The sequence below is a fragment of the Pedobacter sp. WC2423 genome (genome assembly GCF_040822065.1).
GTDB lineage: Bacteria > Bacteroidota > Bacteroidia > Sphingobacteriales > Sphingobacteriaceae > Pedobacter.
In genome coordinates this window covers 4,843,124-4,900,794 of the sequence record NZ_CP162005.1, presented here as the reverse complement: position 1 = coordinate 4,900,794, position 57,671 = coordinate 4,843,124, and the positions used below count along the sequence as shown (strand labels likewise).

The following is a 57,671-nucleotide window of genomic DNA, read 5'->3' as shown; positions in this document are numbered from 1 at the left end:
TGACTGTACCTCCTATAAATTTATTATAAGCCATGTAATCGTCATTGATCTTTGAACCGGTAGCCTGACCACGTATCAAAGAATCCTGAGCAGTAATAGTAATTTCAGAATTATCTAAAAACAAACCAAGTTCATCTGTATTATTTTCCAGATCAATACTATCTTTTCCGACACCGTATCTATCTAAACTTAAGTAAGCGAGTCCTGGCTTTTTCGCAATACCGTTAAATTGAAAGATGCCATTATTGACCACTGCCGAATCCAGCATTTTAGCTTGATAAGAATCCAGGTACACTTTTGCAGGGCTGTGGAGGCCTTTGATTTCCCCTTTGATTGTAAAACCTTTGTGTTGAGCAGCAGCTCCACTTATTCCAACACTAAAAATTAATAAACTTAAAAATATACTCTTCATAAAATGGGTAACTACAACTAAGATGAAATGAATAAATCATCATTTCGGGCCAATATAGCAGAATCTTATAAGTTATACCCAATTATATATTATTTACCTTCCGTCAACTCAGCAGGATAAAATTCACGACTGAATAAGATCTTAACTTCCAAATTATTTGACTCAGTAGTGGAGATATTTCCTTCATAATTCCAACCCAGTCCTGTAAGGTAATTCATTACCTGAATAAAATTCGTCATGTATTCTACCTGTTCCAATTTATGTACAAAAGTAGAATCTTTTAAAGGATTATATTTTCTGCTCTGCCCATAATCAATATCCGGACTTTTCAAACTTTGATAACGATAGGATACAGTACAGAACTTTCTTATTTTTACCTGCGCACTGGATGGTAAAATAAATAAGAACGAAACAAGAGCAATAACAACTAGAGTTTTAGAGTTCATAATTTTCTAATGTAAAATCAAAATAACTGAAGATATGTTTACCAATAAAAATACAGATTAAATATTAACTAAACATTAATTCATATACTAAACAAAAAACCCTTATCTAAATTAATAGATAAGGGTTTTCAATTATGTTTCTCTTAAAATAGAAACTAACAATTCATTAGAAGCTGTATCTCAAGCCAAATTGCATTTGGAATCTTGATGCAAAGAAGTCTTTTGAATAATTACTTGCATTATCTTTGTTAAATGTATAAGTCGGATAAGTAGTAGCTGTTCCAGCTGTTCCTGGTTTCAAACCTATACTTGCCATTGAGTTATACGTATTAGGAGAGAAATACTGAACTCCCCAGTCTTTGTTTAATAAGTTCGTTAAGTTAACGATGTCATAAGTAAATGTTAAAGTATGCTTATGCTTTCCGCTTTCTACGATTTTGATATCTTGAGTAAAACGGAAGTCAAGTTGCGTATTCCATGGTGTACGAGCTGCATTTCTTTCTGTGAAATTACCTCTCCTTGTTTTAAGATATTTATCACCATCGATATAAGAATCAAACGCTGCTGCTTGTGCCACTGCTGAAACTGCTGGACTTCCTGGAGTTGTAGACGTTGCAGGTACGGCAGCTATATCTTTAAAGAAATTAACAGTTTCACCAGCTTTAGGAATATAAGCCAGACTTACGTTCTGACCAGTTCCATTAATTGTAGTATTCAGGAATCCATAAGAGTAAGGGGAACCTGATTGTGCACTATAGAACAGAGAGAAACTTGAAACATATTTATTCGCTTTATCCCATGCAAATCTATAATTAACTGTAGATATAATACGGTTACGGATATCAAAGTTAGAAGTCGCTAACTGAGGATTGTTAGGGCTTAAAGCCTGGTTCAACTGCCAGTTAGATTCCATTGAATTTCTGATACCGTTGGTCAAATCTTTAGACTGTCCGTAAGTATAAGCCGCCATTACATCTAAACCGAAAGGGAAAGATTTTGAAACCTGACCAGTCACACTGTAACGGTATCCTTTACTTGTATTAGAAAGCAAGTAAGCATTAGTATATAGTGGATTAATTGGAGTTTTTCCATAAATTGGTTGTTGATGTTGCGTATCGTAAACCATATAAGTAGGATTATCAGTAATATTGATCTGTTGGAATTTCAAATCATTGATAACTTTAGTATAAATACCTTCTACAGTAAATTTCCACTGATTCTCAGTTTTATAATCGAAAGCCAAACTTGTTCTCCATGTTTTAGGCATTTTGAAGTTGTTATCGATCAGATCGACTTGTGTAGCACCGTTTGCATTGTTAACATTGATTATATTTCCTTTTGAATCTTTTTGCTGAGAAACAAATCCAGCTTCACCATTTCCGCTTAAGGCATCTCTGATAGGATCACTTCCTGGAGTAAATGCAACTTGTGATGATTTATTATCATATGCACCATAAGTTACCCCATTGTTATAATAAGCATAACCTAACCATGCAAAAGGAACTCTACCTGTGAATAAACCACTACCACCACGCATAATCAAACTTTGATCACCCAATACGTCGAAGTTAAATCCAACACGAGGAGAGATTTGAATCTGGCCAAAGAAGCTATTTTTAATCTCATTCGGCTTGGTGTAAGTATAAGTAGTTCCATAATTAGCATCTACAGGAGAACCAGTAGTTTTTGAACTTAAAGGTTGTTTGTTTGGCATATCAGCTAAATCAAATCTCAAGCCATAAGTTAATTTGAAACGATCAGACACTTGCCATTGATCTTCACCGTAAACACTGTACATATTTAACTTGAATTCTGCCGGCGGATTAGCCATGATATTATCCCTTGTATTATCAGCATAATTATAGTTAGTACGAACACGACTAGGAATGCCCGCTAAAAAATCTTTAACATTAGCATAAGCTACACGTCCATTCCACGCATTTACAAACCCATAAGTGATATTATATAACTCATTGTGCGTACCAAAAGTAAAAGTATGTTTTCCTTTTGTCCAGGTAAAGTTATCAGTAAATTCAAATGTCTTTTGTTTCATATTGAAAATACTTGCTTCACGATCTGTTCCTAAGAAAATCGTTCCACCATTTCCACCACCAATCTCAATCTGAGGCAATGCAGGGTTAGATGTTGGATCTCTAAAGTCATGGATACTTGAATAACCAACTACTAAACTGTTTGACATCTCATTATTGATTCTGCTTTTCAATTCAGCTACTGTAGAACTTTGATTATTTGTTTGTTTATAATCAATACCACCAAATCTAAAGTTTGATTGGTCACGCTCTAAGTTAGTCGCTTCAGAAGTAATCGTATTGTTACGGATAGTCAACTGATTTTTATCATTGATATTCCAGTCTACACGATTGAAGAATTTATTTGATCTGGAATAGATATTATAGTTTCCAAAAGAACCGGCATCAATACCGTATTTGTTTTTCATCAAATCAGAAATCTGCTGTGCCTCAGTCAATGTAAGCACTTTCATATCAGGAGAACCAGCCCCTAAAATTACAGGATCCTGACGACGGGTAATCTCCTCATTGGTAAAGAAGAATAATTTGTTTTTAATAATCGGAAACCCTAATCTGAAACCAGTCTGGTAGTCATGAAAAGCAGAAGGTATTTTTGAACCATCACCAGCCTTATTTTTACCAATCAAATCAGCATTACGACCATAACCATAAATAGATCCCGATACATCATTAGTACCAGAACGCGTTACCGCATTCACACTACCACCAGTAAAGTTACCAATCTTAACATCGTAAGGAGCTAACAACACCTGAACATCCTGAATCGCATCAATCGATACCGGGTTTGTTCTCGTACTGCTACCTGGCATACCAGAACTTCCGCTCTGACCACCTAACGAAGGACTGAAACCAATGGCATCATTATTAATCGCACCATCAATAGTTACGTTATTGTATCTGAAGTTGGTTCCCATGAAAGAGTTGTCTTTACTACCCTGTGGAGTTGTACGGGTTAAATCCGTTAAGCTTCTGCTCACCGTTGGCATATTTTTGATTTGCTGCTCACCAATCTGAGTACCCGAACCAATTTTAGTACCGCCTTTTGTACCTTTAACAGTTACTTCACTCAGCTGTTGCCCTTCATCTGTTAAGGTAAAGTCTAAACGCTGATCAGTACCCAGCCCAAGGCTGTTAATGTCTTTTTCCTGTTTATTATAACCTACATAAGTTACAGTGATTTTGTAAGGTCCACCAGGATTTAAGTTGTTGATACGGAAGTATCCATCAGATCCTGTAACCGCACCATATTTAGTTCCGGTTGGAACATGTAAAACTAAAACACTGGCGCCGGGAATAGTCTGTCCCTTTGCATCTTTAATTTTACCGTTAACGCTTGATGTCGTTACCTGAGCGTTTACTCCTAACCCCATAAAAAGGAGGAAAGTAAGCATCACGCAGGAGAGATTAATTGTTAGAAATTTTTTCATTTTTCTTGCTTCTGTTTGTTTTTGTAAAACTAGGGGAGCAATGTGACGTTAATATTAATTTCATATGAATGAGCCCATAAGTTAATATCAAATTACAGATGAATTAAAATCCTACTAAAAACAAGTAAAAATGAGTCATTAAGGCCACGAAAAGGAGTTTAGAAGGCCTTAATAATATTTCCCCGGATGCTTAAGAAGCCTTAAAATAGTGTTTCCCTAATATTAAGCTTACGTTAACTCGACACAAATCAGTATATATCGCATAACAAAGCCGCTGAGTATTACCCAGCGGCTTCATTTTTTTTAACGCGTTTAAGCTATTGAGCTGAAGCGATAAGCATAGCCCGTCAGCTAAATCGCAGGCAACTAATATTTCAAGCCAACCTTCAGACAAATAAAGTGTAATAACCAGATCGGACCGATTAACAGAAACTTAACATCCTGTAAAAATGAAGGTTTCTTTCCTTCGATTTTATGACCGATGAACTGTCCAATCCAGGAGAGCACAAAAATTACTGCACAAACCAGCCACAGCGCAGGTCCACCAGCCAATTCCCATTTCTCCAGCTGTACAATTACAGCAGCAGCAGCAAAGACTAATAAGATCATCATATAAGAAAGTACCGGCGAAAGACGATAATAGTAATAGCCTGAAAAAGCAATTACAAAAGAAGCCCAGTTCACAAATCCATTATACTTTCCAAGGAAAGCCAGATGTGGGAAAGGAATAGCCCAGATCATTCCTAGTAAGCTAAATACGATCAACGGCACACAAACCCAGTGAATCAGTTCATTACTGGGATTCTGATGACTTTCTGAGTAGGTATCAAATAGAATATCCACTTCCTTTTTACGTTCCAATTTTTCCACCGGGGATTTCTGCTTCTTCATTGTATAAAAATAAAAAAAAGCGATAGAATAATCTATCGCTCCGGTAATAATATTATTTAGCTGCTTATTTAGCAAAGGCAACTGAACGGGTTTCTCTGATTACAGTAACCTTGATCTGACCAGGATAAGTCATCTCTGTTTGAATACGATTAGAGATATCTGCTGCCAGTAATTCTGCCTGCTGATCAGTTACTCTTTCACTTTCAACTACTACTCTTAACTCTCTTCCCGCCTGAATAGCAAAAGTTTTCTCTACACCAGGATAAGAAAGAGCCAGCTCTTCTAATTCTTTTAAACGTTTGATATAACTTTCCACAACCTCACGTCTTGCACCAGGACGCGCACCAGAAATTGCATCACAAGCCTGTATGATCGGTGAGATCATAGAAGTCATTTCGATTTCATCATGGTGAGCTCCGATTGCATTACAAATTTCAGGATGTTCCTTATATTTTTCTGCAAGCTGCATTCCTAAAATAGCATGTGGCAATTCAGGGTTATCATCAGGTACTTTACCTATATCATGTAATAATCCTGCACGTTTGGCCATTTTAGCATTTAAGCCCAATTCTGCGGCCATTGTTGCGCAGAAGTTAGCCACCTCACGCGAGTGATGTAATAAATTCTGTCCATAAGAAGAACGGTAACGCATACGTCCCACCATTCTGATTAACTCAGGGTGCAAACCATGAATCCCTAAATCAATAACCGTACGTTCACCGATTTCTACAATCTCATCTTCAATTTGTTTCTTCGTTTTCGCTACCACCTCTTCAATACGTGCAGGGTGAATACGTCCGTCAGTTACCAGGCGGTGTAAAGCCAAACGGGCAATCTCTCTTCTTACCGGGTCAAAACCTGATAAAATAATAGCCTCAGGTGTATCATCTACAATAATCTCAATACCAGTCGCTGCTTCCAGTGCACGGATGTTTCTACCCTCACGCCCAATTACACGACCTTTAATCTCATCACTCTCAATATGAAAAATAGAAACCGTATTTTCGATCGCCGCTTCTACAGCTGTACGCTGTATAGTCTGGATAACGACTTTTTTAGCTTCTTTAGTTGCAGTTAACCTGGCCTCATCTACAATATCCTTAACCTGGATCATCGCCTGAGTTCTGGCTTCCTGCTTCATGTTCTCTACCAACTGATTTTTTGCTTCTTCAGCACTTAATCCTGCAATAGTTTCCAGTTGTTTCACATGCTGATTTTTCAGCACATCAACTTCTTCTTGTTTTTTAATCGCAATATCAGTTTGTTTATCCAGGTTCTTCTTACTGTTATCCAGCTCCTGTTCCTTGCGGTTCATGTTTTCCAAACGTTGATTCACAGATTGTTCTTTCTGTTTAATAGCGTTCTCTCTTTGATTTACCTGGTTATTTTTTGCATTTACTTCCTGCTCGTGCTCAGTCTTCAATTGTAAAAACTTCTCTTTAGCTTCCAGTAATTTGTCTTTCTTTAAGATCTCTGCATTACTTTCAGCTTCTTTTAAGATCTTCTTCACTTTTGACTGTGCAGCAATCTCCTGTTTTTTCAACAGGTTGCGCAGTAAATATCTGCCAACCAGTATCCCAACAACTAAGCTGGCCAGTACATATCCAATTATTCCTATTATTTCCATTTTTAATTTATATATATAAACGTGCATAAACATAAACTATGCTCATGCAAGCCTCTCCTTACCTTTCTAAAATTCCGACTTAAAAAAAACCGCTGTTCAATTTTAAGTTTCCTGCGCTACTGCCCTAAATACATGCAATGATTAACAGCAACTGATCCCAGCCACCTGCCTGTATTTAAAGATTACGAAACATGAAACAAAAAATTCAACAACGGTTAAATCTCTTTATACGCTTTGAAATTACGGACCGACCTTATTTGGTGAAAAAGTCGTTCAGTAAACTATCTAATTCTTCAACTTTTTCAGCTACTGCAGTATCTTGATCCTGCACTTTATTTTCTACCCTTAACACAGCTGTTGCATAATGCAATACTGCCATAGATAGCAAATCCTGTTTATCTCTGACCGCATAATTTTCCTGATAGTCCTTTATACGCTCATTAATAATTTTGGCTGCCCGCCTTACAATTTCTTCCTCTTCCATATTTACCTTTAAAGGGTAAATGCGGTCCGAGATAGTTATTTTTATCGAGATTTCTCCCATTTCTTAGCTTTGTTTCAATTTCGTGTAATCCCTATTTTTTAAGCAACACTACACATTTATCGATTTCACGCACAAAATCGTTAATTTTTTGCTTTATATCAAGTGTCTTTTCGCTTGTTCCTTCAATACTCTTCGCCAATTTAAGCACCCTCATCTTCTCCTCCAAATCTGAGTTCTTAATTTTTGCCGCATTCAAGGCTAACTTAACAGATGAATTCTCCTGCTTCAACAACTCGTTTTCCTCTTGTAATGCATTACAAAGCTCGATAAGCCGGGCCGCTTTATGTAATACTGAATCTAATTGTTCTGCAACCGAAGACATCTTTTATTTAAAAATTGATAGTATTTATATTATTCCTAAAAGTAACAAATAAAATTACTTTCTTATCTCTGCTTTCGCACTTTGGGCTAAGTTAGCGATAATCTTTTGCATAACTGCATCAATTTGCTTGTCAGTCAAAGTCTGCTGATCATCCTGCAAAGTAAAGTTCAGTGCATAAGATTTTTTATTTTCAGGCAGTTTATCACCAACATACACATCAAATATCTGCACATTCTTCAGTAATTTCTTCTCTGTTTTGAAAGCTATTGTTTTCAAAGCCTCGAAGGTTACATCCGTATCTACCAGCATAGAAAGATCTCTTCTTACCGCAGGGTATTTAGGGATCTCTTTACTGATTACTTTATTCTTTCTGACAATATCCAACAATAAAGCCCAGTCAAAGTCTGCATAATAAACATCCTTATCCACATCCGTCTGCTTTTTATCTGCTGCTGTTACCGCACCAAAAGTAACAATCGGCTGTGGCCCTCTGAAATACTTTAATCCGAAAGCAAAGTTCTCATCACTAATTTCTTCCGTCTGGTAATTCGTGATTCCCAATCTGCCGATCACGGCATCAACTGCGGCCTTCAAATTATAAAAACTTACCGGAGCAGGTTTTTGGTTCCATTGTTCTGTAGCATCCGAACCAGAAAGCACCAATAACAATCTTGGACGCTCTACATATTTTTCATTTATTAAATGATAAGTTTTACCAAACTCATAAAACTTAACATCTCCATTTTTCCTGTTCTGATTATAAGCAACGCTTTCCAGTGCCGGCATCAGCAAACTCTGACGCATCACATTCAAATCCGAACTTAAAGGATTCAGGATCTGAACTACCTCTTCCGTATTTTTAGAATAGGTACCTTTAGTTAAAGAGTTACACCAGATCTCCAGGTAGCCATTAGCCGTTAACATATCTGCAACCACGTGTTGTGTCTGCTCTCTGTCTGGCTTGGCAGAAAAAGTAAGTGAAGCATTCACTTTATTTGGAATCTCAATATTATTATAACCGTAAATTCTTAAAACCTCTTCCGTGATATCACACTCACGTGTAACATCTACTTTAAAGCTTGGAACTTTTAAAGATAAACCTTCAGCTGTTTCTTCGGCAACAACAATTCCTAATGAGGTAATAATTGCTTTGATTTCCTCATCCGGGATAGCTGCACCAATCAGCCTGGTAATATTTTTATAACTAACCTCTACATCAAAAGGAGCAACCGGCGCTGGATATATATCTGAAACCACAGAAGAAATCTCTCCGCCTGCCAGTTCCTGAATTAGTAAGGCAGCATATTTTAATGCGGTAACTGTCATTTCAGGATCCGTACCACGCTCATAACGGAAAGAAGCATCCGTTTTTAAAGTATGTCTTTTCGCCGTTTTACGTACCGATACTGAATTGAAATAAGCACTCTCTAAAAATATATTTTTAGTTTCAACACTCACTCCAGAATTCTTGCCACCGTAAACACCTGCAATCGTCACTGGTTTCTCTGCATCACAGATCATCAGATCTTCAGCAGATAACTTACGTTCCACGCCATCCAAAGTAACGAACGGAGTTCCTTCAGCAACCTTCTGCACAATGATCTTTTTTCCTGCCAGCTGATCTGCATCAAAAGCATGAAGCGGCTGACCTAAACCATGAAGCACATAATTGGTAATGTCTACTATATTATTAATCGGGCGGATGCCGATTACCTTTAATTTATCCTGTAACCAGTCCGGAGAAGTTTTAACCGTTACCCCGCTGATTGAAACACTGCTGTATCTCGGGCAGGCAACTGTATCAGCAACTTCAACTGCAATCTTTAAATTTTCATTTGCTGTCTTAAAAGAATCAATAGCCGGCATTTTCAAATCAATTCTCAGGTAAGCCGCTAAGTCTCTGGCTACCCCTAAATGTGAAGCTGCATCAGCTCTGTTTGGCGTTAATCCGATTTCAAAAAGGTAATCATCTTCCATTTTGAAATAATCTTTCGCTGGCTGGCCGATGAGTGCATCTTCCCCAAGAACCATAATACCAGCATGAGAACCTCCCAAACCAATTTCATCTTCTGCACAAATCATTCCTTCAGAAACTTCGCCCCTGATTTTTGATTTATTGATTTTAAAAGGTTCTCCTTCATTCGGATAAACAGTAGTTCCTACTGTAGCCACCACAACTTTTTGTCCTTCGGCAACATTAGGCGCACCACATACAACCTGTATCGCTTCTGCACCACCAACATTTACCGTAGTAACCCTTAGCTTGTCTGCATTGGAATGTTGAACGCATGTAAGCACATGGCCAATCACTAATCCTTCCAGACCGCCTGCCACTGGTTGCACTTTGTCAAGGCTTTCCACTTCCAGACCGATATTGGTCAGAATCAATGAAAGCTCTTGTGGGTTAAGGTCAGTTTGTATGAATTGTTTAAGCCAGTTGTATGATATCTTCATGTTATATTTTCTTCTAAAATGCAAAGATATAAAATAATGCTTTGCTGTATATTGATTAGCCCATAAACATGGAAGAATTGACATTAAATAATTTCTTCATCCGCCATGCTGTAGAACTTTTTATTGGTAATAATGAGGTGATCCAGTACTGGGGTATCTAATAATATACCCGCTTCAACCAGCTTTCTAGTGACTTCAATATCTTCTTTACTAGGCTTGCAGTTACCCGAAGGATGATTATGTGCGAGGATGAGATAAGCAGCCTTCATGGCAATTGCTTTTTCAAAGATGATTTTAGGGTCAACGGTTGTACTTGCCTGCCCCCCTTTACTAATCATATGTTTGCAGATCACAAAATTGGCTTTATTTAAAATCAGCATCCAGAATTCTTCATGATCCAGATCTGCCAGCACAGGGCGTAACAAATCAAATGCGTCATTGGAAGAGTGAATCTGAGGGAATTCCTCATGAGGTTTTTCTTTTCTCCGGCGGCCAAGTTCCAGTGCAGCAATAATAGACAATGCTTTAGCCTCTCCTATTCCTTTAAACAGGATGAGTTCCTGAAAGGACGCCTTTGCTAATAAATCGAGATCGTTTCCATAGTTAAGCAGGATGCGCTGGCTCACCTCTACTGAGGTTTCACTTTTATTTCCCGAACTGATCAGGATTGCCATCAGTTCGGCGTCTGACAAATGTCTGCGGCCGTTCAGGATTAGTTTTTCGCGGGGGCGATCAGCAGTAGCTAAAGATTTAATTCCTATTTTCTGTTCATATTTTACCATAAACAAAAAAAACGGGATAAGCCAAAGCCTATCCCGTTTACAATATTGTAAAGCTATTACTATTTTAAGCCGTTAACAAATTTAGTTAACTTAGATTTGTTGTTTGCAGCTTTGTTTTTGTGAATAACATTTTTCTTAGCTAAACGATCTAACATAGAAATCACTTTAGGCAATAACTCCTGACCTGATTTTTTATCTACAGATGCACGTAATCTTTTAACAAAAGTACGAGTAGTTTTTGCTTGGTATCTGTTACGTAAACGTTTAGTAGCGTTTGCTCTGATTCTTTTTAAAGATGATTTATGATTTGCCATTTTTTAGTATAATAATATTTTTATATGTAAAGGTCTGATAATTAAAACAAACCTTGTTTATCCTTTTTCGGACTGCAAATATAGAACTTATGTTTTTAATATGCAAAACGATATTACAAATATTTTAAATAATATTTGATTAGCATGTGATATGATGCAGGGTGGGTTAAAAGAGCTAAGCTTCGGTTGTTAGGTGATCATCAAAAGAGCCTCCAAAAATATAATTTAGTCTTTGAGCATAAATTTCATCAGCAACCTGTCATTGCTAATACACTACGATCTTAAAATTCATAGAATTATTCTTTTAAACAATTCTAAAAAAAAATTGGTTTATCACCAATTTAAGAAATAGCAGTATACTTTCCCTTAAGTGCATTACTTGCGACTTTAACAAAAAAAAGAATCTTCTTCCTTAATGCATTCATTTAGAAATACTGATACCTCAGGTATCCCTTTCCATCCCGCACAGGCGCACACAAGACCCACTCTAAAATCAGTATAGCCCTTTTCATTCACAATTGTTGATTTAGAAACATAATCTAAAAAGAATAGAATTTCCTTCAATGAAGGCATCATTTTATCTTCTCCTAATACTTCAAATGCACTACTAACTACTTCAAACTTACCAAAGCTTAATAGATCCAAAATTGGATTAACATCTTGGATATTAGCTCTTGCAATCCTAACGTAAGCTTTAACCGCACTAGAAGTAACCATATCATGCTCTTTATTTTCTTTACAGATCTTATAAAAAGCCTCTTTACTCTCTTTAAACCTAATAAGCCCAAGACTTTTTATCATCTCAACCTGTGTTTCCCAAGCCTTTGGGTTTTTAATTTCATTCTGATAAGCATTCCACAATGGTCCACCTAACTCAATTATCTCATTTTTCCCAATTAATTTAGCTGCAGCTCTTCTTAATGTTGATTTACTGGCAATTAAATTTGAATGTATTTCTTCTATTTTATCCATATATCATTTAAGATCTAAAAACCTAATAAGATAGTGACACTCCTTAATCTGGACTACATTTACTAATAAATCTTATGGCATATGATTGATCAATATGGAGAAGCAAAAAGATAAAACTAAAGACTTTTGATAGTCAAAACTTTTTTCACCCTTGCTGCTGTATCCAATGCTTTTAAAAAGGTTTCAAATAAATCTTCCCCATCACTAGTATAAAAATAATTAGCCAAATTTGTTATATGAGCAGCTATGTTTTCACCCAACAGAGGACGTTTCTCAAGATTTTCTATATCCCATATAACACAACCCGGAGCATATTCCCTGAACATTTCTCTTATTAAATTAATCTCGTTTACTGCTTCAGGAATATTTTCTACTAATAATTCTTTAGAATATAACTCTTTCATTATAAAAGGAAATTTCGCTCCCCATTTGTTATCCTCCAGATTATAAGCAATTGAAAAAAAAAACCATGTAAAAAATCACCCGTACCTATCTTATAAAATATGGGACCAACTTTCAAACCTACCATATTATATTTCGAGACTTTATTAATAATCTTAGTAATCCTACTATTAGTAATTACCATTCAAAAAAGTAGATTTTTTCCAACCATCTATAAAAACCGCCACATTGGGCGGTTTCAAGTATTACCAATTGAATACTATTCTATTTTGCCTAGCATCTGAGCAATCATTGATATATGCTCCCTTAATTTTACTTTTTGTAAATTTTCTGCTTTTTCATAACCGCCGATTCCAAGTAAAGGGACATAACCATAATACTCATTGAATTCTAAAGCCCCTAATCTAACTTTTGCAGGTGAATAGTTTTTATTTTTAAAATGATCTAGCACATAACCATCTTCAGTTAAATCCATATCGAAAAACCAAGACATATCATCTCCACTTTCTATTATGCTATAATTCCCATGCCTAAAATCAACTAATCGTATTGCATCTCCTACCCATACAATAAAGTCACCAAGACCAGTAACTGCAAAAACTATTTCTTTATTATTTTCGGTATTATATCCTTCATTTAGAATTGGCTGATATATTTCAGGATTTACGATTTTCAGATATCCATTCATGTATATACCAAAACCATATTCCTGCCAGAATTCTATCAATTCAGCCGGAAGTTTATCTTTATAATTATCAATTACCTGCTTGGATGGTTTTTCAACAATATTATAATCAGGATATTTCGCAAAAAAATCGTCAAACATTTTACCAGAATCTCTATTAATCCATCTTAGCTATTACTTTATCAAAAAGCTCATCCTGAGGTAATGGAGAAGTTCCTTTAGCTAGCTTATTTAGTTTCAGGTTCATCAATGGGTGGGTGAATTTTTCAGGATTAGGTAAGCCATTTTTCTCTCTAATACTCAACCAAGCTAAAACTTCAAAAGCATAAACAAACCATTTTGTGCTGGAAAACTGCAAAAACATAGGATCCCTCTTTCCAGCGTTGTCACTTATATCACCGTGCGAAGCTTCATTTAAATGAAAATCACAAAGACTTGAAACTATATCATCTAACAAACTTAAATCTGTTGTATCCCAGTTATCCAAAGCTTTCTGATAGACACCCATATCATCGGGATAGTTAAAATCAGACAAATCAATTGAATTTTGATATCCATAGTTTGCTATTTCTAATATAAACCATGAAGCTATTTTTATATCCCACCCACCATCTAAAAATTTTGTTTGCAGCCCTTTATTGACAATTTCAATTATAACTTCACTTTCTTTATACCATTTTTGAGATAAACAATTTGCAATCCAATATGCAGTTTTATCAAATGATAATTTAGGAGGATTGTTAGGATATAAATCTGCTAACTTATCTGAAATGATCAAGATGTGATAACCATTAGCACAAGCATCAATTTTATATGTAGTATAACCAGTTGTGAGTGATTCGTAAACAAAATTATCACTATACCAGTTATCTAGATATTCAAATTGTAAACGAATTGATTTCTTAAGTTTTTCTGATTTCAATTCTTCATTTATTTCATCAATTCTCCTTTGATAGTCTTCTTCTTTTCGTGTTGGCTTATCAAGCCATACCTTTAATTCGGCAACGGTTTCTTTAACTTTTTGTTCTGTTGAATTCATACTAGTTTTATCTTTTCACTGATCTATTATTCCACCAATTTATAAATAATATACATTATTTTGGGGGCTTAGGTACTTTTGGTGGTTTGGGTGTTTTAGGCGGTTTTGGGTCCCATTGTGTAACATTAGGATCTCCTGTTGCCCCAGTAGCATTATCTACAGGCACCTGATGAACTTCATAATCGACCTTATCCGCATTTTCTATCCATCGTTGTGCTGTTTCAGCATCTACTTTCATTTGTTCAGAATTTGGAGGTATCTGATAGTGTCCCTTGCCTTCGACTGCACGATTTAGCCTATCTTCAACATATTTTTCGCCTCCCATTCTCTGAGCCTCACTCAATTGGGACGAATTCGCCTTAACTTCAATACATTTCACATCACCGGTAAGAGGATTTCTAGCTATTACATCCACACCGTGTCCAGAATTATTTTGTACTTGAACAACATCTGTGTATCCTATTTTCTTAAGTTCCTCTATTACTTTTGCTTCACCCAGATCACCTTTAACTTTATTTGAAATAGTTTCGGGATCTTCAAATGTCTCATATTCTCCCTCCTGTTTTGCAGGCTCTTCATTCTTAATATTAGGATCTCTAACTACTTCCTCTCCATCTTGAACCGGCTCTCCATCTTGTGCAGGAGCCTCTTCCCCTTTACCCTTCCCTTTCGCTTCTTCCGCTGCTTTATGAACAGGAGAAAGCAACAAAGCCAATCCCGTAACATCCTGCCATGTCCCCTGCCATTCAAATGCGCCAGTTTCTGGATTATGAAAAGTAGTCAGGTTATTTACAGAATGATACATGCCCGTTTCCATTCCAAAAACACCTTCGCCTGCCGCGCCCCAGCCCGATTCTCCTGTACTACCATAATGTGTTAACCCAGATTGAGCAGCCGTAAGCCCCCTTAATCCTACCGCTGCCGCAGCTGTAGTATAAGCCGTAGATGCACTAGCACCTGCCCCCGCATACCCAAATGAAGCTCCAATATTTCTAAGAACATTCATTGGAGCACTCTTCGCAAACTGCAAAGCTGCCTGACCAAGCCCTCTGACCCCACCTGAAGCAAAAGCACCAGCTCCACCACTTAGCGCAGCTCCGCCCATACCAATGGCAGCACCAGCCATCATACCTTCCATTAATCCACCAATATAATTACCTGCGCCCAAAGATATAGCCTGGCTCCAGTTTTTAATTTGTGGGGCAAAAGAGATTACACCTCCTACCATACAAGTCATTGTACAATCCCCGGTGATCTGACGTACCCCCTGTACCGCAGTCATTCTGCTTTTTGGTACTTCTACCCATTTTCTTCCTTTGGCCGCCGTCTGACCACACAACAGCGCGCCTATGACAGCACCCCATGCAGCTCCGGCCAAACCAGCCAGTGCACCAAGTGCTATAAGTGCCGCACCGCCAGTTGCAACAGTCATAGCCGCTATAACAACAACGGCAGCAGCTATAATTGCATAAATCAGCATGGCTTTTTTACAGCTAAAATCTATCCAGCTGCTAGTGGATGTATCCTTAACCGTAATATACTTTTCTCCCGAGCCCTTCTTTGCCGTTTTTTGGGTAGATTGAAGCTGGGCCGGCATATTACCTTCAGTACATATCCAAAAGTCCTTTTCCGTAATTCTTTTATGCCCCATTATTTATACTTTTTGAATGGTCTGTTTACGTTTTATAAACCCCATGCCTAACCTTTCACCATGTCTGACTATTTTAAGCCCAAGGCTCAGAACCTCTACAGTTTCCCCAATATTTTTAGGTTCTTTACCCGAGAATTTCATCAGAACATTAGTACTCTTCCCATGATCAGCTAACTTTTCGGTAAAAACGCCAAATTGAAGTGTACAGATGCCGAGACGTAAAGTAGCCTGACTTAGAATTTTTATTGGTGCTCCTAATTTGTTCTCCATAACCAGATGATCTAAATTTAAACAGCTTCTAAAAAAACTTAAATTTCGAACCTGCTTCTTTATTTTCTTCTTCTAAAACAGAAGACTGCTTACTACTTTCCACGGGTTTAATTACTATTCCAGAATCGCTTTTAAGGATATACTTTAATTTGTTGTACAATTTCTTCTCATCGGCTATTTCAATCTTGCTCGTTTCCGCTTCCTGTATTCTTCCACTTTCATAATCCAGAATCCTTGTTTCTTCCTGCACTAATACAGTCATCAGATTTTTGATATCAATTTTAGTCGCGAACTGATTATAAGCCTCTTTGTAAAATTTGGAATTCAAGGCCATAGTTGGGACAGCTTTAGTTGTTACAGTAAGTGAATTGACACCATTTGCCGGAGGTAATGGAACAGAGCTATTAATCGAAAGTGTCCAATCCATCTCTACAGTATTAAAAATATTAGTCCCTTTAAAACTTGTTTTCACAGGTAAATCCACGCCATATATCTGCCCAAAATACACCCGTAAAAATTCATTCGCCTGAGCGGCAACTTTTACCTTTTCAGGACTGTTAAAAATCGAATCATTCAAAGAAATTGCATTTTTCAAGTCGTCATTTCCCGCAATATGTTTTTCCATCTCCGCTTTAGTCTGCTCCCACTTGGATAAAATCAGCTCATTATTCAGGACCTGTAATATGGTTCCCTTCTCATCTAATAATAAATGGAGTTCACTATACATTCTCCCAAATACCTGGCTAATTTGTGCAACCTCTCTTACCATGGGATTGTTAGCTTCCAATAACACATTATCTAATTGAATTAACCTAATCTCTATGCGGTTATTTTCAACTTTTAACACATTGAAATCATACCTCAGCTCTACAGTAGAGGTTACAAATACATCTACACCATTAACTTCAGACTCTATTCTGATGGTGTATTGTTCATGAAATGGTTGTTTGATGAGAATTTTAGAATCTTTGATCATATATTAATTAATAAAAACATCACCCATATCAATTTTTGTATCACCCCCAGTGATATGATTCTTACCCGTCATTGTATTATTTGTACCTGAAATCGTATTATTTGTTGAAGTAATAGTCATATCCTTTGTATTGATATTGGTCGTATCACCATTAATATCAATTTTCGAAGATTTCCCGTCTTTTTTCGCAATCTCAATTTCAGAAGCATGTATGGTAATCTTATCTTTCTCCAGGGTAATTGCCGCAGTACCATTAGTTAAAACCACAGTCTGGCTTGAAGTAACCGTAACCTTATTCTCGCCATCTACAACAATATGATTACCACCGGTTTTATCTTTTATCGTTATTCCTCCACCATCATTCAGCTGAACAGTATGCCCGCTTTTTGAAGTCAGACTTTTACTATTGTTACTCGCACTGCCCCCAGTCCCGCTTTTGCCGTGAAAAACACTTCCCATCACTATAGGCCGGGCAATATTCCCCTCTTCAAAAGCAACTACTACCTGATCACCAACCTCAGGAATAAAAACAAACCCCCTGTTTTTACTTACTTTATCACTGCTTCCTGCATCCGGGGTCATTACGCGCAACCATTCCGTAGCATCATTTACCTGACAAGCCCATTTAAATTTGACTTTTATACGGCCATGTCCCTGAGGATCATTATTATCTACCACATCTGCCAATTGCATATCAGCAAATGGCTTCTGCACATGCCTCACCTGGAGCTTCTCACTATCTGCTGCTACCCCTTCAAAAGTATGGTGATAATGACCGATACCATCAATTTCATGGCGTATAGCTGTTACTACGAATCTTCCAAAGTCCTCCACCTGAAAATCCAGTCCATTAGGCATACTCGTACTGATATCCACAATTTTCCCTATCCCTACTTTTGAATTATCTCCCTTTCCCGAGATACTCACTAAACCCGAAACCAAAGCTTTATGCTCATCATTTACAAAAGCATCGATCTCACTCTGAGAATTGACCCTGACACTTAAAGGTTGATTAAACCGCTTACTAAAAACATCATTAGAAGCAGAAATTGCGTGCGAAACATCCGAGAAACCGGAACTTGCTGCTACAGGCTCGGCACTCAGCAACTCATCCTGCTGAGAATGATAAGCGAATTTCTTATAATTTAAAGGGGCAATTTGCATCCCGTATTGCAAACTTTGAAGATCGCGCCCATAGATCAGTGCAATTTCTTCCTGTTTATCAGGTTTACCAAAATGCAGTACATGGCCATCATAATAAAACCATTCGTGGTATTCTGCAGAAAGCCTGTTGATAAAATCAAAATCACTTTCTTTATATTGTATGATATAATCGATGGTAGCGTTATTACCCGGATTGATTTGAAAATCAAGATCGTTCTGCGGCGTATCATTCGTAGCCTGCTGAAGGATGGTCTTCAGGTTTTTACCTAAATAAGATCCCAGATCCGGACCTCTGTCCAGTAGAATATCAGGGCTATAACCAGTTATAACAACATCTCCTCTGAAACCATGAGTTTGAGCAATCTCTACTTTAGTAACTATTCCTGTAAAAAGATTACCAGGCTCTCCCAGACGTCCAAATTGAATTGTTAAATTCTTTCCGATAAAGCTTTTAGACTTTGCGAGCGTAATACCACCAGTTTCTTCAACCTGGTCATGGTTAATACGAAGTTCGAAAGTATGATGTTCATTGAAACGCTGATCGAGCTTAAAAAGGCTGAAATGCGTTATAGGCACCTGTTCGATACTGATGTCTACTACTAATTTATTTACCATAACGTAGATTTGAGTCGTTAAAGCAAGCCGGAAACAAAATGCTTCCGGCTTGCTCAGTTTAGCCTGTTTAAATTAAGCTTTTGGCCAGTCATTGGTATGCTCAGCATTACCAATTTTCAGTTTACGGGCAGATACCACAAAACTTAAAGTCATTGGGGTATTGTCATTAACGGCAATCCCCTCATTGTACTGAATGATGTAACCATCTTCAAAATGCAACTCTTTCATCTTTGCATCTTCCTCACCTTTTTTGAAAACAATTGTACCTGCCTGTGGCTTGTACTGATTGTTAACCATTGATTCAATTACTGAAGTATCTTCAGTTGATTCAATTTCCAGGTGAATAGTTCCACCATAAACTCCTGATGAAGGACGTCCCTTTGCGTCTACATCTCTGTTTAATGAATAGCTGCACTGCAGCACATCGAATTCTTTAGACCCTAGAGTCAATCTGGTTTTAAATGCCATGATAATTTTTTTTAAATGTTAAACAATTTTTACAGTTAAGCCTTAGGCCAGTCATTAGTGTGCTCTGCATTACCCAATTTTAGTTTGCGTGCAGAAATCTGGAATTTCAATGTCATTGGATTATCTCCAATGATGTTAATTCCTTCTGAATACTTAACGATGTATCCATCTTCAAAATGAACTTCCTTCATCTTCGCATCTTCTTCAGATTTTTTGATGAGCAAAGTACCGGTTAAAGGTTTGTACTGATTGTTTACCATTGCTTCAACAACTGAGGTATCTTCGGTAGACTCGAGTTCGATATCGATCGTTCCACCATACACTCCGGAAGAGGGTCTTCCTTTTGCATCCACATCACGGTTTAAAGAATAGGCACAATGAAGTACATCGTACTCCTTGCCCGAAAAGTTTAATCTTGCTTTGAAAGCCATAACTTTAATTTTAGGGTTATTATTTGATTACTTTTTTAAGCAACGACAAAAATTCTGCCATTATCAGCTAATAATCAGACTAATACGATATAAATCCCAAAAACAGCCACTAGAAGACTACTGAAAACATATTATCATGAAATTAAAATTTTAACACACCGGGAAACAGCAGGACTGTATTCATTTTCAGTCAGATTAAATATTGAAGTGTATAAAATAAATAACACAGGTAAATATATCAGGCTTTTTAAGCTACGAATCAGAATAACGAACAGACAACAAATACCTAAAACAGGGTAGAAATAATATCTTTTCTACCCATTCCTGAAAGGTGTTTTGCAGGGGTACTGTAGGGATTGTGGTATACCAGAATATCAAGTTAACAGGTCTGGAATAGTTATCCGTCACAGGAGAAAAAAGAATTGAAATTTGAGATGAGAATAAAGCTTTTAAGTTAAAAAATGAATATATTATCATTAAACCCTTTCATTCAATACTCAAAATACTATTTTTGACAAAAAACCACTTTATATGGATTCAATGCTATTCCCAGATTGAATACCTAAATATAAACTGCTCATGAAGACCGGCGTAGCCAGCCTGAATACCATTAAAGAACAATAAACAACTCATGAAGACCGGCGAAGCCAGCCTGAATACCATTAAAGAACAATAAATGCTCATGAAGAAACGTATAGCAATCTTTGCCTCCGGTTCGGGTTCTAATGCCCAGAAAATTATGGAACTGTTCAAACATAGTCCAGAAGTAGAAATTGCGCTGGTATTGACCAACAACCCTGATGCATACGTTTTACAACGTGCAGATAATTTTGAAATTCCTTCTCACATTTTTGACAGAAAAGAATTCTATCAGACTGAATCTATCATCGATTTATTAAAAAATCTGGATATAGACCTGATTGTTCTGGCTGGTTTTCTCTGGCTGATTCCTCAAAACCTGATTGCAGAATATCCCGGCCGTATTATCAATATCCATCCTGCCATACTCCCTAAATTTGGCGGTAAAGGAATGTATGGAGATCATGTACACAAAGCAGTACTCGCAGCAGGTGAAACTGAAGGCGGCATCACCATTCATTATGTAAATGAAAATTATGATGAGGGAGAATATATCTATCAGGCAAAATATAAAATTGATAAAGATGACAATTTGGAAATGGTAAAATTCAAGGGACAACAGCTTGAACACCAACATTATCCCCGTATTGTGGAGAGTATTTTGAAAAAGATAAAAAAATAAGGCACTTTTTATCATTTCTCTCTGAAATTTATCGCTTAAAAATCATAATTTTGCGGCTCAAAAATCACACCCAATGAGTCAACAAATAAAGATCAAAAACGCTTTAATCTCAGTATATTACAAAGACGGTCTAGAACCACTTGTTCGCTTGCTAGCACAGCAAGGTGTTCAATTGTTTTCTACAGGTGGAACAGAACAGTTCATTAAAGACTTGAATTTACCTGTTACAGCTGTTGAAGATCTGACCGGTTATCCTTCTATTTTAGGCGGAAGGGTTAAAACTTTGCATCCAAAAGTTTTCGGTGGAATATTAAACCGCAGAAACCTGGCAGCAGACAAAGTACAGATTGCAGAATATGAAATTCCTGAAATCGACCTGGTTATCGTTGATTTATATCCTTTTGAAGAAACACTGAAAGCAGGTGGTTCTGAAGAAGAAATCATTGAAAAAATTGATATTGGTGGTATTTCTCTGATCAGAGCTGCTGCAAAAAACTTTAATGATGTAGTGATCCTTGCTTCAAAAGATGACTATGCAACCCTTCAACAACAATTAGAAGAGCAAAACGGCGAAACTTCTTTAGCACAACGTAAATCTTATGCTAAAAAGGCATTCCACACTTCTTCTCACTACGATACAGCAATCTTCAATTATTTCAATACCGAAGAGCCGCTTACTTTATTCAAACAAAGTATCCATACTGCAAAAACTCTTCGTTACGGAGAAAATCCACATCAGCAAGGCGTTTTTTACGGAAATCTGGATGAAATGTTCACCAAATTAAACGGAAAGGAACTTTCTTATAATAACCTGGTTGACGTTGATGCAGCAGTGAGTTTGATCGATGAATTTATCGAGCCTACTTTCGCGATCTTAAAACACACCAATGCCTGTGGAATTGCTTCGAGAGAAACAATCGGACAAGCATGGGATGATGCCTTAGCTTGTGACCCTGTATCTGCATTTGGTGGTGTACTGATTGCAAACCGTGAAATTGACTTAGCTACAGCGACCGAAATCAACAAATTATTTTTTGAAGTATTGATTGCTCCTTCTTATGCTCCTGAAGCAGTTGAACTTTTCAAAGCAAAGAAAAACAGAGTAATCCTTCAGCGTAACCCTGTTGAATTAGGTAAAAAACAATTCAAGACTTTATTGAACGGTGTGATTGAGCAGGATAAAGATTTAATTATCGAAGGCACTGATCAAATGGTTACCGTAACAGAGAAATCACCCTCAGCTGCGGAGCTAAAAGATCTTTTTTTCGCAAATAAAATTGTAAAACATACTAAATCGAACACAATTGTGTTTGTAAAGGACAATACTTTACTGGCAAGTGGAGTTGGACAGACCTCAAGAGTTGATGCTTTGAAACAGGCAATTGTAAAAGCAGATGCTTTCAACTTCAGTTTAATCGGATCAGTAATGGCTTCAGACGCCTTTTTTCCATTCCCTGACTGCGTTGAAATCGCTGCCGGAGCAGGTATTACTGCTGTTCTTCAACCAGGTGGTTCAATTAAGGATGCTGATTCCATTAACATGGCGAACGAAAAAGGTATCGCAATGGTAACCACTGGCATCAGACATTTTAAGCACTAATTTTTTAACTGCGAATACAATAAAAAGACGTAGTTTTACATTAAATAGTATATAGAATTTTTAATAATAACTTATCACCTATAAATGGGTTTATTTAACTGGTTCACACAAGAGGTTGCCATCGATTTAGGCACCGCCAACACCTTGATAATACACAATGATAAAGTGGTTGTTGATGAGCCTTCAATAGTTGCTTTTGACAGACAAACCAATAAAATTATCGCAATAGGCCGTCAGGCAATGCAGATGGAGGGTAAAACCCATGATAACATCCGTACGGTCAGGCCACTGAAAGATGGTGTTATCGCCGACTTTAACGCTGCTGAGGCTATGATCAAAGGGATGATCCGTATGCTGAACGGTGGAAAAGGCTGGATGTTTCCATCTTTGAGAATGGTAATCTGTATCCCATCAGGAATTACTGAAGTTGAAAAACGCGCAGTAAGAGATTCGGCAGAAATTGCTGGTGCAAAAGAAGTTTACTTAATTCATGAACCAATGGCCGCAGCTGTAGGTATTGGAATTGATGTAGAAGAGCCGATGGGTAATATGATCATCGATATTGGTGGTGGTACAACTGAAATTGCTGTAATTGCACTTTCTGGTATCGTATGTGACCAGTCTATCCGCGTTGCAGGAGATAACTTTGACTCAGATATCGTAAATTATATCCGTCGTCAGCACAATATTATGATTGGTGACCGTACTGCGGAAAAAATCAAAATTGAAGTTGGGGCTGCTTTACCTGAATTATCAGATCCACCAGCAGATTTCGCAGTACAGGGAAGAGATTTAATGACAGGCGTACCGAAACAGATCACTGTTTCGTACACTGAAATTGCACACTGTCTGGACAAATCTATCTCTAAAATTGAAGAAGCAATTCTGAAAGCACTCGAGATCACTCCACCAGAACTTTCTGCAGATATTTACCAGACTGGTATTTACCTGACAGGTGGCGGAGCATTATTACGCGGACTGGACAAACGTGTTGCAGCCAAAACTAAACTTCCGGTACACGTAGCAGAAGATCCATTACGTGCAGTTGTTCGTGGTACTGGTATCGCACTGAAAAATATAGGTGGCTATAAGTTTTTAATGCAATAAATTAATCATTACATACAGTATTAGAAATGTGAGCCGCTTGTATAAAGCACTCACATTTTATCATTAAATAAAAATGAGTACTGTAGCTCAATACAGAATGAAGAAATATGCGTAACCTTTGGATTTTCATAAATAGATACAACGCATTTTTCCTGTTTGTCATCTTTTTCACCATTGGCATTATCCTTACTGTCCAAAACAACGCTTACCAAAGAAGTGTAACACTTAATTCTACCAATGAGGTTGTTGGACATGCTTATGACAGACTTAATGTATTCAAAAAATACATGAACCTGGGCACTGTGAATGATAGTCTTGCCTTTGAAAATGCAAGACTTCATACTGCACTCCTCGCCCTTAAAAATATTGACAGTGCCAAAAACACACTGGTTAAAGATACCGCTACTCATGTGCAGTATACTTATCTGGCAGCCAGAGTCATTAAAAACTCTGTTACCCTGAGAAATAACGTCATTACAATTAACAAAGGAGCCTTAGACGGAATAGAAAGCGGGATGGCTGTGATCTCTGCCGGCAGAGGTGTAGTCGGGATTATCCGCGATGTATCACCGCACCTGGCTACGATAGAATCTTTGCTGAATAAAGACGCGAAAATCAGTGTCAGCATCAAATCAACAAAAGCATTAGGTTCACTGGTATGGGGTGACCGGAATTCTGATTACAGAACAGCGTTTATTAAAGACGTTCCCAACCACTTCAAAGTAAAACTAAAGGATACAGTGATTACTTCTGGTTTTGGCTCATTCCCTCCTGGCATACAGGTAGGAACGATCAGTAACAGAGGGATTTCCACCGGAGATAATTTCCTGACTATCCAGATTAACCTTTTTAATGATTTCAGCACTTTACAATATGTGTATGTGATCAAAGATAAATTGGCAGAGGAAGAAAAAGCATTAGAATCAAAATTGCCGAATGAACAGTAGAATCATATTAATCAATATCTTAAGGTGGTTCATTCTGCTTTCCATACAGATTCTTTTGTTAAGGAACCTGAGTTTTTATGATCTGGCTACTCCTTTCACCTATATTTTATTTTTACTGCTGCTACCTTTCGGTATTCCTAACCCTATTCTGTATCTCATCGCTTTTGGTACAGGCTTAACACTCGATGCTTTTTACGATACCTTAGGTGTACATACCGCCGCCTGCGTAACACTGGTTTTTGTACGGATTCTGTTTATTTCCGTAACGGTAAGCCGTGACAATTTTGATGAACCCGAACCTACTTTAGGTAACATGGGGTTCAAATGGTTTAGCTTATATGCTTTACTTTGTACCTTTTCGCACCACCTTGTGCTTTTCTTATTAGAAGCTTTTAAATTAACAGAACTCTCGTATACTTTGTTAAGATGCCTGCTTAGCGGTATCTTTACTCTATTCACTGTTATATTGATAGAATTTATCTTCTATAATAGAAAAATGCGCTAATGGAGAATCTTTTCAACCGAAAATATATTATACAAGGCCTGTTTATAGTAGTTGCTCTTATTTTATTAGGACAGCTTTTTTATATACAAGTAGCCAGTGACCGCTATTTTTTATCTGCAAACAGCAATGTATTACGAAAAAAATATACTTTCCCGGCCCGTGGAGTTATTACAGACCGGAACAATAAAGTGCTCGTTCAAAATGAACCAGTATATGACCTGATGGTTACCCCCAGCCTGGTCAAACCATTTGATACGCTTGCCTTATGCAGGATTATTGGTATTGATATGGCTGGTTTTCATAAACGATTCAATAAGGCCAGAAATCAGTCTAAATACCAGCGTTCTGTATTTGAGAAGCAATTATCGGTACAGACCTATGCCGCTTTACAGGAAAGACTTTCCCGCTTTATTGGTTTTGAAACACAAAACAGAACAGTAAGACACTATCCGGACAGTGTAGCCGGACAGTTTTTTGGCTATGTAAAAGAGGTTTCAGATAAGGATATTGAGGAAAGCGATGGCTATTACCGTCCGGGAGATTACATCGGAAAATCGGGTGTGGAACGTCAGTATAATGATGTACTTCGCGGGGAACGTGGTGTAGAAAATACGATTTATAATGCAAGAAATGTCCCTCAGGGGAGTTACCTGAATGGTAAATTTGATACCCTGGCCATTTCCGGAGAAACATTGGTTTCCTCACTGGATATTGATATCCAGAAACTAGGAGAACAATTGCTGAAAAATAAGGTAGGAAGTATTGTCGCTATTGAACCGGGTACAGGTGAAGTGCTTGCTTTTGTCAGCAGCCCTAGTTATGATCCTAACCTGATGGTTGGAAGACAGCAGGGTAATAACTATATGGATATTTTCCGCTCGCCAAACAGACCATTCTTAGTCAGGCCACTTTCGGGTTATTACTCTCCTGGTTCTTCTTTTAAACCACTTGATGATTTAATTGCACTTCAGGAAGGTGTAATTGATCCCAATACGACTTTTAATTGTCCTGGCGGCTATTGGGCAGGAAACCACTTTGTAAGTTGCGAACACGTGGATGGAAACATCTCTCTTCGTAAAGGATTGGCAAGATCTTGTAATACTTATGCTTGTTATGTATTTCAGAAGCTGATGACGCAGAAGAAATACAAAAACAAAATTGAGGCTTATGATTCATGGTCTGCTAAAGTCCGTAAGTTCGGTCTGGGGTCTAAACTCGATCTGGATATGCCATTTGAGCGTAAAGGAAGAATATTCACTTCCGAAGAATATACAAAAAGATTTGGTAAACACTGGGGATATACCACTGTAATTTCATTGGCAATTGGCCAGGGTGAGATGAGTGCCACACCTTTACAGATGGCTAATATCATGGCGATCATTGCAAACCGCGGTTATTATATCAAGCCTCACCTGGTTAAAGGTATTGGCGAAAAGAAAGATGTAAAAAAAGAATACCTGGTCAAGAACTCTGTAGACATCGATGCTGCACATTTTGAACCTGTGATTGATGGAATGCAGGATGCTGTTAATGCATCTTATGGTACAGCCCGCGCTTCAGCAATTCCGAATATTCTTTTCTGTGGAAAAACGGGTACAGTACAGAATCCACATGGAAAAAATCACTCTGTGTTTGTTGGTTTTGCGCCACGTGATAATCCAAAAATAGCTATTGCTGTAATTGTAGAAAATGCAGGTTTTGGTGGGGTTTATGCCGCACCGATTGCCAGTTATATTACAGAAAAATATTTAACAGGTAAAATTTCTGGTGGAAGGTTAGCACAGTCAGAGGCGATGAAAAAATTAGTTGTTTTACCCGATACACCCAAACCAAAAATCAAATGGGCGCCTAAAGGCACAGACAGTACTGCTAAACCAGTTGTACCGCCGGCTTCACCAGAAAATAAAATTGTAAGTACTCAAACAACTATTAACTAAGCAAATGACTACGCAACAAGGGAGCCGCTTTTTCTTCAATGTAGATTGGATCACCATTTTGATTTACACGGCCTTATGTACTATTGGCTTCATTAATATTTATGCTTCTCTTTATAATCCTGAAACTTCAACGTTGTTTAACTTCAGCAGTAACTACGGGAAACAATTAATTTATATCATCACAGGCTTAATGCTGGGGTTCTCGATCCTGCTGCTTGATGCCAAGTTCTTCAGCGTATTTTCACCAGTGGTTTATGGGATTACGATGTTACTGTTGATAGCTGTACTGGTAGTTGGCCGTAAAGTGGCTGGTAATCAAGCCTGGATTCCTCTGGGCGCATTCAGGCTACAACCTTCTGAGCTGGCTAAATTCGGAACAGCCTTGCTGATTGCCAGGTATGTCGGGAATTTCAATCCCAAGTTCACTGATATTAAATCTATTTTCTTTGCTGGACTGATTATCGGCTTCCCGTTATTATTGATTATGCTTCAGCCTGATACAGGCTCGGCACTAGTATTCCTGGCCTTCATGTTTCCGTTGTACAGAGAAGGTTTATCAGGTTATTTCTTATTGATTTTTCTGGGGATGATCGTGTTATTTATTGCCGATTTCCTGGTTCCTTCCTATATCCTGATTCCCATTATTGCAGTGGCTGGAGGTTTCTTTATTTATCAGAACAGAAGAAAACAAAAGATGATGTTTTCAATGATCCTGACGACCATCATAGCCATTGCGTATTTATTTCTGGTAAAGGTCGCTTATGAAAAGGTGCTGGAACCACATCAGCGTACACGGATTGAAATCATGCTGGGCCTTAAAACAGACCCTAAAGGAGCCGGTTATAACGTGATCCAGTCCAAGATCGCTATTGGGGCAGGGCAATTGACCGGAAGAGGTTTTCTGGAGGGCACACAGACTAAATATGGCTATGTACCTGAGCAAAGTACCGACTTTATCTTCTCTACCATTGGAGAGGAATGGGGCTTTCTGGGTTGTTCAGTTGTGATCGGGTTATATATATTTTTACTGTTAAGAGTGATTAACCTGGCCGAACGACAGCGTTCTACCTTTTCCAGGGTTTATGGGTACTGTGTGGCCAGTATCATCTTCTTCCACGTTTTTATTAATATAGGGATGACCATTGGTATCATCCCGGTAATTGGTATTCCATTGCCATTCATTAGCTATGGGGGGTCTTCTTTATGGAGTTTTACGGTATTACTATTTATCTTCCTGAAACTGGATTCGAATAGAATGGGCTTTATTTAACAGTAAAGCGCTGGTTTAACAATTCGTAAAACTGATCTGCTGTTTCTTGTTTAGCTGCCCAGTTATTCTTTGCTGCATAATTGCGCTGTAAAAATTCGTCCGCACTTTTGAAATCAGGCATTTTGTTAAGCAGATCTATCGCTTCTGCATAGGCAAGATTGTAACCGTTAAACAGATCTTTGATATAACGCATCTTATCATTCAGACTGATGGCTTGTTTCAAGTCTTTGATTTGAACCCTGCTGCTCTCAGAATTAATGTTTCTGACCGCAGCAGTATTACCAGACAGGATATCATTTAATGTAGGTTTTGCTACCGGTTTTTCCGGTTCAATGTCTGCCTGGTTTTGCACCGGTGCTGGTGTGAATAACTCTTCCTGAACCTGCTTTGCTTCAAATGCAAAAATTGGTTCTTTAACAGGTTCCGCTTGATAAACAGGTTCTTCTGCTATTTCTTCAATCTGCTCAATAACAGGAACAGGTTCTTCTCTTACAGGCTCGGTTACAGGTGTAATCTCTTCTTCTATTGGTTCGGTTACAGGAATAACTTCTTCTTCTTCCGGCTCAGGTGTAGCTGGTACTTCCTCCACCTCAGTCTCTATCACAGGCTCTGACACTAAGAATGGCTCAGGCCCTACCTCATCATCTTCTGGCAACTGTATGCCCAGGCTGTCCATTTCTCTGAGCTTTTGTTTTTGCGCAATAATCACCTCTTCTTCTTTGCTCAATGGTCTGTCAAATATCTCATCCACAGATTTCTCTTCAAATTCGAATTGATCAGAGGACGGCTTCTCACTTAAGATGAATTCGAAATTTGAAGGCTCATTATCCAGCTTGAAAATATCATCATCCAGCCTTGGTCTTGCCGGCAGGATCTCATGCGTAGCAGAATGATCTTCAACAGGTTCATCTTTCCTGATTCCGGCAGCACCGGATAATATCCGGGGAGCAGTACCGCTATTTATTTTCTTAATAATATTGACGTGATCAGCTAAGAAACTGGCATTTGCCAGGAAAAGTTCAAGCTCCAATTCATTGAGTTCACGGGGATTTTGAGCAAGATATTGATACTGATCATTTAACTCACTAAGTATCTGCCCTATCTTTTTGAATATGTCCTCCTGGTTCATCATAGTTGTATAACGTAAGAATTGGTAATTTATGTTGATAACTAAACACTCAAAAGTACTACAAAATTTCGATATTCGCCGGTCATTACACCCCAGAATACAGCATGTTATTTAGCGAACAAAATTACAGCAGAGGAGAATATGGCGGCAGCATTGAAGTAATTTGCGGCTCCATGTTTTCAGGCAAAACGGAAGAACTGATCAGAAGATTAAAGCGTGCAGAGATCGCTAAACTAAAAGTAGAGATTTATAAACCTGCAACAGATACCCGTTACGATGAAACAGCAGTCGTATCTCATAACTATAATTCTATTGAAGCTACTCCTGTAGCACACTCTTCTGCAATTCTTTTGCTGAAATCTGATACGCAGGTTGTGGGTATTGATGAAGCTCAGTTTTTCGATGATGAACTTCCTGATGTCTGTAATAAACTTGCAAATAAAGGTATCCGTGTAATCGTAGCTGGTCTGGATATGGATTTTAGTGGTAAACCTTTCGGCCCTGTTCCTGCTTTAATGGCAATTGCAGAATTAGTCACTAAGGTGAATGCAGTCTGCGTAAGATGCGGAAGTCCTGCTATGTATTCTTTTCGCAGGGTATCCAGCGATGCCAAAATCCTGCTCGGAGAAAAAGAAAGTTACGAGCCAAGATGCAGAGCGTGTTTCCATGCAAGAGATTAACCTGAATTTCCGGGCTTAGGGAGTAAGATGCGGTTTCACCAGGTAGATATCCCCGTCTTTGAAACTATATTGCTTCAGTACGTCTGCTCTTTTTCGCAAAGCAGCCAGATTGAGCAGATCAGGATCATTTATCGAGTGGAACCAGATCACGTATACAGTACCCTTAGAAAAGAAATCTTTAATATCCTCGTCTTCAATCCAATGTGGCAGTGAATTAGCTCTTAATCCTCCGTTAAAGTACACTGCCTCTGCTGCATTAGCATATAGCCCATACCCAGGTTTAAAAGCTGCAGCGTGTTTTCTGAGAAATCCCGCAGTCGCGGAATTTTTCCAGGAATCGTCCGTATATCCGGGGATACCGTAAGTGCTGACCTCCTGGTACATTCCATAAAGTTTTACAAGTTGATTTACCTGAAAGGCAACGAGTACAATACCTGCACCAACTAAAGCTATACGACGCCTTACAACTGGCAGCCGGAGCATCGTTTCCGGTATCCAGCAGGTGAATACAATCAGCATTGGAATATATACCGGGGAAATAAATCTGTTATTGATCTGTTCAAAATGGGAAAGTGTAGAAATCCCGATAATAAATACAGTATAAACAATAAAAAATGCGGCAAAACAATTTTCTGTGGTTTTATAAGCTATAGTAAACCACGCCCTCTTCAAATAGATCACGCACACGATCAAAAACAGGATTATAGCTGTGCTCATATAGGCAGCCGGATGCTCATCCAGCACAGGCAGCCACGAGCAGACCACTTTTCCATAATAAAAAATATTATCTCCTAAAGAGGTAATTCCTGATTCCCTGGGGCCGGTAAGCGATTCTGCCACCAGCCTGTTGTGAATCAGATTAGCTACCAGGAAAGTGACAGAGAGAAAGCCAAACAAGAAACAATGTGCTACTTTTTTTCGCCATTCCATAGAACGGTCAAAAACCATTATCATCAAACCCGTTGCGATCACGGTAATACCTGCATACCTGGTTATACAGGTTATGGCAGCAATTAATGCGCAAAAGAGCAGCGCAGTTATTGAACGTGTCCTCAAATAGCCTCTAAAGGCTATCAGGAATAAAAGCGACAGCAGTATAAATAGTGTTTCCGACCAAAACATGCCATAGACATCAAATAGTGATGGGCTGATGGCAATGCACAGGAGAATAAATAATTTATAAATCCGATTCTTTTCCTGAAATGATTCCATCAGATTACCGGTACAGAAAATAACCAGTGCAAAAAGTAAGGCATTTAACCAGGGCCCCGCAATAACCGGATCTACCCGGAAAAAAAAAGCAGCTATGCTTAAAAATAAAGGATAAAATACAGGAAAGTCAACTATTGGATTTAAATTGTAATCCAATAATGCCCCATATTCATGGATATTCCTCGCAACACTTACGTATACGATAGAATCAGGTGAGATTCCAATTCCTGAATGTCCGGTATAAATCAGGAGCAGGATAAAGCCTAGCAGTGCAATAAAAAGGCTATCCAGATTTTTGAAAGCTGATAAACCAGCCAGAGTCTTATTCATTTAAATAGTGTAAGCTTTTTACGTAACAAATATACTGAGAAACGACCAGATATTGTTTTTTGTATGTAATGAGTAGTCAATATTAACTCTTCTGGAAAATTTTGTAATAATTAGCGGATATTATACAGTTAAAGTTTTTTTTCTGTATCTTATCCTCTTGTTATTTCACCTCATCAGCTGCTTGTTTAAAACTCAAATTGTTTTATAAAAATTAATCTCCTGTTCGCTAAATGATAAGGGTTTACAAATTTTGAAATAGATTAAATTTTGCAACATTATATTGTCAAATTTCAATAATTTAACTTAGAAAACAGAAACACGTCATATTTACATTAATATGTGTAAATTATAAATGGGAATATAAATTACTTAGTCGGCAAATGGAAGGAAAGGTAAAACTAGATCTTATTGAACAGCATGTGGTTGATTTCGTCAGAAAATTAAGAGCTGATAAGAAATTAAGACAGGAAGATATTGCTTACATTATTGGGGTTAAAGCATCTTTTATTGGTAACGTGGAAAACAGTGGAAATCCGGCCAAATACAATTTAAAACACATCAATGTATTTGCCGATCATTTTGGACTGTCGCCCAGAGATTTTCTGCCATCCACAGCACTGCTCGATAAAAAAGACAAAAAAGTGTAGTCCGTCAGTTGAAAGGTTTAATGCACCCCTGAAAATTCCATTAAACCTTTCAATTGATGTTTTTCCGCAAAGAGTTATACCATTCTTTATAGAACGCTCTGTAAACAGCAATACGTTTATCCAGGTTTTCTTCTTTCTTCAGCCGGTCATCGAGCAGGAGTAATTTCTCTCCGTACCATTTATGAATTTCCTGGTGAATGGGTATTCTGTTTTTTCTGTCATCAAGACTTAACCTCATCATCCCAAAAAGAGACATGCAGGAATTTGTTTCTACAAACTCAATCAGGTTTATCGCCCTTTCATTGGCCATGGAAATATTATTCATAAAATATTGCAGTACTTGTATAGCTTCGATGCCATTCATTCTGCAAAGCAGATTAAAATCAAAAGTCAGGCTTAATGAACGCTCTTCATCCAGCAGAAAGTTCTGGGGATAATCCACTAGTGGAGACATATCGATTTCCCATTCTCTCATCAGTATATAACTTTCCTTCATTTTATCCACCGTTGACAAGTAAGGATTATCATTCAGTTCACTCAGCATTAAAATATATTTCAGAGATATCCGCTTGACTTTCCTGTCCGTAACGGCTTTAACCTTCGCATTTACTTCTTTTTTACAATCAATCACAATACTTGTGGCCCATAAAGATACTGCTTCCATTTCGCCCCCGTTAAACGCATAAAAAGAAACCCTGTTAATAAAGTATTGCAGAACATCTTCTTGTTTAAGATTGTTGATCGTACAAGCTATCCTGAAATCGTCAGTATAGGCTAATCTATCACGTCTTTTTGAGTCCATATTGTTTATTTTAATTTCCTCACAGGCATAACCATGTCCATGACTCAAGACTTTTAATTTTGTTGATTTGATACGCTGCTTCATGGCCCGTTGAGCGCAGTCAAAAGATGTACCACAGCTGTTGGCTGACTAAACAGACAATCAAGGCTGGAATAGCCGGGTTTGACTAATTGATATTTTGATTTAGTGCATTATACCATGCCAGATAAAATTTATTATAATTTCTTGTCTTGTGCTCAAGATTACTTTCTCCCTTCAGCCTTTCATCCAGCTTTTGCAATTGAGCTGCGTATTTTTTGTACATCTCCTGTTGTGGCATTATCTTATTTTTAAAGCTTTCATGCTTACTGCTCAGCAGCAACAAAAAAGCAGTACTGGGATCTGTTTTAACAACCTGATAGAGATTTAAAGCCCGTTCCCTTGCTAAAGATATCTGGTTGATAAAATATTGAAGCAATTCCTGTATTTCAGTTCCGTTCATCCGGCAGACCAAATTAAAGTCAAATGACAACTCGAGCTGATACCCATCAGTAGTCTCTATTTCCAGCTCATAATCTGTAATGGGAAGCATTTCTGAAGACCACTCTTTCATTAAGGAGACAATTTTATAGTGCGCTACCATTTTCGAAGCGCTGCTGCTCATATTTAAGGCAGTCAGCTTCTTAATATATTTTAAACAAATTTCCTGTATCCTGTGGTTATTTACTGGCTTTGGTTCTCCGCCATGCGCTTCTTTAAAATCAATACATGCAGTTGTTGCCCACAAGTACATCGCTTCCATGTTACCACCTATAAACGCATAAAAAGAGACATAGCTGATAAAATACTGTATCAACTCTTCAGGTTTCAAATTATTTATTTTACAAGCAATTTTAAATTCCTGAGTATAATTGAGTTTAATTTGTCTTTTTGTTTCCATCTTTCTTGTTGATCACGATTTAAACATAAAAACAGGTTCTTTCTTACAGGAACGAAACTTTATCCGGTCTGCAAAAACCTGCAAAATAGCTTTGTTTAGTTCTAAGAGGAGCTTTAACCTCTAAAATAATAGTTTTGATTAAAAACACAGAAACATAGTATATATTTTTTCCATATCAAAATAAATTTAATTCTAATTGACAAAAAATTTCCTTTGCAATGTTATTGGATTCCAGCCAATTGTTAAACTATTTTGACCACGTTATTTATACTTTCAATTTCTTTTAGAAATAAGCAGAGGTGATAACTTCTTATTCTTTAGGACATTATTACTGATTAAATTACTAACTTAAGCACTTTAAATAATTAAGATTTATAGTTTTTATGGAGTCAATATTTAAATTTATACTTAAAATGGTCCATTTTTAAATAGAACACCAATCCATCTGCTATTTCTTAGCGTATTTAGGATAATTTTAGAAAAGCGATTAAACAATTACACCAATAGGTGTTTAAACGAGCGAATAGTTTAATTAATTTTTATTGCCAGATATAATTTAAATGAAATACAATAGTCTCTGTGATAATTCTTTAGTGGATTTATTAAAAGCTAACGATGGGTTAGCTTTTAAAGAAATCTATACCCGTTATTGGGTAGGAATATATAAAGCGGCCTATATCAAAGTTTACCATAAGGAACTGGCTGAAGAGCTGACGCAGAATTTGTTTACAGACCTTTGGAGAAGAAGAGAAAGTGTATCGATCGATTCTCTGGACTGTTATCTGTTTGGAAGCCTGAAATATAGTATTATCAACCACTACAAATCCAAGCTGGTTAAAGAAAAATATCAGGATCATTTGAATGTACAACAGCTGAATATCACCAGCAGTACTGATGATCTGGCCCTGGTTAATGATCTTTCTAAAGCGCTGAATCAGGGAATTTCTTTATTACCTAAAAAAACAGGAGAAGTATTCAGGTTAAGCAGAATTGATAACCGGTCTACTAAAGAGATTTCCCAACAGTTGAATATTTCGGAAAAAGCAGTTGAATATCACATCACACAATCGCTGAAAAGTATGCGGTTTCATTTAAAGGAATACCTCTTTTTACTGCTCGCTTTTATATTCTTTCACAAATTTTAAATTTCTTTTATTTTTCTTTAGGGATAGGGTCGCTAAAACGTACATATAGTCTTAAAGGCACTAAATGAAAAGACAAGCCCTTCATTCATTATTAGAAAAATACCTGGAGAACAAATGTTCTCCAGAAGAATTAATCGTGATTGAAAAATTGTACGGCATGCTGGACCGGGATGACCTGGAAGAAATCTATCCCAATGAGTTACCTACACTTGAACAAAAACTATGGGACAGGATCAATCTGGAAACCGATAGCATTAACCAGACTCAACTATCTGCTCAGCCTGCTGGCCGGGCAAAACGTTTGCCAATTCTGGCCTGGCTTGCCGCCGCCGCCACAATAGCACTAACTTTGACCGCCGGTTATTCGTTTTTAAACAAAAAACAGGATCCTCAGTATTTAAAATTTCAGGCATTGACCACTATACTGGAAAAGAAAAATACTACTTCTGCCCCACTCAGGGTCAATTTGGAAGATGGCAGCGTTGTCATCCTTCAACCCTCTTCTTCCTTGTTTTATCCTGAACATTTTTCTGCACACAAACGGGAAGTATCTTTACAGGGAGAAGGTTATTTTCTGATCAGTAAAAATCCACACAGACCTTTCTTTGTCTATAACAAAAATGTAATTACCACGGTAGTTGGAACCAGTTTCATTGTCAGGTCCAATCCGGTTACGGAGGAAACTCAGGTGATTGTTAAAACCGGAAAAGTAATGGTTTGCCCGAATAAGGACCAGCAATTAAATTTTAAGCGTCTTTTTAATCAAGATCAAAAGGTAATCCTTACACCTAATCAAAAGACAACTTATAAAAAAGATAACGACAATTTTGAAACCACATTAGTCGCTGATCCCCTTCCGATCGTTCCCGTTAATCAAAATGCACACCAAGCAGCCTATGTATTTGAAGAAGCCCCGCTCACTGAAGTACTGAATCAATTGCAGACTGCTTATGGAATTGCATTCATTATTGAAGACCAGGAACTTTATAACAATACGTTTACAGGAGATATTTCCAAACAGAATTTATATCAGAAACTAGACCTGCTGTGCCATACGATCAAAGCACATTATGAAATATCAGGTACCAAAATAATTATCAAAACTAAATAACCGACTAACTAACCAAAATCAATTAGCCTATGGACCGATTGAAGATTTACTAACCAAACTCCTCAAAAAAAGAGGCTGACAAAGTTCCCCAACATTGCCAGCCAATAATCTCTGTACGAAATTTTCACATTAACGAACAAAAACTTCTAAAGGTATGAAAAAAAAGCGATTTGTTGCTTTAATCAAAACAGCAATGCGGATATCCATGACACAAATTTTTCTTGGCATTTTATTCACCTGCACGTCCTTAGCCAAAAATGTGACGGGGCAGGAAATATTAGACAAGGAAATTTCAATCCATATTAACCAGGGCCAGATCAAGCAGATACTGACTGAAATACAATTACTGACCAAGGTAAACTTCGTCTACAGCGCTACTGCAATCAAAGCGCAGCGTAAAGTGACGGTAAGCGCAGTTAACAAGCCTTTAGGACAGCTACTGAACGAGACGCTGAATCCACTGAATATTTACTATAAAGTGGAGGACAACCAGATCCTGCTTTACGAGAAAGACGTTTCGGGATTAACAGCTGGTTTGCTGATTAATCAGAATCAGATCACTGTAAAAGGTAAAGTAACTTCTGATCAAGGAGAACCTTTGCCGGGTGTAAGTGTCAATATAAAAGGAACTAAAATTGGTACTACAACAGATGGAAATGGAAGTTATGCAATTGTTGCAACCGGACCAGATGCGGTATTAGTCTTCTCTTATATTGGTTTCACAGCTAAAGAAATACTTGTAAATGGCCGTACAGCCTTAAATGTACAGCTTAGTGAAGAACTTACTTCTTTAGGAGAAGTAGTGGTAGTGGGTTATGGTACCCAGCGAAAGAAAGATCTGACCAGTGCAGTATCAGTAGTGAATGTAGGGTCAATGATCAAACAGCCAACTGCATCGGTTAACAACCTCTTGCAAGGTCAGGCTTCTGGTGTTACGGTATTAGGCTCAGGGCAGCCCGGAGAAGAGCCGCAGGTAAGAATCAGAGGTGTGAACACCTTTGGAAATAATAATCCTTTGTATGTAGTGGATGGTGTGCCTACGCAAAGTATTGCTGACTTGAACCCAAATGATATTGAGACTATGCAGGTACTGAAAGATGCAGGATCAGCTTCAATTTACGGATCCAGAGCTGCAAACGGAGTGATTGTCATTACCACTAAAAAAGGTAAGGGTAAAGTTACAGTGACTTATGATGCTTATTATGGTACCCAGCGCCCTAAGGGTGGCAATGTATGGAATATGCTGAATCCTCAGGAAATGGCAGATCTTAAGCATATGGCCATGACCAATTCCGGAGCCACAGATTTTGTAGATTCTTTATACGGAAGCGGCCCGGCCTATGTACTGCCTGATTATATTTTACCAGCAGGTGCAAAGGAAGGTGATCCAAGAGCCAATCCTGCGCTATACAAACTAAAACCTTTTTATACTTCTGCAAATGAATACAATAGTTTTTACAGGATTTCAAGAGCTAATAAAGAAGGAACTGACTGGTACCATGAAATATTCAGACCCGCATCTATTACCAGTCAGAATGTGGCCATTACAGGAGGATCTGATCAGGGTAGTTACTTATTTTCTGCAAATTATTTCAATCAGCAGGGCACTTTACTGAATACTTACCTGAAAAGATATACGATCCGTTCTAATAGTCAGTATAATGTGAGTAAACATATACGTGTGGGCGAAAACCTGGCGTATTCCATTACAAATAATCCGCAGATTGCGGGTTTAAGTGGTGACAATGCAATTGGTCATGCTTTCAGAGAGCAGCCTATTATTCCTGTAAGAGACATCATGGGAAATTTTGCCGGATCTTATGGTGGCAACCTGGGTGATGCTTATAATCCGGTAGCGATGCAGGAGCGGACTAAAGATGATAAATCACAACAGAACAGGCTGTTCGGAAATATCTTCGCAGAGGCTGATTTAACGGACTTCCTGACCATAAGATCTCAGTTTGGCGGAGAAAACTATTCAGGTGCTACCCGTGCATTTATATATCCACAGTATGAGAATTCTGAAAACTCAACAACCAATTCTTATACAGAATCTGCTTTGGATGGTTATAATTATAGCTGGACAAATACACTATCTTTTAATAAAACATTTGATAAACACCGGATTAAAGCAGTAGCAGGAACAGAGTTTTTCAGAGAAAATACACACGTTTCTACAAGTTCTAATCAAGGATATTTTTCTTTTGATCCGGATTATACCAACCTCTCCACTGGAAGTGGCCCTATGAAAACAACCAGCGAGCGGACGGCTAATACTTTATTCTCCCTGATCGGAAGAGTAGATTACAGTTATAATGATAAATATCTGATCGGTGCAACCCTACGCCGTGATGGTTCTTCTAAGTTCCTGCAGCATGTATATGGCTGGTTTCCTGCGGTAAGTGCGGGATGGAGAATTTCTCAGGAAGGTTTCCTTAAAAATGTAAAGTGGATCACTGACCTCAAAATCAGAGGCGGTTATGGAATCATGGGAAATCAGCTGAATGTTAGTGGTGGTAACGCTTTCACCACCTTCGGAAGTAAAGTTGGCACGTCTTATTATGCAATTGGTGGTGGAAACAGTATCGTTTCAGGTTTCTATCAGAATCAAACTGGTAATCCAAATGCCAAATGGGAGAAAAACATCAATTCAAACTTTGGTTTCGATGCCACTTTATTTGGCGGACATATTGATATTTCCGCTGATTATTACCGTAAAAACATCAAGGATCTATTATACAATCCTGAAATGATTGCAACAAGTGGTGCAGCAAAAGTACCTTTTGTGAATATAGCACAGATGAAAAACAATGGTTTTGACCTCTCAGTTTCCGGAAATACACAGATCAGCAGCGCTCTTAAGCTGAATGCAACGGCTACAATCACAACTTACCACAATGAAATCCAGAAGATCTCTGGTGGTTCGGATTATTATGATGTGGATGCGCGTCGTTTTGATGGAAGTAATATTATCCGTAATGCAGTAGGACACCCGATCAGCCAGTTCTTTGGCTACAAAACAGATGGTTTCTGGAATTCTCAGCAAGAGGTAGATGAAGCTAATAAAAAAGCACAGTCGGCTACAGGTAATCCCAATGATGTGTACCAGACTGATATAGGTGTGGGTCGTTTTAAATATGCAGATATGAATGGCGATGGCCGCATCACTGCAGAAGACCGTACGTTTTTGGGTAATGCAAATCCATCTTACAGTTATGGATTAAACTTAGGGTTGACTTATAAAAACTGGGACTTCAGTGCATTTTTCTACGGTGTTCAGGGTAACTCCATCTGGAACCAGGTCAAATGGTGGACTGATTTTACGCCATCATTCGGAGGTGCGAAAAGCAAAACAGCTTTATATGATTCCTGGACTCCACAGCATCACAATACAAAGGCACCAATTCAGGAAACAGCAAATTCATTCAGTACCAACGCAGTTCCTAACTCATACTTCGTAGAAAACGGTTCTTACCTGAGATTAAAAAATGCACAGATTGGTTATTCGTTTGATTCGGCAAGATTGCAGAAAATAGGCGTTAACAAATTAAGAGTTTACCTGTCGGGGGCGAACCTGTTTACGATGACCAAATACACTGGTGTTGATCCGGAAATTGGTACATCAAGTGAAACCGGACAGCAGACTGCCTATGGCGTTGATGATGGGTCTTATCCTAGTCAGCGCACTTTCTTAGTCGGCCTAAACTTATCCTTTTAATCACCTTTTGGTTTAAAAAATATTAAGATGAAGAAATCTGCATTTATTTTATTGACTGTACTGGTTTTGACAGGACAATCATTCTATTCCTGTAAAAAGGCATTACAACAACCTCCTCTGGGTTCAGTATCTGAAGAGCTGGTCGCTAATAAAAACGGCGTAAACTCCTTGCTGATCGGTGCTTATGCAGCACTGTATGGTATGCAGGGAGAAAACCAGAGTTTAGGTGGTGGTGAAGCCTGGCAGGGTTCACCAAGCAACTGGGTTTTCGGATCGATTGCTGGTGGTGATGCTTCTAAAGGTAGTGATGGCTCAGATCAGCCCGCTATTGACCCTATTGCCAACTTTTATTCTGATGCAAACAACGCTTATTATAACGGGAAATGGAAGGCACTGTATGAAGGTGTTTCCCGTACAAACAACGTACTGAAATTTTTAGCAAAAGCAACAGACATCACACCGGAGGAAGGAAAAATTATCGCTGGACAAGCCAGGTTTTTAAGAGCTCACTTCTATTTTGAAATTAAGAAATTCTGGAACAACGCGCCATGGATCGATGAAACCACTACTGATTTTAACCAGCCGGTGAGCACTGAGCTATGGGCTAAAATTACCAGTGATTTCAAGTTTGCTTACGAAAATCTTCCTGCAACACAGGGAGAAACAGGCAGAGTCAATAAATGGGCAGCTGGTGCTTACCTGGCGAAGTCTTATTTATATCAGAAGAAATATGCAGATGCTAAAGCGGTATTTGATGTAGTAATCCCATCAGGAGTAACCAGTAGTGGTAAAAAGTATGATTTGAATGCTTTATTCGAGGATAATTTTTTGCCTGGCAAAGAAAACAATCCGGAAGAAGTATTTACGATCCAGATGGCAGCAAATGCAGATCCGTCCGGACCGACGAGTGGGAATAACGGAGATATGCTGAATTTCCCTTATGGAGGTAGTCCTTTTGGGTGCTGCGGATTCTTCCAGCCTTCTATTGACTTAGTAAACAGGTTCAGGACCAATGAAACCACGGGTCTCCCTTACCTTTCCAATTACAATGACTATGCAGTTAAAAACGACATGGGTGTGGGCGGAGGTACAGAATTTATTCCTGACCAGGGAACTTTAGATCCAAGGATAGACTGGACAGCCGGCAGAAGAGGTATTCCTTATCTGGACTGGGGAAATTATCCGGGCGCAGCATGGATCAGAGATCAGAGCTACGGTGGACCTTATGGACCAAAGAAAAATATATACTGGCAAAAAACTGCAGCTACAGATGCAGATAAAACGACCTGGGCTCCGGGTTCAGCGATCAATTACCTGGTTATCCGTTTTGCTGATGTTTTGTTACAGGCTGCCGAGTGTGAAGCGCAGGCAGGAAGCCTGGCTACTGCACAACAGTATGTAAACAGGGTAAGAGCCAGGGCTGCGAATAAAGAGGGTTGGGTTTACAAGTATATAGATGACAGCAACCCGCTTGGAGGATTCTCTGATGTTCCGGCTGCAAATTATAAAGTGAGTGCGTATCCTGCCGGCGACTTTGCCAGTCAGGGTCAGGCTTATGCGCTGAGCGCGATCTATTATGAGCGCAAGATAGAACTGGCGATGGAAGGACACCGCTTTTTTGACCTGGTACGCTGGGGTATTGCAGAGAAAGAACTAAACGCTTATTTCAACTTCCAGGGTAAGATAACCTCTGATGTAAGAAGGGGCAAATTCACGTCCGGAAGAAATGAGTATTATCCTGTACCTCAACGTCAGATTGACCTGAGTATTCAGGGTGGTAAAAAAATACTGACACAAAACCCCGGATATAACTAACCAGAAAACACATCCAGGAACTTCCTATCTTTAAGGGAGTTCCTGTTTAAAAAAGGAATAAATCTATTAAGCCTATGAAACCATTAACCGAGCGTTTTCTTTCCCTGGATGTATTCCGTGGCATGACTTTATGTTTCATGATCATTGTAAATTCTCCAGGAAAAGGCGCAATACCTTTTGGCATACTTGAACATGCCGCCTGGCACGGGTTCACCCCTACAGACCTGGTTTTCCCTTCTTTTCTTTTTGCAGTAGGGAATGCCATGAGCTTTTCTATGAAAAGATTCAGCCAGATGGACAATTCCCAGGTGCTGCTTAAAATATTTAAACGCACTTTTCTAATTTTCCTGATCGGTTTCCTGATGTACTGGTTTCCATTTTTCAAACATGATGATCAGGGACAGATCATCTTTGCAACTATAAGAGACACCCGTATTCTGGGTGTTTTACAAAGAATAGCACTATGTTTTGGAATTGCTTCGCTAATGATCCATTACCTGTCAGGAAAAACTGTCATCTGGATGAGCATTCTCTTTCTGGTTGGCTATTGGATCTGTTTATTAGTTTTTGGTGATCCTGGTGCCGAATTAACGATGACAGGGAATGCAGGATATTACCTCGATAAACTCGTGATGGGAACTTCCCACATGTATCATGGTGATCATCTGAATGGACAGCATATCGCTTTTGATCCTGAAGGGATATTAAGTACAATTCCATCCATCGTGAATGTGATTATCGGATACTTTGCAGGTAAATTTATCCAGGAAAAAGGGAAAGGATATGAAAGTATCGCCAAGCTTTTCCTGATGGGAAGTTTATTCGTTTTAATTGCAATATGCTGGAATTCAATACTGCCCATTAACAAGAAATTATGGACCAGCTCATTTGTACTGATCACTACCGGACTTGACCTGATGATTATTGGTGTACTGCTCTATATTATTGAGGTTAGAAAAGCTACTCAATGGACTAAATTCTTCGTGGTTTTCGGGAAAAATCCATTGTTCATTTATATCGTTTCAGACTTATTGCTGATTATTATCGATCTGCTTTTTCCACAACTACATTTTAGCACGTGGATAAATGTTAATTTCTTCCAGGTGATTGCACCGGGGCCTATCGGCTCCTTATTATTTGCAATCAGCTTTATGCTAGTATGTTGGCTAGTAGCATATATACTGGACAGACGTAAAATCTATATCAAAGTCTAAGCTGTTAATTTCAGCACTAACAAGTTATCCACATTTTATGTGGATAACTTGTTAGTGCTCTGAATAAAGTTATGCTGGATTACTTAACGCCAAGCTTTTCTAAGAAACCGCAGCCAGTTTCCCTGCATCAGGTTTTTAATATCTTCAGTTGTATACCCTCTTTTTGTTAAAATCGAAGGTATTTTCTGCAAATCTGCAATGTTTTCCACATCATAGGGACATTGTTCTGTTCCGAATGCACCATCCAGATCTGATCCGATCCCTACATGTAAAGTATTACCAGCAATCTGACAGATATGATCTAAATGGTTCACCATTACTTCCAGGTTACAATGCATACTTTTTGGCGTAGACTGTCCACGAACCCAGTTTGGAACCATCATCCAGGCATCAAGCGCTAAGCCAATAACTGCACCACGGGTTACCAATGCTTTAATTTGTCCATCACTGTACTGACGGTTATGGTTCACTAAAGCTCTGCAATTGTTATGAGATGCCCAGATATGTCCGTTAAAATGATCTAATGCTTCCCAGAAACTGTCATCACACAAATGTGTAGCATCCAGAATGATGTTCAAACGCTCCATCTCTTTAAGCAGCTCATGACCTTTTGGCCCCATAAAACCTGTAGCGTCTGTGCCTTGTGCATAACGTCCGGGACCATAATGTGCTGGTCCAACTGCACGCAGACCACTAGCATAGGCACGTTCCAGGTGCTGAACAGTAACTATAGAATCTGCGCCTTCAAGACTTAAAATATAGCCGATGGGTTTCTGCTCATCCGGCTGCTCATTCTCCCATAGCTGCACATGCTTTTCGAGCGTTTGCAGGTTATTGATCTGTACCATCTCCCCCGCTTCCTCCATAGCCTTATACCAGGCTAACTGCCCTTGTGTTTGTGCCCAGGCCTGTTCTGGTGAATGCCAGCCGGGCAAGTTATTTCCAGGAGCCACATAACGTGCAATCTGGGTAGCGACGACCAAACCTATCTTACCCTTTCGAAGCCCGGGTAAAGAAACTACGGCTTTAGCACGATCGGGTTTATCTGTCAGTCCTTTTTCTCTTTCATTAATGGCAGCAATTGGCAAACGCAGATCGCGGTTCCATTCCAGCGCATTCATACTTAAATCCAGGTGTGCATCTATAGTAAACATCAGCTTAAAAATTAAATATTAATCTTCCTCTCCCTTGAAATTATCCTCCACCCCTCTGTTAGTTTATGATTGTTAATGATATTCGCGTTGCCGTAAAGTGCTACTGTAGGGCAGATATGTACTGGTAAACCATACAGGACATCCCCGATCCGGAAACCATGATCTGCTCCAAGCTCCAGCACCAGGTGTTCTTCGCTCTGACTTACAGCTTCTGCGGTGGGTGCATTTAAGAAATGAACCCTCTTTTTTAATAAATTCTCTGCTGCTACTGCTTTGTGCCCAAGATCTACCGTGATTTTTGTAGCGGATGTGAGTGAAATGACACGGGTGATCACCAACGCTGCCGTCAGATAATCTTGTTCTGCAAAAGCATCCTGATAGCCTTTGTCCCACAGTATAAATGTCCCCGGACTGCATTCTGCATAGTCCAGCTTTGCATAAATTGGAAAAGTTGGTGTTCCTCCGGCAATAATTACCGGTTCTGCCATACCTTTGCAAACCATCTGTTTAGTTAATTCACCAATGGACGCTAATATAACTGCGACCTGCTTTTCTCTTAATGTGTAATCTGCGTCATGAATGTGACCATCATAGGCATGAAGCCCTGAGATCTCCACACCTTTTTCGGCTGTTGCAACTTCATAAAGTGCTGATGCCTGCTCACCTGGTAGTATACCAGTTCTGTTCATCCCAACATTAAGGTCAAGAAAAACACGTATGATCACTCCCGAAGCTATTGCCGCATGGGCAATCTCTTTCAGAGAGAATTCATTATCTATCAGACAGGAGAACGCAGTATCCGGATAGGTTTTGATCAATTGAATAAACCGGTCAATCTTTGGCCCTGCAGGTTGATAGGCTAACAATACATCCGGTGCTTTACAAAGGCCTAACATCTCTGCTTCAGCAATAGTTGCACATTTAAATTTAGTGATCCCGGCCGCTAATAACTGCTGCGTGATCTCTATTGTTTTATGGGTTTTAACATGTGGTCTTAACCTTTTTATATGATTAATGCTTTGCTTTAGTGTTTCAATATTCGCAGTTATTCTTTCCTGGTAAAATACCAGGGCTGGCGAATCCAGCTGTTCCACGTCGTCAATTAAATACCAGTCTGCCGCCATATTATTCATGTAATTCGAACATTGCTTCAATTTCTACCGGAATATTATCAGGCAATGAGCCAAAGCCTACAGCACTGCGTGTACCTATTCCGTTTTCTTCTCCCCATACTTTTGCAAATAACTCACTGCATCCATTGATAATAAAGGGGTGTTTTTCGAAGTCCGGCGTACAATTGACCATGCCTAAAACTTTGATCACTCTTTTTATGCGGTTCAATGTACCCAGGTTAGTTTTAATAGTGGATAACATGGTCAGACCAACTTGTCTTGCTGCCAGTTTACCTTCTTCCTGATCCAGATCAGCACCGATACGGCCAATAATCAGGCTTTTATCATCATTAACAGGCCCATGTCCGGACAAGTAAAGGTATTTACCATCAATCAAATATGGTTTATAAACTCCAAGAGGTGTTGGTGCTGGTGGCAGTGTTAATCCTAATTTTGCAAATTGCGCTTCTGCACTTAAGTTTTCCATTGTATATTCTTTTAGATAATTTGATTTAATAAAAGTACGCCGATCAGTCCCACTATCCCAACTATTGATTCCATCAATGCCCATGATTTAAACGTATTTTTCAGACTAAGGTTGAAGTATTCTTTGAACATCCAGAATCCGGCATCGTTTACGTGAGAGAACATTAAGCTTCCCGCTCCTACTGCCAGTACCATCAGATTAGGATTGGTATTGGTAGCGACCATCAGCGGCAGGATAATACCTGCGGTGGTTAAGCCGGCCACTGTGGCTGAACCAACACAAAACCGGATAACAGCTGTAATGAGCCACCCAAGAAACAGGGGTTGCATGTGCAGTTCTTTTAACATAGTTGCAATTTGTGCACTTACACCACTATCTACGAGTATCTGTTTTAATGCGCCCGAGCCACCAATAATCAGCAGAATAAGGGCCACATCTTTAATGGCTTCTCCATAGAGCTCCATAATATAAGTCATTTTCTTTCCCTGGAAAACCCCCAGTGTCAGCGTTGCAGTAATTAAAGCAATCAGCATCACCACATTTGATTCGCCTGCAAGTCCCATCAGGTTATTTAATCCAGGTGCCTGCTTAGCAGAAAAGGATAATACAGCGGCAATAACGAGTAATAAAACTGGTAAAAGGGCTGTAAAGAAACTATTGAAAGTACCTGGCAATTCGTGCTCAGGTTTATCGGCCGGAACGAAGCTTTTTAATGGAGTAGAAGGAATATGTTTTAGTGTTCTGGCAAAAAGCGGCCCGCCAATCACAATTGCAGGTATGGCAACGATTAAACCGTACAACAAAGTAAGCCCCATATTCGCTTTGAATTGTATCACTAAAGCAGATGGTGAAGGGTGTGGTGGAAGAAATCCATGGGTCACAGAAAGGGCAGCCAGCATAGGCAGACCAATATAAATTGCCGGCAGTTTATATTTATAGACTACGGAAAAGATTAACGGAATCATTAATACAAATCCTATTCCGTAAAAAAGCGGGATACCAATTAAAAATCCGGTGACCACTACGCCCCATTGAATGTACTTTTCTCCGCAGATGTTCATAATCACAGCAGCGATCCGCTGAGCTGCCCCACTATCGGCAACCAGTTTTCCCAGCATCGCACCTACGGTAATAATAATGAGTAATGAACCCAGCACATCGCCTATTCCTTTTTCGACAGAGCCGGCAATTTTATTGAGCGGGATACCCAGCGCGATGCCGGCAATGATAGATACGATCAGGAAAGAAAGAAAAGCATTGATCCGCATGGCGGACACCATTACAATTAATAACAGGATACAAAGCAGTACAATAATCAGGGTCATTCAGCTCTTTTTAGATCAGTATAAGATACAAAGTTTAACGGAGCGGGAGCTGAAACTCCAATAAAAAAAGGCTGCTAATGCCTGAATCATCATCAGAAATTTAGCAGCCTCCAATACAAAGGGGTTGAATTAAACATTCTCCATTCCGTATTGCTTCAATACATCGGCAGGTACCCCAGTCCATTTATTGGGTACGTTACCTGCATATCCCAAATCTTTGACACCCATTTCTGTAGTAAAAAATCCAGAGGCCGTCAAATCTCTCATCAGGCTGAAAAAAGCTGCGCCCTGCTGCATTCCAGGTTTAACTTTTTTCGGATAGGCAATATCTTCTACCATCTCAATACGCTGTTTTTCTGAAGCATCTTTAAATGTTTGCTGAAAACGGTTAAGACACTGGATGTCCAACCATTTTAATCCGCCGCGCATAGGTATCTGATGGTCTGGAATATCTTTAACAATAAATTCAATAAATTCAGGCACTTTAGCATCTGTGGCACTTCCGGATTTTCCATCCTTCGGAATAATAATATCTGAAAGGATAGCAATGGTAGCCATCTCATGTGCATTGAAAAACTTTGCTGCATTTAAAGCGTTGTCTCTTTCTACTTCGAAAGCTTCTCTGCCCGGTTGAGCGGCAGCTTTTTCATCTGCCGCCTTATCTGTTTTAAGCGCTCCTGGTTTACAAGCTTCCAGCAATACTGCTGAACTTATAGCCGTTAAGCCCAGGGCTTTAAGTGATTCACGTCTGTTCATGTCTATTTTGGTTAGCTCAGATTTAATTTTTTCTTTTCTGCAAGGATATATTCTGCTGTACGCATCGATAGCGCCAGAATAGTCCAGGTTGCATTTTTATCACCCTGTTGTACAAAAGGGGCAGCATCCACCACAAACAGATTTTTACAATCGTGTGCCTGACACCATTTATTTAAAGCAGATTTTTTTGGATCATCTCCCATTCTGACAGTACCTACTTCATGGATAATTTTACCCGGGGCTTCTAATCCGTAGTTATCTTCCGGGCCATGAACTTTTGAAGTCACAATAGCCCCCATAGTATGCATCATTTCCTGGAAGGTTTCCTGCATATGTTTGGCTTGTTTCACTTCTTCAACAGCCCATTTATAGTTAAAACGCAACACAGGAATACCGTATTTGTCCACTACTTTAGGATCTATTTCGCAGTAATTAGATTCTCTGGCGATCGCTGTTCCACGTCCGGCCATACCTACTTGTGTACCAAAGAAGCGTCTGTAATCATCTTTTAATCCGACACCGTATCCACCGGCTTCTTTCATTTTACCATCTCTTGCGGGTACAGCACCGTTCATGTTCTCTATACCACCACCAAAGCCGTAGCCAGGCATATGTAATCCACCGCCGTATTCAATATGGTAACCACGCGGGAAGTCCAATTTTTTATTGTCAAGCCACCATGGAGAGTAAATGTGTACACTACCTACTCCATCTTCGTTATAACGTTTACGATCCATGAGTTGTGGCAGAAATCCGCTTAAACTTGCACCTGTAGAGTCATGCAGATATTTACCAACTACATTACTGTTATTAGCCAGACCGTTGGGGTGCGCTACAGATTTAGAATTTAACAACAAACGAGCAGATTCGCAGGCACTTGCACCAAGGATAACCACTTTTCCTCTTACCTGATGTTCCTCCATCGTAGTTTTATCTACGTAAGATACACCGGTAGCCAGACCGCCTTTATCTGTAAGTACTTCACGTACCATTGCATTGGTGATCACGGTCAGATTTCCTGTTTTTACTGCTGGTATAACCAGGCAGGACGAAGAAGAAAAATCACCATAAACTTTACAGCTTCTGCCGCATTGCCCACAGTAGAAACAAGGGGCACGATCTTTATTATTTGGCAACGCTTCTGTTAATACCGAACCACGGCCTGGAATAACAGTTACCCCGTTCTTTTTCGCTGCTTTTTTTATAAACAGCTCATTTAACCTTGGTTTTGGCGGTGCCATAAAAATACCATCCGGCTCGCTTTCGATACCTTCTACAGTTCCATAGATACCGATTAACCGGTCTACTTTATCATAAAATGGCTTGATTTCCTCATAAGTAACAGGCCAGTTGTCTGTCAGTCCGTCTTTACACTGAAAGTCCTCTGGTCCCATCCTCAAAGAGATACGTCCCCAGTGATTGGTTCTTCCTCCCAGCATCCTTGAACGGAACCAGGCGAATTCAGAATTATTTTTTTGGGTGTAAGGTTCTCCATCAAGTTCCCAACCTCCATAAGCAGCATCAAAATCTCCAAATGGGCGTACAGTTCCTGCACCACGCCTTGGAGATTCCCATGGCCATTTTAGTTGCTGTGCATCCAGACGTGGATCAAAATAAGCTCCTGCTTCAAGCATCAGCACTTTTTGACCGGCATTGGCCAGCACATATCCTGCCATACCTCCACCCGCTCCGGATCCAACTATTATGGCGTCATATTCGACGTCTGACTTTTTAATTTGAAATTCGTTCATACTACCTGCTTTAATATTAAATGGTTTTAGCTCGTATTTGGCGTATGTAATTTAGTATTAAATTCTAAATTTCTGAATTTTTATCAAATAAGTTACTGATGATTGATTCTGTTTCCGGATGAGTTATAACTGGCTGTTTAATGACATAATCTGTAGCAAGTTGCGTGAGCACAGTGGAAAGTGTATTTATTCCCCAGTGTTCGGTGTATTTACCGTCCACAACCTTTACAATATCTATGACCTGAATTGCAACTTTTTTTCCGGTAGGTGGCATTCCCATAAAGATACCGTTGTGTGTTCCTGTAATTGTTTTACGGGTAGTTACCAATTCTCCTTCTGCAATCTGATCATAGATCGTAACTTTCAGGTCAGGGAAAGCGGGTCTTAAGACCTGATTAAATGTAAAAATCATTCCTTCGGGACCGTTATCGCTTCCCTGAGGAGCCGTATGATTAATAAACCGGTCATCCATCAATTCTTTAAAGCTTTCCAGGTTACCTTGTTCAATAACTTCGAGATTAAAGCGCCTCACTACTGTTTTGTTTTGTTCAAGTTGAGTTTCCATTTTTCTATTTGGTTATGGGAGCTTTAAATTGGTTAAATATTCTGTAAACAAAAATAAGGCCGGATAAAAATATCTTTTTTATTAGTTGATTAGCTTTAAGAATATTGTTAGTTATATCGTTTGCTGTTGTATAGTAACTTAGTCAATATTAAAAACTCAACATAGCTTAGAAATAAATAATTAAGACATCAAACTGCGTTTGATACAAATTTTGATCTAAAATCTCACATCACACTGATTACAAAGAAATAATGGCAAGGCATTTGACGTTATTCTGACAAACAACCAAATACATTTAAACCAATAGTTATGGCTTTCAAAGCAATCTCAGACTTTTTGGACAGGAAGTACCATGTACTTCAATTTGCCTATTTCCTAAATCAGGATAAAGGTTTTTCTGATATCAAGGATCTCATCAGGATGACAATTCATTAACCTCCTACTAAATTTAAATCCTTCTTAAGTGCATTCACATTTGCTGTCGATAACTCCCTGGACTGACCCAATGGGATTAATGCCTGGCCAAATCCCGTAAGATCAGGACATCACTTGGTATATTTAGGTAAGGCGAATAGTGTCGGATTAATTCACCTTGGATCGTATACAGAAACTCCGACATACTTTTTTAATGACCCATATATAGCTGGGTCACATGAAAGAATTCATGCAGCACAAAAACCATACGTGGGTTCTCGCCAGGATCCCTGGACTGGAACTCAGGATGAGCTAATTCAAGCGAGTAAAAAAGGTCTATCAGGACTGGATGATATTAAAGGTGATTTAAAAATTCCAGGTACAGGAGAAGTGTTAGCGAAAAATGTCACTCCAGCCGAAGCATTTGAAAAATTAGAAGAATGGCATATTAAAAAAATGGCATCATATAAATAATTATGAAAAATATACTCTTTGCCGAACTAAACGGATTTGTTGTTTACAATCCATCCTTATTAGAAGATTACTTAGATAAAAATTCTTTAGATAAAAAAGATGTTTTGAAACATTTTACAGAAACTGAACATGGTGACATAATTACCAGAGAAGGAATCGCTATTCCAATAATCGGACTTCCTGATGATGACTATAACTTTCAGATAGGGAATAAAACAACCGTACAAAATAAAATGATTGATTCTGCAGGCTGGATATTCAATGGTCAAAATGGAATAGTTAGAATAGTTGGAATTGGTTACTTTAAAGATATGAGTGCTATAAAAGAAATCAATAGTCTGAATTTTAGAATGGAAGAAGGCTGGAAAGAATTAAGTATAATAAGTTATTATGACGATGAGCCAGGATTTATACTAGAATTTGAGACGGCAGAACATAAGCCAGATTTCTCCGGAGATCTCGAAACTAATTATGGATTTGAGTGGTAAGAAACAGATTTATTATTAGAATTATTAAGTCAAAAGTCAGTGAGTTAGGCAGTTTTCAAATGAAACCGTCCGAAACGTCTGTCAAACAACTATGATCAATTCAACAAAAAAACTGTCGAACTTCCAAGTATTTGATAGTCTGCGTTACAAAAAGTGACAGAAAAATACTTTAAAAATCAAAAAAAGCCTGTCTTCATAATGAAAACAGGCTTTTTTGTAGAAGTGGTGTGGGCCGGGATCGAACCGGCGACACAAGGATTTTCAATCCTTTGCTCTACCGACTGAGCTACCGCACCATCCTTTTATTCACATGATTTCGATCATGCTCCACCTCGGTTGGTGGGCTGCAAATGTAGTTTCTTTTTTTGGATTTCAAAATGGTTATGCAATTTTATTTAAAATAAATGCATTTTTATTCTTCCGGGCCAGAATTTACAGGCTCCAACGTCTTCAATTCTTCTTCGGTAAACAGCCTTGAATGTATTATAAATCCAACATCCAGGGTTGATTCAAGGGAGAAACCGGCGGCTCTCCCTTCCATAACATCTAAAGTAAGCTGGGTATGTTTCCAGTATTCAAACTGATCTCCAGCCATATAAAACTTACATCCTTCAATCTCTCCAAGACAAACATCATTGGATCCTATCAGAAAACCTCCTTTTTCAAAACAATGCGGATAGGATCCTTCACAACATCCACCGCTCTGATGAAAAAACAGCTCACCGTGTTCAGCTTTCAATTGATTGATTACACCTATGGCTTTTTCTGTAACTAAGATTCTCTTGCTGCTCATGATTATTTAGCAATTTTAACCAATATTTTCACCTGTGTAGGATTGTTCAGCAATGCTTCAAACCCTTCTTCTACGATATTTTCAAGCTCAATTCTTGCAGTTACTAGCTTTTCAACAGGCATTCTGCCAGTATGAATCAGTTGAATTACTTCCGGAAAGATGTTCCGGTAAGCTATAGTCCCCTTAATGGTAATTTCACGTACAACCTGATCAAAAGCATTCGTTGTGACCGGTTTTCCAAAAAGAGCGACTAATAAAGCAGTACCTCCATTTTTCAAACTAGCAATTCCAGCATCATAAGTTGCCTGCACGCCCGCCGCATCAATATAAATATCCGCACCGCCAGCAGTTAATTGCTTAACCTGAGCTGACACATCCTTCTCTTTTCCATTGATGACCCGGGTAGCGCCAATTTCAAGCGCTTTATCTAAACGTTTTTCGGCAACATCTACAACGATCACGGTTGCAGCACCAGCCGCAATTGCAGCCTGTACACAGAGTAACCCAATCGGCCCGGCTCCAAATATAACACAGGATTGCCCAAGCTTTAATCCACTGCTTTTTACCGCATATACAGCTACCGCAGCTGGTTCAACCAATGCTCCCTGCTCAAAACTCATGTTGTCCGGAATAGGATGTACCATATAATCTTCTACGACAACAAACTTCGCAAAACCACCGTTCGAAGTCAGTCCGATAAAACCCAGAGGTTCTGACAGATTATACTCACCAGTCACAATAAAGGGACTTTCAGGGTTTCTGAAAAGAGGTTCTACAACGACCCTGTCTCCTGCTTTCACTTGTTTAACTTCTTCTCCAACTTCGGTTACCACGCCCGAGAATTCATGACCTAAAGTGGTTACGCCAATATGTCCGTTTAAAGGATAAGGCACATCAGCAGGAATCAACATCGGCCCATGTGCATATTCATGCAAATCAGACCCACAAATACCTGCGTACTGCACTTCTATTTTCACTTGTTTACTACCAGTGGAGGGTATTGGGGCATCTTCTACTCTAATATCTTTAGCAGCATACCAACGGGCAGCTTTCATAGCAGGAACTGACATATAATAAAATGGTTTAATAATAAATTTAAAAGAACCCTAATTTGTTCTTGTCATAAGAGATCAGCATATTCTTAACACTTCTGTAATGGTCCAGCATCATTTTATGGTTCTCTCTGCCAAATCCGGATTTTTTATAACCACCGAATGGCGCATGGGCTGGATAAGAGTGATATTGGTTCACCCATACACGACCAGCCTGGATAGCACGTGGCACCTGATATAACTCATGTGCATCACGTGTCCATACGCCGGCACCTAACCCATATAAAGTATCATTTGCAATTTCAATAGCTTCTTCTACTGTTTTAAATGTGGTTACACAAAGGACAGGGCCGAATATTTCTTCCTGAAAAATCCGCATTTTGTTATGCCCTTTAAAGATCGTTGGTTCAATATAGTACCCTGTTTCCAGCTCTCCCGGTAATTTATTGATTCCTCCTCCGGTCAGTACTTCTGCTCCTTCTTCAATTCCTATTTTGATATAAGATAATATTTTTTGATACTGCTCATTGGAAGTCTGCGCACCCATCATACTTTCCTGATCCAGTGGGTTTAATGTTTTGATGGCCTTTGTCCGCTCAATAACACGACTGATAAATTTATCGTAAAGACCTTCCTGTATTAATAAACGGGATGGACAGGTACAAACTTCACCTTGATTCAATGCGAACATAACCGCTCCTTCTACTGCTTTATCAAAAAATTCATCATCCTGGGCGCCTACAGAATCAAAAAATATATTTGGTGATTTACCGCCTAACTCCATAGTTGATGGAATAATGTTTTCAGCAGCATATTGCATGATTAAACGACCTGAAGTGGTACTGCCGGTAAAGGCAACTTTAGAGATTCTTGAAGAGGTAGCTAAAGGTTTCCCAACTTCCAGACCATAGCCATTGACAATATTTAATACACCGGGAGGAAGAATATCTCCAATCAGTTCCATTAAAATAATAATTGACACTGGAGTCTGTTCTGCTGGTTTAACAACTGTACAGCAGCCCGCAGCTAATGCCGGTGCTATTTTCCAGGTGGCCATCAGTAAAGGAAAGTTCCAGGGTATAATCTGAGCCACAACGCCTATTGGCTCGTGCAGCACAATACTTACTGTGTGTTCATCATGCTCTGCTATAGTACCTTCTTCACCTCTGATCACCCCGGCAAAATATCTGAAGTGATCTACTACCAGCGGTAAATCTGCCGCTAATGTTTCTCTGATCGCTTTACCATTATCGATGGTTTCAATTGTGGCGAGGTAAGTTAAATTATCTTCTATTTTCTGCGCAACTTTCAACAGGATATTACTCCTGTAGGTTGGAGAACTTTTACTCCAGGTTTTAAAAGCTTCATGTGCTGCATCCAGTGCCAGCTCCACGTCTTCTTTGCTTGATCTTGCTGCCTTTGTAAATACTTTCCCGTCTACAGGGGATATGTTATCAAAATAGATACCTTTTACTGGTGGTACAAACTTGCCTCCGATAAAATTATCATAATGGGATTTAAATGCCGGTCTTTCCATAAGGATATGAATTTATAATTTGGTTCTTACAAACGTAACGGCTAATTGAAACCGGAGATAGGACAATTGTAGCAAGTAGTAGCATTATCGTTGCAGAAAGAGTGTGCGAGCGTCTTGAAATAAACTTATATTTGGGTATACGCCCTTAGTACTAACCAAAATTTACTGATCATGATGCAGCATAAATTAAATCTTGTGGAGTTAAGTAAGGAAGCGAATTTACAAACCTTAGTAGAAAACAGAACGGCTTATACGCTGGAACGTTGTGAATTGAATGTGTTTGAAACCTATTCCGAGTCGTATAAAGTACCTTTGACTTTTAATGATTTTGTCATTACAAGCATGCTGCGCGGTAAAAAGATAATGCATCTTGGTGATCAGCATGGTTTTGATTATTTGCCGGGAGAGACCGTCATTGTCCGTCCTTCACAAATGATGGAAATAGATTTTCCCGAGGCTTCTGGTCAGAATCCTGCACAATGTATTGCGCTGGCCATAGACAATGAGCAGATTCAACAAACTATCCGTTATCTGAATGAATATTTTCCTAAAACCACTGCCGGTCAGCAGTGGTCTTTAAATTATGAGGAATATCATTTTTACAACAATGAAGAGATCTCATTTTTAATTAATAAGATTATCCGCATTTGTGCTGAGGGGTCAAAAGAGAAAGATGTACTGGCAGACCTGACCTTAAAGGAATTACTGGTCAGGGTTATGCAAACACAAAATTTAAAGACCATTGGCCGCACAGATACGAATCAGAATCCACTGGCCTTTGTAATTGGTTATATTAAAGCTAATCTGAATCAAAAAATAAATATTAATAGCTTAAGTAGTAAAGCTTGTATGAGCAAAGCTACTTTTTACAGATTATTTAAACGGGAACTGGGTATCAGCCCCAATGATTTCATCTTAACCGAAAAGATAAACCGCGCGAAACAAATGCTGGCTACACCTGGTTCAAAGATTGCTGCGGTCAGCTATGAGCTTGGATTCAGTGATTCCAATTATTTTATCCGTGTGTTCAAGAAACTAGAGGGTATTACTCCCGGAAGTTATCAATTGCAATTCCCTGCGCTATAACTTTACCTGCAAATTAACCAAAAGTCTCAGTGAAGTTATTTGCAAATATTTATTTTCGAACAAAAATTTGATTTAACAAATAATTCAATACATTTGCGCTCCAAGAAAATAAACCACTTAGCGCTCAAAATGTTATCACTTATTAAAATTAATTTTATTGCTCAGAAAACTTTTAAATTATCATTTGTTTTTCTTTCAGCAACAACATCAATATTATTTCTTACTAATATTGCTTCAGCTCAAAAAACCACGGAAAACAATAAACAAAGCAAGTTTTCTGACTCTTTAAAAAACAAACTAGAAGTTGGTATAGCTGCTGGATTAAGTTTAAACCACTTCACTAAAGGACAGCCTCAAACCGGGTCAAACACAGGATATACTGCCGGAATTTCTGTTAACTACAAATTAATTAAGGAAATAAGTCTGCAATTAGAAGTAAATTCTTTGCAGCAAGGTGGAAGCATGATCCGTTTCAAGGATGACACCAGGTATGACTTACCAGAAAGTTTTGAAACTAAAAATGTGAAGAACAGCTCTTATAAACTGAATAGTATCGAAATCCCTCTTCTAATTAATTATACATTTAAGCTTAAACAGTTATGGAAACCTTCGGTATATGTTGGTGGAAGTTATGCTTACACTTATAATGTAAACGAGCGCTATCAGAAAACAGGTAACCTTCTTCCCGGAGAAGATATCATTGCTACAGTTAACGCTTCACAGAACGCGGGCAACTTATTCAATGCCTCAAGGTTCAACTTAATAGCAGGTGCGAATTTAAAGCTGCCTTTGACTTCAAGATTCCTGCTGCTTATAGATATGAGATATTTAAATGGCTTATCATCAGCCAGGGACAAATATTCTTATATGGAAAAAGTGGGTTTTGGAACAAATATCAGAACAAACTCTTTCCTTACAAAATTAGGCATCATCATGCCACTATCAACTCTTAAATAGAGTTTCGTCCAATCAAAAATCCCAATTTACTTAAATAAATAAGCATAATATGAAGTCAAAATTTACTATTTTAACAGTTATGGCGTTCGCTATTCTGATTGCAGGTTGCAGCAAGGATAAGTTTAACGAGAATGATGCCATCAATGCCCAAAAAGACCTGTTGAATTTAAAATATCAGCATGAACTTGATCTTGAAACATTAAAACAAAAAGGTGCAACTGCTATGCAGCAGTTAATCAATACAGCTGCTCTTGAGCAATTAAAGCTGAATGATAGCTTGAAAATAAAAAGTAATATTGCTGCAAGAAAACAAGATTATACCATAAGAGTTGTTGATGTGATCTCTAATGCTCCACTGGCAGATGCTGATGTTACGGTATCTTCTGAAGGAAAAATATTTGCAGCAAAAACAAATGCACAAGGTATCG

At 38.6% G+C, this 57,671-nt stretch carries 54 protein-coding genes and 1 tRNA gene (2 of these 55 running past the window's edge); 20 read left to right on the top strand and 35 right to left on the bottom strand.

What is annotated here, in order from left to right; all coding sequences use genetic code 11:
* The 20 genes from AB3G38_RS20455 to tssD (AB3G38_RS20360) form a co-directional block, all read right to left on the bottom strand.
* A protein-coding gene (locus AB3G38_RS20455; protein WP_367865591.1) for a redoxin domain-containing protein crosses the window boundary here: on the bottom strand, positions 1–412 show its 5' portion. Its footprint begins 728 nt before the window's first position; only the first 412 of its 1,140 coding nucleotides appear in the window; it begins with the start codon at positions 410–412; its stop codon lies off the left edge, out of view.
* An 89-nt stretch (positions 413–501) separates the two neighbouring features.
* The gene (locus tag AB3G38_RS20450) at positions 502–858 is read right to left on the bottom strand and encodes a hypothetical protein (protein ID WP_367865590.1); all 357 of its coding nucleotides are present in this window, start codon (positions 856–858) and stop codon (positions 502–504) included.
* Positions 859–1,024: 166 nt separating this feature from the next.
* Positions 1,025–4,336 carry a carboxypeptidase regulatory-like domain-containing protein gene (locus AB3G38_RS20445; protein WP_367865589.1) on the bottom strand — a complete coding sequence of 1,104 codons (3,312 nt, stop codon included), beginning with the start codon at positions 4,334–4,336 and terminating at the stop codon, positions 1,025–1,027.
* A 366-nt stretch (positions 4,337–4,702) separates the two neighbouring features.
* Positions 4,703–5,227, bottom strand: coding sequence for a DUF962 domain-containing protein (locus AB3G38_RS20440; RefSeq protein ID WP_367865588.1), 525 nt, complete (start codon positions 5,225–5,227; stop codon positions 4,703–4,705).
* Positions 5,228–5,291: 64 nt separating this feature from the next.
* Positions 5,292–6,854, bottom strand: coding sequence for a ribonuclease Y (gene rny / locus AB3G38_RS20435; RefSeq protein WP_367865587.1), 1,563 nt, complete (start codon positions 6,852–6,854; stop codon positions 5,292–5,294).
* A gap of 253 nt (positions 6,855–7,107) precedes the next feature.
* Entirely contained in the window at positions 7,108–7,398 is a 291-nt protein-coding gene (locus AB3G38_RS20430; RefSeq protein WP_041878266.1) for a cell division protein ZapA, read from the bottom strand.
* 31 nt (positions 7,399–7,429) lie between these two features.
* Entirely contained in the window at positions 7,430–7,720 is a 291-nt protein-coding gene (locus AB3G38_RS20425; RefSeq protein ID WP_367865586.1) for a hypothetical protein, read from the bottom strand.
* Between the two features lie 54 nt (positions 7,721–7,774).
* A complete protein-coding gene (pheT, locus tag AB3G38_RS20420; protein WP_367865585.1) occupies positions 7,775–10,174 on the bottom strand; it encodes a phenylalanine--tRNA ligase subunit beta in 2,400 nt (799 codons plus the stop codon).
* 83 nt (positions 10,175–10,257) lie between these two features.
* Positions 10,258–10,956 carry a DNA repair protein RadC gene (radC, locus tag AB3G38_RS20415; protein ID WP_367865584.1) on the bottom strand — a complete coding sequence of 233 codons (699 nt, stop codon included), beginning with the start codon at positions 10,954–10,956 and terminating at the stop codon, positions 10,258–10,260.
* 59 nt (positions 10,957–11,015) lie between these two features.
* Positions 11,016–11,270, bottom strand: coding sequence for a 30S ribosomal protein S20 (gene rpsT / locus AB3G38_RS20410; protein WP_041878275.1), 255 nt, complete (start codon positions 11,268–11,270; stop codon positions 11,016–11,018).
* A gap of 387 nt (positions 11,271–11,657) precedes the next feature.
* Positions 11,658–12,242: a hypothetical protein gene (locus AB3G38_RS20405; protein WP_367865583.1), complete on the bottom strand. Its 585-nt coding sequence runs from the start codon at positions 12,240–12,242 to the stop codon at positions 11,658–11,660.
* Positions 12,243–12,358: 116 nt separating this feature from the next.
* On the bottom strand, positions 12,359–12,685 hold the full coding sequence (locus AB3G38_RS20400) for an Imm70 family immunity protein (protein ID WP_367868779.1): 327 nt from the start codon (positions 12,683–12,685) through the stop codon (positions 12,359–12,361).
* A 218-nt stretch (positions 12,686–12,903) separates the two neighbouring features.
* Positions 12,904–13,470, bottom strand: a complete 567-nt coding sequence (locus tag AB3G38_RS20395) for a T6SS immunity protein Tdi1 domain-containing protein (protein WP_367865582.1) — start codon at positions 13,468–13,470, stop codon at positions 12,904–12,906.
* A gap of 16 nt (positions 13,471–13,486) precedes the next feature.
* The gene (locus AB3G38_RS20390; protein WP_367865581.1) at positions 13,487–14,368 is read right to left on the bottom strand and encodes a hypothetical protein; all 882 of its coding nucleotides are present in this window, start codon (positions 14,366–14,368) and stop codon (positions 13,487–13,489) included.
* Between the two features lie 55 nt (positions 14,369–14,423).
* Positions 14,424–16,019: a hypothetical protein gene (locus AB3G38_RS20385; protein ID WP_367865580.1), complete on the bottom strand. Its 1,596-nt coding sequence runs from the start codon at positions 16,017–16,019 to the stop codon at positions 14,424–14,426.
* A gap of 3 nt (positions 16,020–16,022) precedes the next feature.
* Complete coding sequence (locus AB3G38_RS20380; protein WP_367865579.1) at positions 16,023–16,289, bottom strand: hypothetical protein; 267 nt, start codon at positions 16,287–16,289, stop codon at positions 16,023–16,025.
* A gap of 28 nt (positions 16,290–16,317) precedes the next feature.
* On the bottom strand, positions 16,318–17,265 hold the full coding sequence (locus tag AB3G38_RS20375; RefSeq protein WP_367865578.1) for a hypothetical protein: 948 nt from the start codon (positions 17,263–17,265) through the stop codon (positions 16,318–16,320).
* Positions 17,266–17,268: 3 nt separating this feature from the next.
* The gene (locus tag AB3G38_RS20370; RefSeq protein ID WP_367865577.1) at positions 17,269–19,044 is read right to left on the bottom strand and encodes a type VI secretion system Vgr family protein; all 1,776 of its coding nucleotides are present in this window, start codon (positions 19,042–19,044) and stop codon (positions 17,269–17,271) included.
* 72 nt (positions 19,045–19,116) lie between these two features.
* Complete coding sequence (gene tssD / locus AB3G38_RS20365; RefSeq protein ID WP_041878824.1) at positions 19,117–19,512, bottom strand: type VI secretion system tube protein TssD; 396 nt, start codon at positions 19,510–19,512, stop codon at positions 19,117–19,119.
* Between the two features lie 35 nt (positions 19,513–19,547).
* On the bottom strand, positions 19,548–19,943 hold the full coding sequence (gene tssD, locus AB3G38_RS20360) for a type VI secretion system tube protein TssD (protein ID WP_367865576.1): 396 nt from the start codon (positions 19,941–19,943) through the stop codon (positions 19,548–19,550).
* A 682-nt stretch (positions 19,944–20,625) separates the two neighbouring features.
* Here tssD (AB3G38_RS20360) and purN point away from each other — a divergent pair.
* From purN to rodA, 7 genes are all read left to right on the top strand, one after another.
* The gene (gene purN, locus AB3G38_RS20355; protein WP_183865827.1) at positions 20,626–21,204 is read left to right on the top strand and encodes a phosphoribosylglycinamide formyltransferase; all 579 of its coding nucleotides are present in this window, start codon (positions 20,626–20,628) and stop codon (positions 21,202–21,204) included.
* Between the two features lie 73 nt (positions 21,205–21,277).
* Positions 21,278–22,804 carry a bifunctional phosphoribosylaminoimidazolecarboxamide formyltransferase/IMP cyclohydrolase gene (gene purH / locus AB3G38_RS20350; protein WP_367865575.1) on the top strand — a complete coding sequence of 509 codons (1,527 nt, stop codon included), beginning with the start codon at positions 21,278–21,280 and terminating at the stop codon, positions 22,802–22,804.
* Between the two features lie 84 nt (positions 22,805–22,888).
* Entirely contained in the window at positions 22,889–23,911 is a 1,023-nt protein-coding gene (locus AB3G38_RS20345; RefSeq protein WP_037440490.1) for a rod shape-determining protein, read from the top strand.
* Between the two features lie 107 nt (positions 23,912–24,018).
* Positions 24,019–24,858: a rod shape-determining protein MreC gene (gene mreC, locus AB3G38_RS20340; protein ID WP_367865574.1), complete on the top strand. Its 840-nt coding sequence runs from the start codon at positions 24,019–24,021 to the stop codon at positions 24,856–24,858.
* On the top strand, positions 24,848–25,363 hold the full coding sequence (locus AB3G38_RS20335; protein WP_367865573.1) for a rod shape-determining protein MreD: 516 nt from the start codon (positions 24,848–24,850) through the stop codon (positions 25,361–25,363). Before mreC ends, AB3G38_RS20335 begins: the two co-directional genes overlap by 11 nt.
* Positions 25,363–27,300, top strand: a complete 1,938-nt coding sequence (gene mrdA / locus AB3G38_RS20330) for a penicillin-binding protein 2 (protein WP_367865572.1) — start codon at positions 25,363–25,365, stop codon at positions 27,298–27,300. Before AB3G38_RS20335 ends, mrdA begins: the two co-directional genes overlap by 1 nt.
* Positions 27,301–27,304: 4 nt before the next feature.
* On the top strand, positions 27,305–28,570 hold the full coding sequence (gene rodA, locus AB3G38_RS20325) for a rod shape-determining protein RodA (protein ID WP_367865571.1): 1,266 nt from the start codon (positions 27,305–27,307) through the stop codon (positions 28,568–28,570).
* Here the strand turns inward: rodA and AB3G38_RS20320 are convergent.
* The gene (locus AB3G38_RS20320; protein WP_367865570.1) at positions 28,563–29,702 is read right to left on the bottom strand and encodes a hypothetical protein; all 1,140 of its coding nucleotides are present in this window, start codon (positions 29,700–29,702) and stop codon (positions 28,563–28,565) included. The two genes, rodA and AB3G38_RS20320, sit on opposite strands and share 8 nt — an antisense overlap.
* A gap of 101 nt (positions 29,703–29,803) precedes the next feature.
* Here AB3G38_RS20320 and AB3G38_RS20315 point away from each other — a divergent pair, with 101 nt between their 5' ends.
* A complete protein-coding gene (locus tag AB3G38_RS20315) occupies positions 29,804–30,379 on the top strand; it encodes a thymidine kinase (protein ID WP_367865569.1) in 576 nt (191 codons plus the stop codon).
* A 15-nt stretch (positions 30,380–30,394) separates the two neighbouring features.
* Here the strand turns inward: AB3G38_RS20315 and AB3G38_RS20310 are convergent, their stop codons facing one another.
* Complete coding sequence (locus tag AB3G38_RS20310; protein WP_367865568.1) at positions 30,395–31,921, bottom strand: hypothetical protein; 1,527 nt, start codon at positions 31,919–31,921, stop codon at positions 30,395–30,397.
* Positions 31,922–32,301: 380 nt separating this feature from the next.
* On the opposite strand from AB3G38_RS20310, the gene AB3G38_RS20305 reads away from it, so the two are divergent.
* On the top strand, positions 32,302–32,568 hold the full coding sequence (locus AB3G38_RS20305) for a helix-turn-helix domain-containing protein (protein WP_367865567.1): 267 nt from the start codon (positions 32,302–32,304) through the stop codon (positions 32,566–32,568).
* A gap of 49 nt (positions 32,569–32,617) precedes the next feature.
* On the opposite strand, the gene AB3G38_RS20300 is transcribed toward AB3G38_RS20305, so the two are convergent.
* Both AB3G38_RS20300 and AB3G38_RS20295 read right to left on the bottom strand, forming a co-directional pair.
* The gene (locus tag AB3G38_RS20300) at positions 32,618–33,370 is read right to left on the bottom strand and encodes a hypothetical protein (RefSeq protein ID WP_367865566.1); all 753 of its coding nucleotides are present in this window, start codon (positions 33,368–33,370) and stop codon (positions 32,618–32,620) included.
* Between the two features lie 166 nt (positions 33,371–33,536).
* Positions 33,537–34,289 carry a hypothetical protein gene (locus AB3G38_RS20295; protein WP_367865565.1) on the bottom strand — a complete coding sequence of 251 codons (753 nt, stop codon included), beginning with the start codon at positions 34,287–34,289 and terminating at the stop codon, positions 33,537–33,539.
* Positions 34,290–34,849: 560 nt separating this feature from the next.
* On the opposite strand from AB3G38_RS20295, the gene AB3G38_RS20290 reads away from it, so the two are divergent.
* The 5 genes from AB3G38_RS20290 (at position 34,850) to AB3G38_RS20270 (ending at position 43,292) form a co-directional block, all read left to right on the top strand.
* Positions 34,850–35,434: an RNA polymerase sigma factor gene (locus AB3G38_RS20290; RefSeq protein ID WP_367865564.1), complete on the top strand. Its 585-nt coding sequence runs from the start codon at positions 34,850–34,852 to the stop codon at positions 35,432–35,434.
* Positions 35,435–35,498: 64 nt separating this feature from the next.
* Positions 35,499–36,545 (top strand): FecR family protein, encoded by a 1,047-nt coding sequence (locus AB3G38_RS20285; RefSeq protein WP_367865563.1) that lies wholly within the window; start codon positions 35,499–35,501, stop codon positions 36,543–36,545.
* Positions 36,546–36,699: 154 nt separating this feature from the next.
* On the top strand, positions 36,700–40,263 hold the full coding sequence (locus AB3G38_RS20280; protein WP_367865562.1) for a TonB-dependent receptor: 3,564 nt from the start codon (positions 36,700–36,702) through the stop codon (positions 40,261–40,263).
* A 27-nt stretch (positions 40,264–40,290) separates the two neighbouring features.
* Positions 40,291–42,078 carry a RagB/SusD family nutrient uptake outer membrane protein gene (locus AB3G38_RS20275; RefSeq protein ID WP_367865561.1) on the top strand — a complete coding sequence of 596 codons (1,788 nt, stop codon included), beginning with the start codon at positions 40,291–40,293 and terminating at the stop codon, positions 42,076–42,078.
* Between the two features lie 74 nt (positions 42,079–42,152).
* A complete protein-coding gene (locus AB3G38_RS20270) occupies positions 42,153–43,292 on the top strand; it encodes an acyltransferase family protein (protein ID WP_367865560.1) in 1,140 nt (379 codons plus the stop codon).
* An 83-nt stretch (positions 43,293–43,375) separates the two neighbouring features.
* Here AB3G38_RS20270 and AB3G38_RS20265 read toward each other — a convergent pair whose 3' ends face one another.
* The 7 genes from AB3G38_RS20265 to AB3G38_RS20235 form a co-directional block, all read right to left on the bottom strand.
* Complete coding sequence (locus AB3G38_RS20265) at positions 43,376–44,446, bottom strand: dipeptidase (RefSeq protein ID WP_367865559.1); 1,071 nt, start codon at positions 44,444–44,446, stop codon at positions 43,376–43,378.
* 11 nt (positions 44,447–44,457) lie between these two features.
* On the bottom strand, positions 44,458–45,579 hold the full coding sequence (locus AB3G38_RS20260) for a D-TA family PLP-dependent enzyme (protein WP_367865558.1): 1,122 nt from the start codon (positions 45,577–45,579) through the stop codon (positions 44,458–44,460).
* Positions 45,572–46,045 carry a RidA family protein gene (locus AB3G38_RS20255; protein WP_367865557.1) on the bottom strand — a complete coding sequence of 158 codons (474 nt, stop codon included), beginning with the start codon at positions 46,043–46,045 and terminating at the stop codon, positions 45,572–45,574. The genes AB3G38_RS20260 and AB3G38_RS20255 overlap by 8 nt, the downstream gene beginning before the upstream one ends.
* Before the next feature lie 11 nt (positions 46,046–46,056).
* Entirely contained in the window at positions 46,057–47,370 is a 1,314-nt protein-coding gene (locus tag AB3G38_RS20250) for a gluconate:H+ symporter (RefSeq protein ID WP_367865556.1), read from the bottom strand.
* A gap of 129 nt (positions 47,371–47,499) precedes the next feature.
* Positions 47,500–48,126 carry a gluconate 2-dehydrogenase subunit 3 family protein gene (locus AB3G38_RS20245; protein WP_367865555.1) on the bottom strand — a complete coding sequence of 209 codons (627 nt, stop codon included), beginning with the start codon at positions 48,124–48,126 and terminating at the stop codon, positions 47,500–47,502.
* Between the two features lie 11 nt (positions 48,127–48,137).
* A complete protein-coding gene (locus tag AB3G38_RS20240) occupies positions 48,138–49,877 on the bottom strand; it encodes a GMC family oxidoreductase (protein WP_367865554.1) in 1,740 nt (579 codons plus the stop codon).
* 64 nt (positions 49,878–49,941) lie between these two features.
* Positions 49,942–50,442: an ester cyclase gene (locus AB3G38_RS20235; protein ID WP_367865553.1), complete on the bottom strand. Its 501-nt coding sequence runs from the start codon at positions 50,440–50,442 to the stop codon at positions 49,942–49,944.
* Between the two features lie 309 nt (positions 50,443–50,751).
* Between AB3G38_RS20235 and AB3G38_RS20230 the strand changes: the two genes are divergently transcribed.
* The 3 genes from AB3G38_RS20230 to AB3G38_RS20220 all read left to right on the top strand — a co-directional run bounded on the left by AB3G38_RS20230 (position 50,752) and on the right by AB3G38_RS20220 (position 51,818).
* The gene (locus AB3G38_RS20230; protein WP_367865552.1) at positions 50,752–50,877 is read left to right on the top strand and encodes a hypothetical protein; all 126 of its coding nucleotides are present in this window, start codon (positions 50,752–50,754) and stop codon (positions 50,875–50,877) included.
* Positions 50,878–50,991: 114 nt separating this feature from the next.
* Positions 50,992–51,330 carry a hypothetical protein gene (locus tag AB3G38_RS20225; protein WP_367865551.1) on the top strand — a complete coding sequence of 113 codons (339 nt, stop codon included), beginning with the start codon at positions 50,992–50,994 and terminating at the stop codon, positions 51,328–51,330.
* Between the two features lie 2 nt (positions 51,331–51,332).
* Entirely contained in the window at positions 51,333–51,818 is a 486-nt protein-coding gene (locus AB3G38_RS20220) for a hypothetical protein (RefSeq protein WP_367865550.1), read from the top strand.
* A gap of 223 nt (positions 51,819–52,041) precedes the next feature.
* Here AB3G38_RS20220 and AB3G38_RS20215 read toward each other — a convergent pair.
* From AB3G38_RS20215 to AB3G38_RS20200, 4 genes are all read right to left on the bottom strand, one after another.
* Positions 52,042–52,114 (bottom strand) — tRNA-Phe (locus AB3G38_RS20215).
* Between the two features lie 116 nt (positions 52,115–52,230).
* Positions 52,231–52,611 carry a DUF779 domain-containing protein gene (locus AB3G38_RS20210; RefSeq protein ID WP_367865549.1) on the bottom strand — a complete coding sequence of 127 codons (381 nt, stop codon included), beginning with the start codon at positions 52,609–52,611 and terminating at the stop codon, positions 52,231–52,233.
* Between the two features lie 2 nt (positions 52,612–52,613).
* Positions 52,614–53,681 (bottom strand): 2,3-butanediol dehydrogenase, encoded by a 1,068-nt coding sequence (locus tag AB3G38_RS20205; RefSeq protein WP_367865548.1) that lies wholly within the window; start codon positions 53,679–53,681, stop codon positions 52,614–52,616.
* A 25-nt stretch (positions 53,682–53,706) separates the two neighbouring features.
* Positions 53,707–55,200, bottom strand: a complete 1,494-nt coding sequence (locus AB3G38_RS20200; protein ID WP_367865547.1) for an aldehyde dehydrogenase family protein — start codon at positions 55,198–55,200, stop codon at positions 53,707–53,709.
* Positions 55,201–55,371: 171 nt separating this feature from the next.
* Here AB3G38_RS20200 and AB3G38_RS20195 point away from each other — a divergent pair, with 171 nt between their 5' ends.
* The 3 genes from AB3G38_RS20195 to AB3G38_RS20185 form a co-directional block, all read left to right on the top strand.
* A complete protein-coding gene (locus tag AB3G38_RS20195; protein WP_367865546.1) occupies positions 55,372–56,286 on the top strand; it encodes an AraC family transcriptional regulator N-terminal domain-containing protein in 915 nt (304 codons plus the stop codon).
* Between the two features lie 129 nt (positions 56,287–56,415).
* Entirely contained in the window at positions 56,416–57,243 is an 828-nt protein-coding gene (locus AB3G38_RS20190; RefSeq protein ID WP_367865545.1) for a porin family protein, read from the top strand.
* A 49-nt stretch (positions 57,244–57,292) separates the two neighbouring features.
* Positions 57,293–57,671: the 5' end (the start) of a hypothetical protein gene (locus AB3G38_RS20185; RefSeq protein WP_367865544.1), read on the top strand. 1,049 nt of this gene lie beyond the right edge of the window; only the first 379 of its 1,428 coding nucleotides appear in the window; the start codon lies at positions 57,293–57,295; the stop codon falls past the right edge of the window.

Excerpts from the sequence above, each read along its gene's own strand:
- AB3G38_RS20265 (WP_367865559.1), bottom strand. The coding sequence starts at position 44,446 with ATGTTTACTATAGATGCACACCTGGATTTAAGTATGAATGCGCTGGAA.
- AB3G38_RS20345 (WP_037440490.1), top strand. The coding sequence starts at position 22,889 with ATGGGTTTATTTAACTGGTTCACACAAGAGGTTGCCATCGATTTAGGC.
- AB3G38_RS20310 (WP_367865568.1), bottom strand. The coding sequence starts at position 31,921 with ATGAATAAGACTCTGGCTGGTTTATCAGCTTTCAAAAATCTGGATAGC.
- AB3G38_RS20405 (WP_367865583.1), bottom strand. The coding sequence starts at position 12,242 with ATGGATAAAATAGAAGAAATACATTCAAATTTAATTGCCAGTAAATCA.
- pheT (WP_367865585.1), bottom strand. The coding sequence starts at position 10,174 with ATGAAGATATCATACAACTGGCTTAAACAATTCATACAAACTGACCTT.
- AB3G38_RS20290 (WP_367865564.1), top strand. The coding sequence starts at position 34,850 with ATGAAATACAATAGTCTCTGTGATAATTCTTTAGTGGATTTATTAAAA.
- AB3G38_RS20220 (WP_367865550.1), top strand. The coding sequence starts at position 51,333 with ATGAAAAATATACTCTTTGCCGAACTAAACGGATTTGTTGTTTACAAT.
- AB3G38_RS20230 (WP_367865552.1), top strand. The coding sequence starts at position 50,752 with ATGGCTTTCAAAGCAATCTCAGACTTTTTGGACAGGAAGTACCATGTA.
- AB3G38_RS20445 (WP_367865589.1), bottom strand. The coding sequence starts at position 4,336 with ATGAAAAAATTTCTAACAATTAATCTCTCCTGCGTGATGCTTACTTTC.
- AB3G38_RS20250 (WP_367865556.1), bottom strand. The coding sequence starts at position 47,370 with ATGACCCTGATTATTGTACTGCTTTGTATCCTGTTATTAATTGTAATG.
- AB3G38_RS20380 (WP_367865579.1), bottom strand. The coding sequence starts at position 16,289 with ATGGAGAACAAATTAGGAGCACCAATAAAAATTCTAAGTCAGGCTACT.
- tssD (WP_041878824.1), bottom strand. The coding sequence starts at position 19,512 with ATGGCATTTAAAACCAGATTGACTCTAGGGTCTAAAGAATTCGATGTG.
- AB3G38_RS20245 (WP_367865555.1), bottom strand. The coding sequence starts at position 48,126 with ATGAACAGACGTGAATCACTTAAAGCCCTGGGCTTAACGGCTATAAGT.
- AB3G38_RS20370 (WP_367865577.1), bottom strand. The coding sequence starts at position 19,044 with ATGGTAAATAAATTAGTAGTAGACATCAGTATCGAACAGGTGCCTATA.
- purH (WP_367865575.1), top strand. The coding sequence starts at position 21,278 with ATGAGTCAACAAATAAAGATCAAAAACGCTTTAATCTCAGTATATTAC.
- AB3G38_RS20195 (WP_367865546.1), top strand. The coding sequence starts at position 55,372 with ATGATGCAGCATAAATTAAATCTTGTGGAGTTAAGTAAGGAAGCGAAT.
- AB3G38_RS20255 (WP_367865557.1), bottom strand. The coding sequence starts at position 46,045 with ATGGAAAACTTAAGTGCAGAAGCGCAATTTGCAAAATTAGGATTAACA.
- AB3G38_RS20235 (WP_367865553.1), bottom strand. The coding sequence starts at position 50,442 with ATGGAAACTCAACTTGAACAAAACAAAACAGTAGTGAGGCGCTTTAAT.
- AB3G38_RS20305 (WP_367865567.1), top strand. The coding sequence starts at position 32,302 with ATGGAAGGAAAGGTAAAACTAGATCTTATTGAACAGCATGTGGTTGAT.
- rodA (WP_367865571.1), top strand. The coding sequence starts at position 27,305 with ATGACTACGCAACAAGGGAGCCGCTTTTTCTTCAATGTAGATTGGATC.
- mrdA (WP_367865572.1), top strand. The coding sequence starts at position 25,363 with ATGGAGAATCTTTTCAACCGAAAATATATTATACAAGGCCTGTTTATA.
- AB3G38_RS20335 (WP_367865573.1), top strand. The coding sequence starts at position 24,848 with ATGAACAGTAGAATCATATTAATCAATATCTTAAGGTGGTTCATTCTG.
- AB3G38_RS20275 (WP_367865561.1), top strand. The coding sequence starts at position 40,291 with ATGAAGAAATCTGCATTTATTTTATTGACTGTACTGGTTTTGACAGGA.
- AB3G38_RS20425 (WP_367865586.1), bottom strand. The coding sequence starts at position 7,720 with ATGTCTTCGGTTGCAGAACAATTAGATTCAGTATTACATAAAGCGGCC.
- purN (WP_183865827.1), top strand. The coding sequence starts at position 20,626 with ATGAAGAAACGTATAGCAATCTTTGCCTCCGGTTCGGGTTCTAATGCC.
- radC (WP_367865584.1), bottom strand. The coding sequence starts at position 10,956 with ATGGTAAAATATGAACAGAAAATAGGAATTAAATCTTTAGCTACTGCT.
- AB3G38_RS20285 (WP_367865563.1), top strand. The coding sequence starts at position 35,499 with ATGAAAAGACAAGCCCTTCATTCATTATTAGAAAAATACCTGGAGAAC.
- AB3G38_RS20205 (WP_367865548.1), bottom strand. The coding sequence starts at position 53,681 with ATGTCAGTTCCTGCTATGAAAGCTGCCCGTTGGTATGCTGCTAAAGAT.
- AB3G38_RS20395 (WP_367865582.1), bottom strand. The coding sequence starts at position 13,470 with ATGTTTGACGATTTTTTTGCGAAATATCCTGATTATAATATTGTTGAA.
- AB3G38_RS20210 (WP_367865549.1), bottom strand. The coding sequence starts at position 52,611 with ATGAGCAGCAAGAGAATCTTAGTTACAGAAAAAGCCATAGGTGTAATC.
- AB3G38_RS20385 (WP_367865580.1), bottom strand. The coding sequence starts at position 16,019 with ATGGGGCATAAAAGAATTACGGAAAAGGACTTTTGGATATGTACTGAA.
- AB3G38_RS20260 (WP_367865558.1), bottom strand. The coding sequence starts at position 45,579 with ATGAATAATATGGCGGCAGACTGGTATTTAATTGACGACGTGGAACAG.
- AB3G38_RS20295 (WP_367865565.1), bottom strand. The coding sequence starts at position 34,289 with ATGGAAACAAAAAGACAAATTAAACTCAATTATACTCAGGAATTTAAA.
- AB3G38_RS20375 (WP_367865578.1), bottom strand. The coding sequence starts at position 17,265 with ATGATCAAAGATTCTAAAATTCTCATCAAACAACCATTTCATGAACAA.
- AB3G38_RS20280 (WP_367865562.1), top strand. The coding sequence starts at position 36,700 with ATGAAAAAAAAGCGATTTGTTGCTTTAATCAAAACAGCAATGCGGATA.
- AB3G38_RS20300 (WP_367865566.1), bottom strand. The coding sequence starts at position 33,370 with ATGGACTCAAAAAGACGTGATAGATTAGCCTATACTGACGATTTCAGG.
- AB3G38_RS20240 (WP_367865554.1), bottom strand. The coding sequence starts at position 49,877 with ATGAACGAATTTCAAATTAAAAAGTCAGACGTCGAATATGACGCCATA.
- AB3G38_RS20200 (WP_367865547.1), bottom strand. The coding sequence starts at position 55,200 with ATGGAAAGACCGGCATTTAAATCCCATTATGATAATTTTATCGGAGGC.
- AB3G38_RS20450 (WP_367865590.1), bottom strand. The coding sequence starts at position 858 with ATGAACTCTAAAACTCTAGTTGTTATTGCTCTTGTTTCGTTCTTATTT.
- AB3G38_RS20315 (WP_367865569.1), top strand. The coding sequence starts at position 29,804 with ATGTTATTTAGCGAACAAAATTACAGCAGAGGAGAATATGGCGGCAGC.
- AB3G38_RS20430 (WP_041878266.1), bottom strand. The coding sequence starts at position 7,398 with ATGGGAGAAATCTCGATAAAAATAACTATCTCGGACCGCATTTACCCT.
- AB3G38_RS20320 (WP_367865570.1), bottom strand. The coding sequence starts at position 29,702 with ATGATGAACCAGGAGGACATATTCAAAAAGATAGGGCAGATACTTAGT.
- AB3G38_RS20190 (WP_367865545.1), top strand. The coding sequence starts at position 56,416 with ATGTTATCACTTATTAAAATTAATTTTATTGCTCAGAAAACTTTTAAA.
- mreC (WP_367865574.1), top strand. The coding sequence starts at position 24,019 with ATGCGTAACCTTTGGATTTTCATAAATAGATACAACGCATTTTTCCTG.
- rpsT (WP_041878275.1), bottom strand. The coding sequence starts at position 11,270 with ATGGCAAATCATAAATCATCTTTAAAAAGAATCAGAGCAAACGCTACT.
- tssD (WP_367865576.1), bottom strand. The coding sequence starts at position 19,943 with ATGGCTTTCAAAGCAAGATTAAACTTTTCGGGCAAGGAGTACGATGTA.
- AB3G38_RS20440 (WP_367865588.1), bottom strand. The coding sequence starts at position 5,227 with ATGAAGAAGCAGAAATCCCCGGTGGAAAAATTGGAACGTAAAAAGGAA.
- AB3G38_RS20270 (WP_367865560.1), top strand. The coding sequence starts at position 42,153 with ATGAAACCATTAACCGAGCGTTTTCTTTCCCTGGATGTATTCCGTGGC.
- rny (WP_367865587.1), bottom strand. The coding sequence starts at position 6,854 with ATGGAAATAATAGGAATAATTGGATATGTACTGGCCAGCTTAGTTGTT.
- AB3G38_RS20390 (WP_367865581.1), bottom strand. The coding sequence starts at position 14,368 with ATGAATTCAACAGAACAAAAAGTTAAAGAAACCGTTGCCGAATTAAAG.